The 48,898-nt window shown below is 68.6% G+C and carries 51 protein-coding genes, 3 tRNA genes and 1 pseudogene; 28 read left to right on the top strand and 27 right to left on the bottom strand.

From position 1 onward, the window contains the following. Positions 1 to 42 precede the first annotated feature (42 nt). Entirely contained in the window at positions 43 to 957 is a 915-nt protein-coding gene (locus AEQ27_RS05145) for a cation diffusion facilitator family transporter (RefSeq protein WP_054145693.1), read from the top strand. A gap of 27 nt (positions 958 to 984) precedes the next feature. On the opposite strand, the gene crcB is transcribed toward AEQ27_RS05145, so the two are convergent. From crcB to AEQ27_RS05160, 3 genes are read right to left on the bottom strand one after another with little or no spacing between them, the layout of a single operon-like run. Next, the gene (gene crcB / locus AEQ27_RS05150; protein ID WP_054145694.1) at positions 985 to 1,362 is read right to left on the bottom strand and encodes a fluoride efflux transporter CrcB; all 378 of its coding nucleotides are present in this window, start codon (positions 1,360 to 1,362) and stop codon (positions 985 to 987) included. Continuing rightward, on the bottom strand, positions 1,359 to 1,796 hold the full coding sequence (locus AEQ27_RS05155) for a CrcB family protein (protein WP_235450986.1): 438 nt from the start codon (positions 1,794 to 1,796) through the stop codon (positions 1,359 to 1,361). Before AEQ27_RS05155 ends, crcB begins: the two co-directional genes overlap by 4 nt. Positions 1,797 to 1,809: 13 nt before the next feature. After that, positions 1,810 to 2,328, bottom strand: a complete 519-nt coding sequence (locus tag AEQ27_RS05160; protein ID WP_054145732.1) for a universal stress protein — start codon at positions 2,326 to 2,328, stop codon at positions 1,810 to 1,812. A gap of 94 nt (positions 2,329 to 2,422) precedes the next feature. Between AEQ27_RS05160 and AEQ27_RS05165 the strand changes: the two genes are divergently transcribed. Continuing rightward, on the top strand, positions 2,423 to 3,106 hold the full coding sequence (locus AEQ27_RS05165; protein ID WP_054145695.1) for an SOS response-associated peptidase: 684 nt from the start codon (positions 2,423 to 2,425) through the stop codon (positions 3,104 to 3,106). 82 nt (positions 3,107 to 3,188) lie between these two features. Here AEQ27_RS05165 and AEQ27_RS05170 read toward each other — a convergent pair whose 3' ends face one another. Then, a complete protein-coding gene (locus tag AEQ27_RS05170) occupies positions 3,189 to 3,428 on the bottom strand; it encodes a hypothetical protein (protein ID WP_054145696.1) in 240 nt (79 codons plus the stop codon). Positions 3,429 to 3,642: 214 nt separating this feature from the next. On the opposite strand from AEQ27_RS05170, the gene AEQ27_RS05175 reads away from it, so the two are divergent. Genes AEQ27_RS05175 through AEQ27_RS05185 form a run of 3 tightly spaced genes read left to right on the top strand, consistent with a single transcriptional unit; the run spans position 3,643 to position 4,933 of the window. Continuing rightward, on the top strand, positions 3,643 to 4,026 hold the full coding sequence (locus AEQ27_RS05175; RefSeq protein WP_054145697.1) for a T6SS immunity protein Tdi1 domain-containing protein: 384 nt from the start codon (positions 3,643 to 3,645) through the stop codon (positions 4,024 to 4,026). Continuing rightward, on the top strand, positions 4,023 to 4,478 hold the full coding sequence (locus AEQ27_RS05180) for a hypothetical protein (RefSeq protein ID WP_152970179.1): 456 nt from the start codon (positions 4,023 to 4,025) through the stop codon (positions 4,476 to 4,478). The genes AEQ27_RS05175 and AEQ27_RS05180 overlap by 4 nt, the downstream gene beginning before the upstream one ends. Further along, entirely contained in the window at positions 4,475 to 4,933 is a 459-nt protein-coding gene (locus AEQ27_RS05185; RefSeq protein ID WP_054145699.1) for a hypothetical protein, read from the top strand. Before AEQ27_RS05180 ends, AEQ27_RS05185 begins: the two co-directional genes overlap by 4 nt. A gap of 32 nt (positions 4,934 to 4,965) precedes the next feature. Here AEQ27_RS05185 and AEQ27_RS05190 read toward each other — a convergent pair whose 3' ends face one another. Both AEQ27_RS05190 and AEQ27_RS05195 read right to left on the bottom strand, forming a co-directional pair. Beyond that, a complete protein-coding gene (locus tag AEQ27_RS05190) occupies positions 4,966 to 5,544 on the bottom strand; it encodes a hypothetical protein (RefSeq protein WP_054145700.1) in 579 nt (192 codons plus the stop codon). A 114-nt stretch (positions 5,545 to 5,658) separates the two neighbouring features. After that, positions 5,659 to 5,742: transfer RNA gene (locus tag AEQ27_RS05195), tRNA-Leu, on the bottom strand. Positions 5,743 to 5,850: 108 nt separating this feature from the next. Between AEQ27_RS05195 and AEQ27_RS05200 the strand changes: the two genes are divergently transcribed. The 8 genes from AEQ27_RS05200 to pknB all read left to right on the top strand — a co-directional run bounded on the left by AEQ27_RS05200 (position 5,851) and on the right by pknB (position 14,888). Then, positions 5,851 to 6,564, top strand: a complete 714-nt coding sequence (locus tag AEQ27_RS05200; RefSeq protein WP_054145701.1) for a DUF3662 and FHA domain-containing protein — start codon at positions 5,851 to 5,853, stop codon at positions 6,562 to 6,564. Continuing rightward, a complete protein-coding gene (locus tag AEQ27_RS05205; RefSeq protein WP_054145702.1) occupies positions 6,561 to 7,082 on the top strand; it encodes an FHA domain-containing protein in 522 nt (173 codons plus the stop codon). The genes AEQ27_RS05200 and AEQ27_RS05205 overlap by 4 nt, the downstream gene beginning before the upstream one ends. Positions 7,083 to 7,088: 6 nt before the next feature. Beyond that, the gene (locus AEQ27_RS05210) at positions 7,089 to 8,336 is read left to right on the top strand and encodes a PP2C family serine/threonine-protein phosphatase (protein WP_054145703.1); all 1,248 of its coding nucleotides are present in this window, start codon (positions 7,089 to 7,091) and stop codon (positions 8,334 to 8,336) included. A gap of 85 nt (positions 8,337 to 8,421) precedes the next feature. Continuing rightward, positions 8,422 to 9,777: an FtsW/RodA/SpoVE family cell cycle protein gene (locus AEQ27_RS05215; protein WP_054145704.1), complete on the top strand. Its 1,356-nt coding sequence runs from the start codon at positions 8,422 to 8,424 to the stop codon at positions 9,775 to 9,777. After that, positions 9,777 to 11,252 carry a penicillin-binding protein 2 gene (locus AEQ27_RS05220; protein ID WP_054145705.1) on the top strand — a complete coding sequence of 492 codons (1,476 nt, stop codon included), beginning with the start codon at positions 9,777 to 9,779 and terminating at the stop codon, positions 11,250 to 11,252. Before AEQ27_RS05215 ends, AEQ27_RS05220 begins: the two co-directional genes overlap by 1 nt. After that, on the top strand, positions 11,249 to 12,478 hold the full coding sequence (locus AEQ27_RS16450) for a serine/threonine-protein kinase (protein ID WP_200908323.1): 1,230 nt from the start codon (positions 11,249 to 11,251) through the stop codon (positions 12,476 to 12,478). Before AEQ27_RS05220 ends, AEQ27_RS16450 begins: the two co-directional genes overlap by 4 nt. Beyond that, complete coding sequence (locus AEQ27_RS18705; RefSeq protein ID WP_054145707.1) at positions 12,475 to 13,026, top strand: PASTA domain-containing protein; 552 nt, start codon at positions 12,475 to 12,477, stop codon at positions 13,024 to 13,026. The genes AEQ27_RS16450 and AEQ27_RS18705 overlap by 4 nt, the downstream gene beginning before the upstream one ends. Before the next feature lie 155 nt (positions 13,027 to 13,181). Then, on the top strand, positions 13,182 to 14,888 hold the full coding sequence (gene pknB / locus AEQ27_RS05235) for a Stk1 family PASTA domain-containing Ser/Thr kinase (protein ID WP_152970180.1): 1,707 nt from the start codon (positions 13,182 to 13,184) through the stop codon (positions 14,886 to 14,888). Between the two features lie 134 nt (positions 14,889 to 15,022). Here the strand turns inward: pknB and AEQ27_RS05240 are convergent, their stop codons facing one another. Genes AEQ27_RS05240 through AEQ27_RS05245 form a run of 3 tightly spaced genes read right to left on the bottom strand, consistent with a single transcriptional unit; the run spans position 15,023 to position 16,598 of the window. After that, entirely contained in the window at positions 15,023 to 15,661 is a 639-nt protein-coding gene (locus AEQ27_RS05240) for an aminodeoxychorismate/anthranilate synthase component II (protein WP_054145708.1), read from the bottom strand. Beyond that, positions 15,658 to 15,819: a hypothetical protein gene (locus AEQ27_RS18025; RefSeq protein ID WP_200908324.1), complete on the bottom strand. Its 162-nt coding sequence runs from the start codon at positions 15,817 to 15,819 to the stop codon at positions 15,658 to 15,660. The genes AEQ27_RS05240 and AEQ27_RS18025 overlap by 4 nt, the downstream gene beginning before the upstream one ends. A 2-nt stretch (positions 15,820 to 15,821) precedes the next feature. After that, positions 15,822 to 16,598 (bottom strand): class E sortase, encoded by a 777-nt coding sequence (locus tag AEQ27_RS05245; protein WP_054145709.1) that lies wholly within the window; start codon positions 16,596 to 16,598, stop codon positions 15,822 to 15,824. 152 nt (positions 16,599 to 16,750) lie between these two features. Here AEQ27_RS05245 and AEQ27_RS05250 point away from each other — a divergent pair, with 152 nt between their 5' ends. Next, positions 16,751 to 16,984, top strand: a complete 234-nt coding sequence (locus tag AEQ27_RS05250) for a cell division protein CrgA (RefSeq protein WP_054145710.1) — start codon at positions 16,751 to 16,753, stop codon at positions 16,982 to 16,984. A gap of 161 nt (positions 16,985 to 17,145) precedes the next feature. Here AEQ27_RS05250 and AEQ27_RS05255 read toward each other — a convergent pair whose 3' ends face one another. Then, on the bottom strand, positions 17,146 to 17,994 hold the full coding sequence (locus AEQ27_RS05255; protein ID WP_054145711.1) for a rhomboid family intramembrane serine protease: 849 nt from the start codon (positions 17,992 to 17,994) through the stop codon (positions 17,146 to 17,148). Beyond that, positions 17,995 to 18,534: a peptidylprolyl isomerase gene (locus AEQ27_RS05260; RefSeq protein WP_054145712.1), complete on the bottom strand. Its 540-nt coding sequence runs from the start codon at positions 18,532 to 18,534 to the stop codon at positions 17,995 to 17,997. It lies immediately after the preceding gene. Between the two features lie 137 nt (positions 18,535 to 18,671). On the opposite strand from AEQ27_RS05260, the gene AEQ27_RS05265 reads away from it, so the two are divergent. Continuing rightward, on the top strand, positions 18,672 to 19,208 hold the full coding sequence (locus AEQ27_RS05265) for a hypothetical protein (protein WP_054145713.1): 537 nt from the start codon (positions 18,672 to 18,674) through the stop codon (positions 19,206 to 19,208). 334 nt (positions 19,209 to 19,542) lie between these two features. Here AEQ27_RS05265 and AEQ27_RS05270 read toward each other — a convergent pair. The 10 genes and pseudogenes from AEQ27_RS05270 to dnaA all read right to left on the bottom strand — a co-directional run bounded on the left by AEQ27_RS05270 (position 19,543) and on the right by dnaA (position 31,002). Continuing rightward, positions 19,543 to 19,615, bottom strand: a tRNA-Ala gene (locus tag AEQ27_RS05270). Between the two features lie 83 nt (positions 19,616 to 19,698). Further along, a tRNA-Ile gene (locus AEQ27_RS05275) sits at positions 19,699 to 19,772 on the bottom strand. 73 nt (positions 19,773 to 19,845) lie between these two features. Further along, entirely contained in the window at positions 19,846 to 20,253 is a 408-nt protein-coding gene (locus tag AEQ27_RS05280; RefSeq protein ID WP_043595295.1) for a DUF3566 domain-containing protein, read from the bottom strand. After that, on the bottom strand, positions 20,246 to 22,933 hold the full coding sequence (gene gyrA / locus AEQ27_RS05285) for a DNA gyrase subunit A (protein WP_082383271.1): 2,688 nt from the start codon (positions 22,931 to 22,933) through the stop codon (positions 20,246 to 20,248). The genes AEQ27_RS05280 and gyrA overlap by 8 nt, the downstream gene beginning before the upstream one ends. Positions 22,934 to 23,010: 77 nt before the next feature. After that, positions 23,011 to 24,984 carry a DNA topoisomerase (ATP-hydrolyzing) subunit B gene (gene gyrB / locus AEQ27_RS05290; protein ID WP_054145714.1) on the bottom strand — a complete coding sequence of 658 codons (1,974 nt, stop codon included), beginning with the start codon at positions 24,982 to 24,984 and terminating at the stop codon, positions 23,011 to 23,013. Between the two features lie 166 nt (positions 24,985 to 25,150). Continuing rightward, positions 25,151 to 25,705, bottom strand: a complete 555-nt coding sequence (locus AEQ27_RS05295) for a DUF721 domain-containing protein (RefSeq protein ID WP_054145715.1) — start codon at positions 25,703 to 25,705, stop codon at positions 25,151 to 25,153. After that, positions 25,702 to 26,975, bottom strand: a pseudogene (gene recF, locus AEQ27_RS05300) (DNA replication/repair protein RecF). Before recF ends, AEQ27_RS05295 begins: the two are co-directional and overlap by 4 nt. Positions 26,976 to 26,992: 17 nt before the next feature. Next, positions 26,993 to 27,880, bottom strand: coding sequence for a phosphogluconate dehydrogenase (NAD(+)-dependent, decarboxylating) (gnd, locus tag AEQ27_RS05305; RefSeq protein WP_054145716.1), 888 nt, complete (start codon positions 27,878 to 27,880; stop codon positions 26,993 to 26,995). A gap of 60 nt (positions 27,881 to 27,940) precedes the next feature. After that, the gene (gene dnaN / locus AEQ27_RS05310) at positions 27,941 to 29,089 is read right to left on the bottom strand and encodes a DNA polymerase III subunit beta (RefSeq protein ID WP_043595299.1); all 1,149 of its coding nucleotides are present in this window, start codon (positions 29,087 to 29,089) and stop codon (positions 27,941 to 27,943) included. A 497-nt stretch (positions 29,090 to 29,586) separates the two neighbouring features. Further along, entirely contained in the window at positions 29,587 to 31,002 is a 1,416-nt protein-coding gene (gene dnaA / locus AEQ27_RS05315) for a chromosomal replication initiator protein DnaA (RefSeq protein ID WP_043595301.1), read from the bottom strand. A gap of 389 nt (positions 31,003 to 31,391) precedes the next feature. Here dnaA and rpmH point away from each other — a divergent pair, with 389 nt between their 5' ends. The 8 genes from rpmH (at position 31,392) to AEQ27_RS05355 (ending at position 36,500) form a co-directional block, all read left to right on the top strand. Beyond that, a complete protein-coding gene (rpmH, locus tag AEQ27_RS05320; protein WP_043595303.1) occupies positions 31,392 to 31,529 on the top strand; it encodes a 50S ribosomal protein L34 in 138 nt (45 codons plus the stop codon). An 8-nt stretch (positions 31,530 to 31,537) separates the two neighbouring features. After that, positions 31,538 to 31,873 (top strand): ribonuclease P protein component, encoded by a 336-nt coding sequence (rnpA, locus tag AEQ27_RS05325; protein ID WP_054145717.1) that lies wholly within the window; start codon positions 31,538 to 31,540, stop codon positions 31,871 to 31,873. Next, positions 31,870 to 32,232: a membrane protein insertion efficiency factor YidD gene (gene yidD, locus AEQ27_RS05330; protein ID WP_054145718.1), complete on the top strand. Its 363-nt coding sequence runs from the start codon at positions 31,870 to 31,872 to the stop codon at positions 32,230 to 32,232. Before rnpA ends, yidD begins: the two co-directional genes overlap by 4 nt. A 10-nt stretch (positions 32,233 to 32,242) precedes the next feature. After that, positions 32,243 to 33,199, top strand: a complete 957-nt coding sequence (yidC, locus tag AEQ27_RS05335) for a membrane protein insertase YidC (RefSeq protein WP_054145719.1) — start codon at positions 32,243 to 32,245, stop codon at positions 33,197 to 33,199. Next, positions 33,196 to 33,759, top strand: coding sequence for a R3H domain-containing nucleic acid-binding protein (locus AEQ27_RS05340; RefSeq protein ID WP_054145720.1), 564 nt, complete (start codon positions 33,196 to 33,198; stop codon positions 33,757 to 33,759). Before yidC ends, AEQ27_RS05340 begins: the two co-directional genes overlap by 4 nt. A gap of 10 nt (positions 33,760 to 33,769) precedes the next feature. Beyond that, complete coding sequence (gene rsmG, locus AEQ27_RS05345; protein WP_054145721.1) at positions 33,770 to 34,405, top strand: 16S rRNA (guanine(527)-N(7))-methyltransferase RsmG; 636 nt, start codon at positions 33,770 to 33,772, stop codon at positions 34,403 to 34,405. Positions 34,406 to 34,620: 215 nt separating this feature from the next. Continuing rightward, entirely contained in the window at positions 34,621 to 35,553 is a 933-nt protein-coding gene (locus AEQ27_RS05350) for a ParA family protein (RefSeq protein WP_054145722.1), read from the top strand. Next, positions 35,553 to 36,500, top strand: coding sequence for a ParB/RepB/Spo0J family partition protein (locus AEQ27_RS05355; RefSeq protein ID WP_054145723.1), 948 nt, complete (start codon positions 35,553 to 35,555; stop codon positions 36,498 to 36,500). The genes AEQ27_RS05350 and AEQ27_RS05355 overlap by 1 nt, the downstream gene beginning before the upstream one ends. Positions 36,501 to 37,232: 732 nt before the next feature. Here the strand turns inward: AEQ27_RS05355 and AEQ27_RS05360 are convergent. The 6 genes from AEQ27_RS05360 to AEQ27_RS05385 all read right to left on the bottom strand — a co-directional run bounded on the left by AEQ27_RS05360 (position 37,233) and on the right by AEQ27_RS05385 (position 45,185). Then, positions 37,233 to 38,195, bottom strand: coding sequence for a D-alanine--D-alanine ligase (locus tag AEQ27_RS05360; protein WP_054145724.1), 963 nt, complete (start codon positions 38,193 to 38,195; stop codon positions 37,233 to 37,235). A gap of 74 nt (positions 38,196 to 38,269) precedes the next feature. Next, positions 38,270 to 39,574: a PLP-dependent aminotransferase family protein gene (locus AEQ27_RS05365; protein WP_054145725.1), complete on the bottom strand. Its 1,305-nt coding sequence runs from the start codon at positions 39,572 to 39,574 to the stop codon at positions 38,270 to 38,272. A gap of 117 nt (positions 39,575 to 39,691) precedes the next feature. Next, entirely contained in the window at positions 39,692 to 40,018 is a 327-nt protein-coding gene (gene trxA, locus AEQ27_RS05370) for a thioredoxin (RefSeq protein WP_043595317.1), read from the bottom strand. A 48-nt stretch (positions 40,019 to 40,066) separates the two neighbouring features. Continuing rightward, entirely contained in the window at positions 40,067 to 41,059 is a 993-nt protein-coding gene (trxB, locus tag AEQ27_RS05375) for a thioredoxin-disulfide reductase (RefSeq protein ID WP_054145726.1), read from the bottom strand. Between the two features lie 206 nt (positions 41,060 to 41,265). Further along, positions 41,266 to 42,930: a murein biosynthesis integral membrane protein MurJ gene (gene murJ, locus AEQ27_RS05380; protein WP_152970182.1), complete on the bottom strand. Its 1,665-nt coding sequence runs from the start codon at positions 42,928 to 42,930 to the stop codon at positions 41,266 to 41,268. Next, positions 42,927 to 45,185: a DUF6049 family protein gene (locus tag AEQ27_RS05385; RefSeq protein WP_054145727.1), complete on the bottom strand. Its 2,259-nt coding sequence runs from the start codon at positions 45,183 to 45,185 to the stop codon at positions 42,927 to 42,929. The genes murJ and AEQ27_RS05385 overlap by 4 nt, the downstream gene beginning before the upstream one ends. Positions 45,186 to 45,349: 164 nt before the next feature. Between AEQ27_RS05385 and AEQ27_RS05390 the strand changes: the two genes are divergently transcribed. The 5 genes from AEQ27_RS05390 (at position 45,350) to rplI (ending at position 48,739) form a co-directional block, all read left to right on the top strand. Continuing rightward, positions 45,350 to 46,789: a CCA tRNA nucleotidyltransferase gene (locus AEQ27_RS05390; RefSeq protein WP_054145728.1), complete on the top strand. Its 1,440-nt coding sequence runs from the start codon at positions 45,350 to 45,352 to the stop codon at positions 46,787 to 46,789. Between the two features lie 192 nt (positions 46,790 to 46,981). After that, positions 46,982 to 47,380 (top strand): 30S ribosomal protein S6, encoded by a 399-nt coding sequence (gene rpsF, locus AEQ27_RS05395; protein WP_054145729.1) that lies wholly within the window; start codon positions 46,982 to 46,984, stop codon positions 47,378 to 47,380. 4 nt (positions 47,381 to 47,384) lie between these two features. Next, entirely contained in the window at positions 47,385 to 47,960 is a 576-nt protein-coding gene (locus tag AEQ27_RS05400) for a single-stranded DNA-binding protein (protein ID WP_043595325.1), read from the top strand. A 51-nt stretch (positions 47,961 to 48,011) separates the two neighbouring features. Continuing rightward, positions 48,012 to 48,272 (top strand): 30S ribosomal protein S18, encoded by a 261-nt coding sequence (rpsR, locus tag AEQ27_RS05405; RefSeq protein WP_043595327.1) that lies wholly within the window; start codon positions 48,012 to 48,014, stop codon positions 48,270 to 48,272. Positions 48,273 to 48,286: 14 nt separating this feature from the next. Next, the gene (rplI, locus tag AEQ27_RS05410; protein WP_054145730.1) at positions 48,287 to 48,739 is read left to right on the top strand and encodes a 50S ribosomal protein L9; all 453 of its coding nucleotides are present in this window, start codon (positions 48,287 to 48,289) and stop codon (positions 48,737 to 48,739) included. Positions 48,740 to 48,898: the final 159 nt, after the last annotated feature.

Genomic DNA, 48,898 nt, shown 5'->3' on the forward strand with positions numbered 1-48,898 from the left:
CCGCTCCGCCACCCCCGACCTCCACCCCGACGAGAGGCGCCCATGGGCCACGACCACGGACACGGACACGTCGCCGCCGACGGACGACGGCTGCGCCTCGCGATCGCGATCGTCGCCCTGGGCCTCGTCGCCCAGCTGGTCGGCGCCTGGCTCTCGGGCTCGCTCGCGCTGCTCGCCGACTCGGGGCACATGCTCTCCGACCTGGCCGGGCTGGTCGTCGCGCTCGTGGCCACGATCGTCGCCGCCCGCCCCGCGAGCGGCCGGCAGACCTACGGCTACCGGCGGGCCGAGGTGTTCGCGGCGTTCGTCAACGGCCTCGTGCTGCTCGCCGTGTCGCTCTCGGTCGCCGTCGCCGCCGTGTCCCGCCTCGTGGCGGTCGGCGAGCACGAGGTGCTCGGTCTGCCCATGCTGGTCGTCGGCCTGGTCGGCGGGGCCACGAACGTCGCAGCACTGCTCGTGCTGCGCGGCGGGGCGACGCACTCCATCAACATGCGCGGGGCCTACCTCGAGGTGCTCGGCGACCTGCTCGGCTCGGCGGCCGTCGTCGTGGCCGCCGTCGTCGTGCTGACCACGGGCTTCACGCAGGCCGACTCGGTCGGGTCGCTGATCATCGCGGCGATGATCGTGCCGAGGGCCTGGTCGCTGCTGCGCGAGGCGATCCGGGTGCTGTTCGGGTCGGCACCGGGCGACATCGACCTCGAATCGGTCCGCGCGCACATCGGCGACACCCCGGGCGTCGTCTCGGCGCACGACGTGCACGCCTGGCAGATCACCAGCGGCGCAACCGTCTTCTCGGCGCACGTCGTCGTCGAACGCGAGGTGTTCTGCGACATGAAGGTCGACGAGACCCTGGACGCCCTCGACCGGTGCCTCGCCGCCCACTTCTCGGTCGAGCACGCGACGTTCCAGCTCGAGCCGGCCGACCACGCGGGGCACGAGCGCGAGACGCACGCCTGACCGGGCGCTGGATGTGCGCCGATCCAGTCAGGCCAGCGAGCCGAGCCACAGGCCGAGGGACGCGACGCCGACGCACGCGACGAGCATGCCGAGGCCGTTCGCGACCGCGGCCCCGCGTCGCCCCGACGCCAGCAGTCGCACCGTCTCGACGCTCGCGGTGCTGAACGTCGTGTACCCGCCGAGCAGACCGGTGCCGAGCACGGCCTTCCACTCGGGCGCGACGACCGCCTGCAGGGCGAGGCCGGTCAGCAGTCCCAGAGCGAACGAGCCCGACACGTTGATGACGGTCGTGCCCCACGGGTAGGCCGCGCCGAGACGCTCTTTGACGAGCCCGTCGACGACGAAGCGCACGGCGGCACCGATCCCGCCGGCCGCCGCGACGGCGACGACGAGCAGCGGACTCACGAGGCGCGCCCGGCGAGACGTGCGCCGACCCGGATGCCGGCCGCCGCGGCCAGCACCCCGAGCACCAGGCTGAGCAGCCCGTAGAGCCCGGCGACGGCGAGGTCGCCGCCGCCCGCGCCGGCGAGCTGCGCGGTCTCGGTCGCCAGCGAGCTGTAGGTCGTGAACCCGCCGAGGACACCCGTCCCCACGAAGAGCCGGGCCCGGCGGCGCCCGCCCTCGTCGGGCCCGGAGCGCAGCAGCCGCTCGAGCAGGACGCCGAGCACGAACGCCCCGACCACGTTGATCGCGAAGATCGCCGTGTCGAACGCACCCCACGACGGCACCACGAGCGTGACCCCGACCCGCACGGCGGTCCCGAGGGCGCCGCCCAGCGCGACGAGCGCGATCAGGGACGGACGGAGGTGCAGGGCACGAGGGCGCGCAGCCCCCGTCACCGGCGGTCTCGCGTCACAGCTCGTCCTCCCACGGCAGCGTCTGGCTGCGGGGGACGGGGGCCAGCGGAACGACGACGACCGGGCGGTGCTGACGGTGGCTGAGGTGCAGGGCGACCGAACCGGCGAAGAACTCGCGGACGCTGCCCCGCAGGCCGGCCTCGCGACTGCCGACGACGATCAGGGGGGCGTCGAGCTGTTCGGCCAGGTGCGACAGGCACTGGGCGGGGTCGCCGGCGACGACCGAGGTGCGCAGCTCGACGCCGCGAGCCGAGGCGATCGGCCGCAGCCGCGCCTCCAGGTCGGCGTCGAAGGAGAGCGTCTCGGTGTAGTCGTCGGGGTCGAGGGGGTACGACAGGACGGTGCCGTCGATGCCCTCGGCGAAGGCGGGCCGGTCGGGCTCGACCGAGACGCACAGCAGGCCGGTGCCGAAGCGTGCCGCCAGGTCGGCCGCGGTCGCCACCACGGACTCGCCCGAGTTCGGCACGACGCCCACGACGACGAAGCCGCGGACGGGGTTCTGCTCGTCGGACATGGTCACCACCCTCTCACCGCGTCGCCGACCCGTGCGGCGCCACGGCCACAGTGAACCACCGTCACGCCCCTCCGCGGAAGAGCAGACTGTCGGCATGTGCGGTCGCTACGTCGTTGCCCGGGCCACGTCCGATCTGTTGCCGAGCCTGCTCGACGGCCTGGGGCCCCTGCCCGACGACTTCAACGTCGCACCGACGACGGTCGTGCCGGTCGTCCGCGAGCGACACGGCGAGCGACAGCTGCCCGGTGCCCGCTGGGGCTTCGTGCCGTCGTGGTACCCCGACCTGAAGAAGCGGCCGCAGCCGATCAACGCGCGCATCGAGACCGTGGCGACGAGCGGCATGTTCCGTAGGGCGTTCGCCACCAGCCGGTGCATCGTCCCCGCGCAGGGGTACTACGAGTGGGTCGTGGCCGAGACCGGCAAGCAGCCGCACTACGTGCACCAGCCGGACGCCGGCCTCGCCATGGCCGGCCTCGTCACCGCGTGGCCCGACCCCGCCAGGGCCGAGGACGATCCCGACCGCTGGGTGCTCTCGACGACGATCATCACGCGGGACGCCCACGTGGCGCCGGGCGAGGTGCACGACCGGATGCCGGCCTGCCTGACGCCCGACTCGTACGACGACTGGCTGGGCGACGGCCTCGACGCCGACGAGCTGCTGACGCTGCTCGACCGGGACTCGTTCGAGGTCGCCCACGACCTCGTGCAGCACGAGGTGAGCCGCGACGCGAACAACGTCCGCAACAACGGCCCGCACCTCATCGAGCCCCTGCGCTGACGCTCGTCCGACGAGGAGGCGCGGCTCGCGCCCCCGCCGGAGGCGCGGCCCCACGTCCCTGCCGCAGGCGCGGCCCGCCGCCTCAGCGCGCGTCGCGGTGACTCGCCAGGCGTTCGCGCAGGTAGGACACCAGCTCGCCCTGGGCCCGTCGGGACTCCCGGGTCAATCGGTTGAGCGGCACGCGACCGCCCGCCGCCAGGGCGGGGTCGCGGGGGACGACGACGACCCCGAACACGCTCGCGTCGTCGAGTAGGTCGAGGAGGGCGCCGTCGGCGAATACCTCGACGACCGAACTGCCTACGAGTCGACGTCTCGCCCGCATTCGCCTGCGCGACAGGCGGCGCGTGAGGACGCAGCGTCAGATCGTCTGACCGAGCTGATCTTGGACGGGGTCGACCCGGAACAGGCTCGTCTCGATGTCGGCACGTGGCTCAAGGGCCAGAACGCGCTGCACTCCCCCGTATGATCTCCGGCGGACGGCCTGACGACGTGACAGGACTCGGGCACGCAGGCGTGAACAAGTCGCTGGGCAGTCAATGGACGTGCTCGCAGAGGTCGCCCCCGGGTTCACCCAAGGCGTTCCGTTGTTCTCTTCGGCGCTCGGTGACCTCTTCGTCTGGCTGGACGGGCGACTGCACCTCCTCGAATTCCGTCAGGGCACGTCCCGCATCCTCACGAAATCGATCGCGACCTTGAAAGTCATCGCCGCGTACGAGTCCTTCTTGAACGACCCCGACTACTTCGACTGGGCTCCGTGGCCGGAGGCGCGAGCTCGTCTGGGCGTTCCCGGTTCGGATGAGTGCTTCGGCTTCACGCCCATCCTCGCCCTGGGGGGACGGCCGACAGCCGATTCTCTCCAGCTCGTGGGCATGCGGGAGCATCTCCTCCTCATATCCTCAGTTGCTGGTCCCCTGTCGTGAGGGACGCACTTCGCATCCTCGGCAAAGCACTACATGCCGTCATCCCGCGCGACCACGATCGAGTGGTCGCCCGGATCAGCGTGGTCGGCGGAGTGACAGCCGGCACGATCGAGTTGCATGCTGCCGACGGCAGCTCGACCTTTCTCTCGTCCGGTCGTGGCGTCTTCCGGGCGGCCCGCGATCTCCGGAGGGTCATGAACGAACCCGAAGCCGGGACCTGGTTCACGGGCGTGTTCACCGTCACCGCCAGGGGGAAGCTCAGTGCGAGGTACGACTACGACCACGAGCCCGAGCTCGGGTCTTTCGCCGCCGAGGCGTACCGCGCCGACTTCGACGAGTTCCCCCGCACGCCGAAGAACACCCCCGACTGGCTGGCCGCCCTCCTCGCCGGTGCCCCGCCCCGCCACGACCTGGCCCGCCGAGCCGACGGTGGCGGCGGGGCCGAGCGATGAGCGAACACGACGACGACGGCGGCCGCGTGCCGACCGAACGTGATGCCCTCCGTCGGGTGGGTATCGCCGTCCACCGCATGATGCCTCGAGGCTCCGTCCGGGCGGAGTTCGACTTCTCCGAGGTCGGAGGCGTCCGGGTGGCATCCGTGGGTTTCTTCGACGAAGCCGGTCACGAGTCGTCCACTCCCGACACGGACGAGGCGGGCGCCGCCGCCTCCGACCTCCGACGGCTCGTGTACCGAGCCGACGTCGGAACGTGGTTCAGCGCCCGCTTCCGGGTGACCGCCGCCGGCAAGCTCGGCACCTCGTTCGACTTCGACCACCGCGCTCCTCACACCTGGATCGACGACCAGGCGTACCTCGACGATCTCGAGTCGTACCCACGGCCCGCCGAGGCGATCCCTGGCTGGCTCGCCGCCGTCGTCGCCTCGCGATCGGCCGGAGGCTCTCCGTGACCGGCCTCACGGGCTGATCGGGCCGAGACGCCTCAGAGCGGCAGCACGGCCTCGAGGGCGAGCGGGTCGCCGTCGATCGCGATGTCGTTGAGCTGCCGGCCGACGAACTCCGCGGCCTCGACCGTGTCCGACTCGATCCGGTGCCCCGTGCCCTCGACGACGAGCGCCCAGGCGACCGGCCCCCCGGAGGCGCGGGCCACCTCGAGACGGCAGCGCGTCAGTTCGCGGTCCTGTCCGAATCGCATGTCCGACAAGTCGGCGATGACCATGCACCCGAGGTCGTCGCGGAACCCGTGGAGGGTGGCGTCCCTCGCGATCACGAGCCGCGCCTCCTCGTCGAGGTCGTCGGCGGACGAGGTGAACCGCGTGCCCTCGACGGTCCGCACGATCCACGAGACGTGGTCGCCGACGGTGACGAAGCTCTGCATGCTGCTGACCCTCGGCCCGATGTCGGCGTGCACGTACACCGGGGGCAGGTCGGTGACGCTGACCACGACGCCGTCGCGGCGACCCACCACGCGGCGGTCGGAGTCGACGACGATGCGCTGGTTGCGGGGCACCCACGGAGCCTTCGGGAACTCGTCGAAGAGCACCTCGTCGAAATCGAACACGACCCCGCTCTGCTGGCTCCTCGCACCAGCCAAGCACCTACGGTCCGGTGAGCAGGCCCGGAAACGGGCCCGAGAAAGTGAAAAGGCCCACCCGGAGGTGAGCCTTCACGTTCGTGCGCGAGGGGGGACTTGAACCCCCACGCCCTTTCGAGCACTGGCACCTGAAGCCAGCGCGTCTGCCAATTCCGCCACTCGCGCGAACTCGTAGACTTTAGCACGCGTCAGAGGCCCGGAAGAGCAGCGGTGAGTACCTTTCACTCGTTCGGGCTAAGATCGGGCGACCAGAGACCCCGAACCTGGAGACCCATGGGACTGCTCGACAATTTCGAACGCGGGTTGGAGCGTGCCGTCAACGGTGCCTTCGCCAAGACGTTCCGTTCGGGCGTGCAACCACTCGAGATCACGAACGCGCTGCGCCGCGAGCTCGACACCAAGGCCGCCGTGGTCTCGCGCGACCGGATCCTCGTGCCCAACGAGTTGCAGGTCCGCCTGGCTCCGATCGACTACGACAAGATGTCGGCCATCGGTCCGGCCCTGATCGACGAGCTCACCCAGCTGACGCAGCGCCACGCCACCGCCCAGGGGTACCAGTTCGCCGGCCCGCTCGGCATCCGCCTGCGTGAGGACGACTCGCTCAGCGTCGGCATCATGACCGTCGACTCGCGCAACCTGCGCGGCGAGGTGCAGTGGAAACCGTTCGTCGAGATCGACGGCAAGCGCCGCGAGCTCAGCGGTGCCCGCACCATCATCGGCCGCGGCAGCGACGCCGACATCACCGTGCAAGACACGGGGACGTCCCGTCAGCACGTCGAGATCCTGTGGGACGGTTCACGTGCCCAGGTCCGCGACCTCGGCTCGACGAACGGCTCGAAGCTCAACGGCAACCCGCTGACGAAGGCCCCGCTGCAGCCCGATTCGGTGATCCAGATCGGTCGTACGCGTATCGTGTTCCGCGTGCTCCCCCAGTCATCGACGCCCGACCCCTTCGACGGGCCCGACTCGACGGGTGGCCGACGATGACCTCAGCCCTCACCCTGCTGGTGCTCCATTTCGGCTTCCTGGCCGTCCTGTGGCTGTTCGTCTTCGTGATCGTGTTCGCGCTGAGAAGCGACCTGTTCGGGCAGCGGGCGCGCAAGATGCCGGCCGACGCCACACCCGGCAAGGCGAGCTCGACCGCCACCGCGCCTCCTGCACCCGCTCCGCGCGCCGCGCCCGCCGCGCCGGCACCGACCCCGCAGGGTGACGGCCGCGCGACGCGCCTCGTCATCACCAAGGGCGCGAAGGCGGGCGTCGAGATGCCCCTGGGCGACGGGCCGCTCACCATCGGCCGATCGCAAGAGAGCAATCTCGTGATCCGCGACGACTACACCTCGACCCACCACGCGCGCCTCATGCTCTGGAACGGCCGCTGGGTCGTCCAAGACCTCGACTCCACCAACGGCACGTTCCTCGCCGGTGATCGCGTGTCGGTCCCCACCCCCGTGCCCACGGGCGCGACCGTGACGATCGGGCAGACGAGCTTCGAGCTCCGGCGGTAGGCCCTCATGACGACGCACGCCAAGAGTGCCGCTCTGTCCAACGTGGGCAAGATCCGGTCCAACAACCAAGACAGCGGCTACGCCGGCACGCAGCTCTTCGTCGTGGCCGACGGCATGGGCGGGCACGCGGGCGGCGACGTGGCCTCGGCCATCGCGATCCGACGGATCCGCGAGACCGACCGCGTCTACACCTCGCCGGGTGACGCCGAGTTCGCGCTGCAGTCGTCGCTGATCGCGGCGAACCAGCTGCTGGCCGAGACGGTCTTCGAGCACCAAGAGCTCACCGGCATGGGCACCACCGTCAGCGCCATGCTGCGCGTCGGTGACAGCATGGCGATCGCCCACATCGGCGACTCGCGCATCTACCTGTTCCGCGAGGGCGAGCTCAGCCAGATCACCGCCGACCACACCTTCGTGCAGCGCCTGGTCGACAGCGGTCGCATCACGCCCGAAGAAGCAGCGGTCCACCCACGACGCAGCGTGCTGATGCGCGTGCTCGGCGACGTCGACGCGGCCCCCGAGATCGACACGGCCACCCTCGGCACGCAGCCCGGCGACCGCTGGCTGATCTGCTCGGACGGCCTCAGCAGCTACCTCGCGGAAGAGCGCATCAAGAAAGCGCTGGCCATGGGCCTCGACGCCGAGCAGACCGCCCGGCGCCTGGTGAAAGAGACGCTCGACCACGGCGCCCCCGACAACGTGACCGTCGTCATCGTCGACGTCGACGAATCGGGCGACTCGTCCCTCGACGAGCCCGTCACGGTCGGGTCGGCCGCCGCGCCCCTCAGCTTCGACAGCGACGCCGGCCGCAAGCAGCTGCGCCTGCCGACGATCCTGCTGCACCCGCTCAAGGTCGCCACGACGCCGGAGGACAGCCACTTCGAGCCCGAGAGCGACGAGTACCTCGCCGAGCTCATCGCCGAAGACAAGCGACGCCGTCGCCGTCGCCGCATCACCTGGCTGACCGCCCTCGTCGTGGCGGTCGCCGCGCTCGTCGCCGGGCTCGTGCTGACCTACCAGTGGACCCAAGACCACTACTACGTGGGAGAAGAGCGGGGCACGGTCGTCATCTACAAGGGCGTCCAGCAGAGCCTCGGGCCGATCGGCCTCTCGAGCGTCTACGAGACCACCGACGTCCAGGTCGACGACCTGCCGAACTACACGCAGACCACCGTGGAAGACACCATCAACGCCGGCTCCCTCGCGGACGCCCGGGCGATCGTCGAGAGGTTGGCCGATGCCAGCAACCCCTGACGCACCCGGCGGTGACGCGACCGAGGTCATCGGTCGCGTAGGAGGCGCGCGCAAGCCGTCCGCGAAGGCGTCCCGTCCCACGAACATGACGCAGGCGATCACGTTGCGCCTGCGTGAACCCGCGCGTCTGCGCAACCTCGAACTGCTCATGCTGCTGATCGCCTGCGGCGTCGCCGCCGGAGCGATGGTGCTGGTCCAGCTCGGCGCGACCGGCGAGGTCGACCCGACGGTGCTGATCGCGGGCTCGATGGTGCTCGGCCTGGCCCTGATCTTCCACGTCGTCCTGCGCGTCGTCGCCCGCGAGGCCGACCCGTTCGTCATGCCGATCGCCGTCACCCTGAACGGCATCGGCATCGCCATGATCTACCGACTCGACCTGGCCGAGGGCCGCGAGGGCTGGGGTGCCCTGGGCATCAAGCAGATGGTCTGGACCGTCCTCGCCATGGTGATCTCCCTCGCCGTGCTGCTCGTGATCCGCAACTACCGGGTTCTCTCCCGCTACCGCTACATCGCGATGTTCGTGTCGATCGTGCTGCTGCTGCTACCCCTGCTGCCGGGCATCGGGCGCGAGGGGCTGAACGCCCGCGTGTGGATCGACATCGGCCCGTTCTCCTTCCAGCCGGGTGAGATCGCCAAGATCACGCTGGCGATCTTCTTCGCCGGCTACCTCGTCACCGCCCGCGACAACCTCTCGCTGATGGGGCCGAAGATCCTCGGCATGCGGTTCCCGCGGCCCCGTGACCTCGGGCCGATCCTCATTGTCTGGCTCGTCGCCATGGGCGTCCTGATCTTCCAGCGCGACCTCGGAACCTCGCTGCTCTACTTCGGCCTCTTCCTGGTGATGATCTACGTCGGCACCGGCCGCGCGAGCTGGATCATCCTCGGGGTCGGGCTGTTCGTCGGCGGCGCCCTGGTCGCGAGCACCTTCCTGGGCTACGTGCAGGGCCGCTTCGCCGCCTGGCTCAACCCGTTCGCCCAGTCCGAGTACGACGCCGTCGGCGGGTCGTTCCAGCTCGTCCAAGGCCTGTTCGGCCTGGCGAACGGCGGGCTGATCGGCACGGGCCTCGGTCAAGGCCGTCCCCAGACGACCCCGCTCGCCGAGAGCGACTACATCTTCGCCTCGCTCGGCGAAGAACTCGGCCTGACCGGTCTCTTCGCCATCCTGGCGCTCTACCTCCTGCTCGTCTCCCGCGGGTTCCGCATCGGCTTCGTGGGTCAGGACGACTTCGGTCGGATGCTCGGGGTCGGCGTCGCCTTCGTCGTGGCCCTACAGGTCTTCGTGGTCATGGGCGGCGTGACGAGGGTGATCCCGCTGACGGGCCTCACCGCTCCGTTCCTCGCCGCAGGCGGCTCGTCGCTCGTGGCCAACTGGATCATCGTGGCCCTGCTGCTGCGACTGTCCGACTCCGTGCGCAACCAACCGAGGCTGGTGATCGGCTGATGAACAAAGAACTCCGACGCGTGAGCTACGTGGTGCTCGCCATGTTCGTCGCGCTCTTCCTCTCGACGACCTACATCACGGCGTTCCAGGCCGACGCGCTCAACGCCGACGCCCGCAACTCGCGGGCGCTGCTCGCCAGCTACTCGGCCCAGCGCGGCCCCATCCTGGTCGGCGGCCAGGCGATCGCGCAGTCGACGCCCGTCGACGACCAGTACGAGTTCCAGCGGACGTACTCGCAGCCCGACCTGTACGCGCCCGTCACCGGCTACTACACCCTGGGCCAGGGCTCCCGGGGCATCGAGGACGCCATGAACCGGTACCTCACGGGCAACGCGAACTCGCAGTTCTTCGACCAGGTCAACTCGCTGCTCACGGGTCAGGACCCCGAGGGCGCCACGGTCAACCTCACCCTCGACCCCACCGTGCAGCAGGCCGCGTACGACGCCCTCGGCTCGAACTCCGGCTCGGTCGTCGCGATGGACCCGAAGACCGGCAAGATCCTCGCCATGGTCTCGAAGCCCAGCTACGACCCCAACCCGCTCGCCAGCCACGACCGCCAGACCGTCACCGACGCCTACGACTCGCTGATCGCCGACCCCTCGGCCCCGCTGCAGAACCGGGCGATCCAGGGCGACCTCTACGCGCCGGGGTCGACCTTCAAGCTGATCACGACGGCGGCGGCGCTCGAGAGCGGCGACTACACGCCCGACAGCGCTTTCCCCAACCCGTCGACGCTGACCCTGCCCGGCACTAGCACCAACATCAACAACGCCGAGGGCGGAAGCTGCGGCGGCGGTGAGACGGCCACGATCGCGACGGCCCTCCGCCTGTCGTGCAACATCCCCATGGCTCAGCTCGGTCAGGCCCTCGGGGCGAAGGCCCTGCAAGAGCAGGCCGAGAAGTTCGGCTTCGGCGACAAGTCGATCGGCGTCCCCCAGGCCGTCACGCCGAGCCAGTTCCCCATCGAGGACTCCAAGGGCCAGGCCATCAACGACGCGACCCTCATGCTCCAGTCGTTCGGGCAGGGGTCCGACCGCGTGACGCCCCTGCAGATGGCCATGGTCTCGGCCGCCATCGCCAACGGCGGCACCGAGATGAATCCGACGTTGATCGAGAGCGTCCTGAACCCCGACCTGAGTCCGGTCGAGGATTTCTCGCCCTCCGAGTACGGCAAGCCCATCAGCTCCCAGACTGCGGCCACGATGACCGACATGATGGTGCAGGACGTCGCGAACGGTGCGGCGAGCAATGCAAGAATTGACGGCGTCGACGTCGCCGGCAAGACAGGAACGGCCGAGAACGGCCCCGGCGAGCCGTACACCCTCTGGTTCACCGGGTTCGCGCCTGCTGCTGACCCCGAGGTCGCGGTCGCCGTCGTCGTCGAGAACGGCGGCGGACAGGGCCAGTCCGCATTCGGCAACAGTGTCGCGTCACCGATCGCGAAGAAAGTACTAGAGGCGGTGCTGAACAAATGAGACCATCCGGCGGAGTCACCTTCGGTGGGCGTTACCAGCTGTCGACCCGAGTCGCCATCGGCGGCATGGGCGAGGTCTGGGAAGCCACCGACCTCGTCATCGGCCGAACGGTCGCCATCAAGATCCTCAAGGACGAGTACCTGGGCGATCCGGGCTTCCTCGAGCGCTTCCGCGCCGAGGCCCGCCACGCGGCCCTCGTCAACCACGAGGGCATCGCGAACGTCTTCGACTACGGCGAGGAAGAGGGCAGCGCCTACCTGGTGATGGAGCTCGTCCCCGGCGAGGCCATGTCGACGGTCCTCGAGCGCGATCGGGTCCTGCCCACCGACAAGGTCCTCGACATCGTCGCGCAGACCGCGGCTGCCCTGCAGGCCGCCCACGCCGCAGGTCTCGTGCACCGCGACATCAAGCCCGGCAACCTGCTCGTCACCCCCGACGGCCGCGTGAAGATCACCGACTTCGGCATCGCACGCATCGCCGACCAGGTGCCGTTGACGGCCACGGGTCAGGTCATGGGCACCGTGCAGTACCTCTCGCCCGAGCAGGCGAGCGGTCACCCGGCCTCCCCGAGCACCGACATCTACTCGTTGGGCATCGTCGCCTACGAAGCCCTGGCCGGTCGTCGTCCGTTCACGGGCGAGTCCCAGGTCGCCATCGCCATGGCCCAGATCAACGAGCAGCCGCCCGACCTCCCGTCGACGGTGTCCGAGCCCGTCCGCCGTCTCGTCCTGTCGTGCATCGCGAAGAAGCCCGGTGAGCGCCCCGCGACGGCCTCGGCCCTCGCCCAGGCGGCTCGTGCCCTCCGCCGAGGCGACGTCGCCGCCGCGACCATCGCCGTGCCGGCGATCGGTGCGGCAGCGGCCACGCCCGCCGACGCCGCGACCCAGGCCTTCAACGCCCAGGACGCGACGACGCAGCTCTTCGATCCGATGGCCACGCGAGCCCAGAGCGCCGCAGGTGGTGCGGCCGCGGGCTACGTGGCCGGCTCGGCCGATCCCGAGGCCCTCCGCGCCGGCGACGACGAGCCCGCCGACGAGAAAAAGCGCAGCCCCTGGTTCTGGCCGTTGATCGTCCTCGCCGTCCTGGCCGTCGCCGCCCTCGTCGTCGGCATCGTCTTCGCGGTGGGCACCACCGGCGCCCCGGCGCCCCCGCCGCCGACGCCGGCTCCACGCCGCCCGACCCGCACGCCCCGACCCCGACGCCGACCCCGACGTCGGTCACCGTGACCTCGGGCGACTACGTGGGGCTGACCGAGGCGGCGGCACGCGCAGCCCTCGAAGAGCTCGGCCTGCAGGTCGACTCGGCGGATGCCGGATCGAGTGCGCCGAGCCCCGACCAGGTCGGCACCGTCGCGAGCATCGACCCCACGGGTGCGCTCGAGAAGGGCTCCTCGGTGACGATCTACATCTACCGCGCGGCCCCGACCCCTGCCCAGCCGTCGACGCCCACGGCGACGCCGGGTCAGATCGCCGCCGGCGAGACCGCCACCATCAACTGGCCCGCCTACACCGGGTGCCCGACCGGCTACTCGCTCACCGGCTACTCGTACACGATCACCGGCGGGACCGACACCTCGGGTCAGTCGGCCGGGGGCCTCGGTGCCAATGCGACGTCCCTCACGGTGACGGCCTCGGCCGCCGGCAACCTGACGGTCAGCTACGTGGCCAACTGCGGTCAGATCGCGTCCGAGCCGTCGCCGGGTGTCACCATCACGGTGACGGCACCGCCTACGACGCCCGCTCCGAGCCCCTCGGACGGCTCCGACCCCCAGTAGGTTCCTCGTGACCCCGGCGGACGAGTCGACCGGGGTCACGAAGCCCTGACAATCATCCCTGCGGCCTAGGTCCGTACCCAGTCCGGGGGCAACCGCCCCGGTACACTGGCTCCGACCGTGTCGCCAGACAGGGGTGGGTCGTTGGGAGAACAGGCGTGGCTGAAGGTGTGAGAGAGAGCATCCATCTCCTCGCCAACCGGTACCAGATCGGTGACCTGATCGGCCGCGGTGGCATGGCCGACGTCCACGTCGGCACCGACGCCCGGCTCGGTCGCAAGATCGCCGTCAAGCTGATGAAGCCCAGCCTCGCCACCGATCCGGCCTTCCGCTCGAGGTTCCGACAAGAGGCCCAGGCCGCCGCCCGCATGGCCCATCCGACCATCGTCCGGGTCTTCGACGCCGGCGAAGAGGTCGTCCGCGACAGCCGTGGGCTCGCCGTGGTCGTCCCGTTCATCGTCATGGAGTACGTCGAGGGGCGCCTGCTCAAGGACATCGTCGCCGAGGGCCCGCTCGACCCCGACGAGGCAGTCCGGGTCACGGCGGGCGTGCTGACGGCCCTCGAGTACTCGCCCCGGGCGGGCGGGGTCCACCGTGACATCAAGCCCGGCAACGTCATGCTGACCAACTCCGGTCAGGTCAAGGTGATGGACTTCGGCATCGCCCGGGCCATCAGCGACTCCGCGGCCACCGTCGCGCAGACCACGGCCATCCTCGGCACCGCCCAGTACTTCAGCCCCGAGCAGGCGCGCGGTGAGACCGTCGACGCCCGCACCGACCTCTACTCGACCGGCGTCATGCTCTTCGAGTTGCTCACGGGCAAGCCGCCCTTCACCGGCGACAGCGCCGTGGCGGTCGCCTACCGTCACGTCAGCGAGCCTCCCGTCCCGCCGAGCACCGTCGAGCGCGGCGTCAGTCCGGCGCTCGACGCCGTCGTCCTGCACGCCCTCACGAAAGACCGCTTCGACCGCTTCCAGAGCGCCGCCGAGTTCCGTGACGACCTCGAGGCCGCCGGTGCCGGTCGCGCGCCGGCCCGCCGACCGCATGCCGTCGACGCCGGCTCCACGCTCTTCGGCGTGAACCCGCACTCGAGCGCCGGCAGCGAGGCCGCGTTGAAAGAGCTGCAGTCCGACGACACGGGACGACCCCAACGAACGCAGACCCGCCCACCCGTGGCCTGGATCTGGGCGGGCATCGTGCTCGTGGCCGTCGTCATCGTGGCCGTCGTCTTCTGGGTGGTCAACCTCACCCCTCCCACGGTCGACAACGCCCAGTCGTCCCGCATTCCCGACCTCGTCGGGGTCAGCTTCGAGACCGGGTCCGCCCGCCTCGACGACCTGGGGCTGACGGTCGTCCGCGCCGACGCGAGCAGCCCGACGATCGAGGCCGGCGACATCGTTTCGACCGATCCCCTGCCCGGCACGTCCGTCCCGAAAGAGTTCGCGGTCACGGTGACCGTCTCGTCCGGGCCACAACTCGTCGCGATGCCCGCCGTCACCGGGCAGACCGTCGACGCCGCGTGGCAGGCCGTCACCGATGCCGGTCTCGAACGGGGTCAGCAGAGCACCGATTACTCGCCCACGGTGCCCGCAGGGTCCGTCCTCTCGTCCGATCCGGCAGCGGCCGCGCAGATCGCCCTCGGCTCGGATGTCGACCTCGTGGTGTCCAACGGCCTCGTGCAGCTTCCCGACGTCACCCGGCAACCCTCCGAAGAGGCCATCACGACCCTCCGTGACCAGCTGGGTCTGACGGTCACCCCGCAGTCCGACCCCGGTTGCACCGGTGAGACCGTGTCGGGCATGAGCGTTCCACCCGGCGACGTGGCTCAGGGCTCGGCCGTCACCCTGCGCATCTGCACCGGCTGATCCCACCGGAGGTCAGAACTCGTCTCTGAGGGTTCGACGCCGGGTTCGACGCCGTGTCCGACGCCGCGAGGTCGACGCCGCGAGTCCGGTGCCCAGGGTTCGACTCCGCGAGGTCGACGCCGAGTGAGCGGTATTCAGCCGAGGTCGACGAGCGGGTCGAGCCCTCTGGCCGTCACGGACGCTTCCGGCAGGCCGGCGACCGACAGCCAGTTCCCGATCATCTGGTATCCGCCCTGCGTCAGCACCGACTCGGGGTGGAACTGCACGCCGTACACCGGTGAGGAACGGTGGCGCAGGCCCATGATGACGCCACCCGTGGTGCGTGAGGTCACCTCGAGCGTCTCGGGCACCGTCTCGTCCACGACGGCGAGCGAGTGGTACCGTGTCGCGGTGAACGGCTGCGGAACACCCTCGTAGAAGGCACTGTCGTCGTGTTCGACCTTCGACGTCTTGCCGTGCATCAGCTCGTCGGCGTGGGTGACCGTGGCCCCCAGGGCCTCGGCGATGGCCTGGTGCCCGAGGCAGACGCCCAGCAACGGCTTGTCGGCGGCCAGGGCGGCGTGCACGACGTCGATCGAGACACCGGCAGCCGCGGGCGTCCCCGGGCCGGGCGACAGCAGCACGGCGTCGTACTCGGCGATGCGGTCGGCGGTGTCGGCCGCCTCGAAGGCGTCGTTGCGTACGACGTCCGTCTCGGCCCCCAACTGCTGGAGGTAACCGTTCAGCGTGTAGACGAAGCTGTCGTAGTTGTCGAGGACCAGGATGCGCGTCATGGTTGCTCCACGGTGACGTCGGGGGTGGGCAGGAGTTCGTTGACGTAGGGGAAGACCCACTCGACGAGGGTGAACAGCACGGCGGCGATCAGGATGAGCACGAGCACGAGCCTCACCCACCAGGGGCCGGGCAGGATGCGCCAGAGGGCGGAGTACACGGTCAGCCTCCGATTCCGGCAGCGGCGAGCTCGGCGGGTGCACCGGCCGACAACGGCTGCCACGAGTCGAACACACCGTAGGCGACAATGCGTTCTTGAGCGGTGAACATCGGGTTGCAGCTCGTCAGGGTGATCAGGCGGTCACCCGAGGTCGCCGACACGTCGGGGGCGTCGGGCACCTGCTGCAGCACGGAGACCTGCGTGGCCTGGACGTACTGCAGGTTGCGGAACGAGTAGGTGAACCAGCCGTCCTGCGTCTGGACGTACATCTTGTCGCCTTCTTGCAGGTCGGCGATCTTGTTGAAGGGCGCCCCGTAGGTGGTCCGGTGGGCGGCGATGCCGAAGTTGCCGACCTGGCCGGGCATCTGGGTCTCGTCGTAGTGACCGATGCCGATCTTGTTGAGGGTGCGCACGGTGCTCGTGCCCCCGGCGATCGGGACGGCGTAGTCGGCGCCGAACCGTGGGACGTAGAAGTTGGCGAACGTCTCGGCCTCACCGGGCGCCGCCCCCACGGGCGGTTCGCCGTACGAGCCGTCGGTCGACGGCTGGGGAGCCGGCGTCGCCGCCTGGTCGAACTGTTCGCTCAGTCGTGCTGCGTCGCCCTTGTAGGCGTCGGCGACGACGAGGTCGTTGAACCACTGCTGCCACCCGATGAAGAGCAGCACCAGCACACCGGCGGTGATGAGCAGTTCTCCGAGGACACTGACGAAGGAGGCGCGTGATCGTGGCCGACGCGTCGTGCGTCTCGAGATCAGGGCCTCGCCCCCGTGGTCCGTCATGACTCAATTCTAGGCGGGCTTCCGTTCCCCTGAGACGGTGGGGACCAGCGGTGGACAACGTGTGGAGAGCATGTGGAGAACGCGGTCGTTCCCGTGGACGGCCGGGACGGCCCTCCCAGGACCGAAAAGTGCCTCACGGTACACTGTGCGCCATGGCCAAAGACACGAACCGCAGCACGAAGCCCGCCCGTACCGCAGAGGACGCACCGAACCCCGTCTGGTTCAAGCCGGTCATGTTCGGCTTCATGCTCGTCGGTCTCGTCTGGATCGTGGTCTTCTACGTCAGCCAGAGCACCCTGCCGGTGGCATCGCTCGGCTCGTGGAACATCTTGGTCGGCTTCGGCATCATGTTCATCGGCTTCCTGATGACCACCCGGTGGCGCTAGAACGCACCTTCGAACTTACACGCCTGTAACTATCCCCATTGTGGGAAACCCTGTGGATAACTTTTCTGTGGATAACTCGGGCAGGTGAGATCGCGTCGGCCGACGAGAAGAGGCGGCTCCCCGATGGGGAGCCGCCTCTCGTCGTTCGTGGGCCGATCGCCTCAGAACAAGCCGACGAGTTGAGCAGATCTGGCCAGGAGCACCGCGACCACGATCACGCCGATCACCACGAGCCCGACGGTCTGCAGTGCGTGCTTCGAGCGGTGACGGGTCTTCGAGAACAGGAACGCGACGGCCCCGCCCACGACGATGCCCCCGAGGTGAGCCTGCCAGGCGATGCCGGGCACGATGAAACCGATCGCGAGGTTGATGCCCACGAGCACCAGGAGCTGGATGCTGCGGCCGCCGAGGCTGCGGGCGATGACGAAGAACGCCGCCATCAGACCGAAGATCGCCCCGGAGGCGCCGACCACGAAACTACCCGGTGCCAGCAGGGCGACCGCAGCCGATCCGCCGATGCCCGAGAGGAAGTAGAGGGCGGCGAACCGACCTCGCCCCAGCTGACGTTCGAGCTCTGCCCCGAAGATGTACAGCGAGTACATGTTGAAGAGGATGTGCAGGATGCTGCCGTGGACGAACATCGTCGTCACGGCACGCCAGGGCTGCACGAGTTCGAGCGGTGGGTAGAAGGCCAGGGCTCGCGTGACCACGCCGTTGCCCGTCCCGGTCACGAGCTGCAACAAGAACACCGCGACGGTGACGGCGATGATGCCGTAGGTCACGACGGGGGCTCCACGCCGGGAGGCGCTCCGGACGCGGCCGACCACCTGCGGTTGGAGGCGCGGTGCGTTGCCCCGCGCCTCCTTCACGCACTCCGGGCAGTGCACGCCCACCGCGGCGGGCGTCTGACACTCGCCGCAGATGGTGCGACCGCACCGCTGGCAGAGCACGAAGCTCTGCCGATCGGGGTGCCGGTAGCAGTAGTTCGACCGATCGTGCGGATCGGTCACCTAGACCTCGTCGATGGTGACGCTCTCGAGCACCACGTCCTCGAGCGGCTTGTCGCGCGCGTCGGTCTTGACGGCCTCGATCGCGTCGACGACCTTCTTGGACTCGTCGTCGGCGACCTCGCCGAAGATGGTGTGCTTGCCCTGCAGCCACGGGGTCGGGACCGTCGTGATGAAGAACTGCGAACCGTTCGTTCCCTTGCCGCCACGCGTGCCGGCGTTGGCCATCGCGAAGATGTAGGGGGCGTTGAAGTTCAGCTCGGGGTGGATCTCGTCGTCGAACTGGTAGCCGGGACCGCCGACGCCCTGGCCGAGGGGGTCGCCGCCCTGGAGCATGAAGTCCTTGATGATGCGGTGGAAGACGACGCCGTCGTAGAGCTTGTCGGTGCTGACCTTGCCGGTGGCCGGGTGGGTCCACTCTTTGGTGCCGGTGGCTAGGCCGACGAAGTTGGCGACGGTCTTCGGGGCGTGGTCGCCGAAGAGGTTCACCTTGATGGTGCCGAGGTTGGTGGTGAGGGTGGCGACAGCGGTGTGCGTTGACATGTCGTCATTCTTCCACAGCCACCTCGGCGCACCAGCGACTCCCCAGGCACCGTTCCGTGACCTGTCAGGAACCTCCGTGCCACACTGGGAGGGGCCAGCAACTCTGGCTCCACTGCCTACTCGTTGGAGGAACGTTCATGGCCCTGTCACGCAAGCAGAAGAAAGAACTCAAGAAGTTCAAGAAGCACGCTGCGGCGGTGTGGGGTGAGCAGCGCGGCGTGATCGACCACGCCGGCAAGGTCATCGGCGGCTACCGCGACGACGCCGTCAAGATCGCGAACAAGAAGGTCGTCCCCCAGATCAAGCACGCGGTGGACTCCAACGTCCGTCCCGTGGTCTCGCAGGGCCTTTCGACCGGGTCGCACTACGCGTCCGTCGCCCAAGACCGTCTGAAGCACGACGTGTACCCGGCGTTCTCGTCGGCCCTCGGCAACCTCGACCTCGCCAACGACCCCAAGGTCCAGAAGGCCGTCAAGAACGCCAAGAAGCAGGGCAAGAAGGCAGCGGCCAAGTACGTGCCGCGCCAGCAGAAGTCGGGCCCCGGCGTCGGCGGCGTCCTGCTGATCGGCGTGGGCGTCGTCGCTCTCGGTGCCCTGGTGTTCGCGGCCGTGCAGACGTTGCGTGCCGACGACGAACTCTGGGTCGCCGACGACGACGCCGACACCAAGGCCTAGTCCCCCGCACCCCCACGAAGGGCCCGCCTCCCCCGGAGGCGGGCCCTTCGTCGTCCACCGGCCTCGCGACTGCAACGACCGACGGCGGCCCCGGCTGCACGCCGCACGCCGCACGCCGCACGCCACATCGGCGCAGCCGACACGGGGCCCGGAGCGCACCGGCCTCACCCCCGCCGTACATTGCACGCCACGTCGGCGAAGCCGACACGGGCCCGGAGGGCCCCGAACCAGCACGCCGCCCCTGCGCCGCAGGGGCGGCGGCGCAGCAAAGAGAACAGAACGAGAATTGCCCCTGTCGCTGACGAAGTCAGCGGACAGGGGCAAGGCAATCGAGTGGAGCCTGGGAGAATCGAACTCCCGACATCCTGCTTGCAAAGCAGGCGCTCTACCAACTGAGCTAAGGCCCCGACCCCCCGGTCACCGGGGGAACGAGCACGATCTCACCTGTCTGCACGTCGTCAGACGAACTCGAGATGAGACCGGTACTGCGTGGGGCTAATAGGACTTGAACCTATGACCTCTTCGTTATCAGCGAAGCGCTCTAACCGCCTGAGCTATAGCCCCCGGGCCGTCGTAAAGCCTACAGCACCACGACGGCGAACTCGAATCGGCGGATTCCGCCGACGCGAGTGATGGATCAGTTGTTGGTGAAACCGACGAGCAGGCCGCCGGTGATGCGCACGCTCAGGTTGTAGAGGACAGCGACGATGGCGCCGAGAACCGTGCCGACGACCACGTTGAGGATGGCGACGACGATCGAGAAGAGCATGATCTGACCGACGTTGAAGGTGTCCTGGATCGAGAAGCTCGAGTCACCGAGGATGTCTCGCAGCAAGGCGTCGAGGTCGTCGAAGATGCCGGTCTGGTTGAGGATGGCCCAGATCAGGAAGGTGGCGACGACCGTGATGATGCCGATCGCGACGGAGATCAGGAAGGCCAGCTTCACGACCGACCAGAAGTCGATGTAGACGAGCTTGAGGCGGACCTGCTTGGTGCCGGACGGTCGTTTCGCCTTCTTCTGCAGTCTCTCGGCGACACTACTCATTGTTCGTTTCCTCTCCGGCGGTTCCGGTGGCCTCGTCGTCGGTCGACTCGGCGTCGACCGACGTGGCGTCGGTCGTGGGGATCTCGGTGTCGGCGTCGACGGACTCGACGGACTCGACAGACACTACGGCCTCGGCCACGGCGTCCGCACTCTCGTCGACCTCGGCCGCGAGATTGCGCTCACTGTTGCGGGCCACCGCGATGATGCGATCGTCGCTCGCGAAGCGGGCGAAGACGACGCCCATCGTGTCGCGCCCCTTCGCCGGCACCTCGGAGACGGCCGATCGGACCACCTTGCCCCCGGACAGGACCACGAGCACCTCGTCGTCCTCGCCGACGATCAGGGCGCCGGCGAGGTCACCCCGCGCCTCCGCGAGCTTGGCGACCTTGATGCCGAGGCCGCCACGGTTCTGGACGCGGTACTGGTCGGCGGCCGTGCGCTTGGCGTAGCCACCCTCGGTGACGACGAAGACGTATCCTTCTTCACCGACGACGGAGGCGCTGAGCAGCGTGTCGTCGTCGCGGAAGGTCATGCCCTTCACGCCCGAGGTCGACCTGCCCATGGGGCGCAGCGACTCGTTGGTCGCCGTGAAGCGCAGCGACATGCCGTGGCGAGAGACGAGCAGGAGGTCGTCGTGCTCGTCGACCAGCAGGGCCGAGACGAGCTCGTCGTCGTCACGCAGGTTGATCGCGATGATGCCGCCGGTGCGGTTCGTGTCGTACTCGGTGAGGGCCGTCTTCTTGATCAGGCCGTCGCGGGTGGCGAGCACGAGGTAGTCGGCGACCTCGTAGTCGCGGATGTCGAGCACCTGCGAGATCTGTTCGTCGGGCTGCATGGCGAGCAGGTTGGCCACGTGCTGGCCCTTGGCGTCGCGTCCGGCCTCTTGCAGCTCGTAGGTCTTGGCGCGGTAGACCCGGCCCTTGTTCGTGAGGAAGAGCAACCAGTGGTGGGTGGTCGTGACGAAGAAGTGGTCCACGACGTCGTCCGCGCGCAGCTGTGCTCCGCGGACGCCCTTGCCGCCACGGTGCTGGCTGCGGTAGTTGTCGCTGCGGGTGCGCTTGACGTAGCCGCCGCGCGTGATGGTGACGACCATCTCTTCTTCGGGGATGAGGTCTTCGACGCTCATGTCGCCGTCGAAGCCGAACATGATCTCGGTGCGGCGGTCGTCGCCGTACTTGTCGGTGATCTCGGCGAGCTCGTCGCTGACGATCGTGCGCTGACGCTCGGGCTTGGCCAGGATGTCCTGGTAGTCGGCGATCTCACGCTCGAGCTTGTCGGCGTCGTCCTGGATCTTCTGACGCTCGAGGGCGGCCAGGCGACGCAGCTGCAGGTTGAGGATGGCCGAGGCCTGGATCTCGTCGACGTCGAGGAGGTCCATGAGACCCGCGCGCGCCTCCTCGACGGTCGGCGACCGCCGGATGAGCGCGATGACCTCGTCCAGGGCGTCGAGGGCCTTCAGGTAGCCGCGCAGGATGTGCGCGTCGGCTTCGGCCTTCTTCAGGCGGAACATCGTCCGGCGGACGATGACTTCGATCTGGTGGTCGACCCATGCCGAGATGAAGCCGTCGAGCGCGAGGGTGCGCGGCACGCCGTCGACGATCGCGAGCATGTTCGCGCCGAAGTTCTCCTGCAGGCTGGTGTGCTTGTAGAGGTTGTTCAGCACGACCTTGGCGACGGCGTCGCGCTTGAGCACGATGACGAGTCGCTGGCCGGTACGACCCGAGGTCTCGTCGCGGATGTCCGCGATGCCTCCGATGCGCCCGTCCTTGACGAGCTCAGCGATCTTGATCGCGAGGTTGTCGGGGTTGACCTGGTACGGCAACTCGGTGACGACGAGGCAGGTGCGCCCCTGGAGCTCTTCGACGTTCACGACCGCGCGCATCGTGATCGAGCCGCGGCCCGTGCGGTAGGCGTCCTGGATGCCGCGGACGCCGAGGATCTGCGCACCCGTCGGGAAGTCGGGGCCCTTGACGCGCTGCATGAGCGCCTCGAGCAGCTCTTCGCGCGACGCGGTGGGGTTCTCCAGGTACCACTGGGCGCCCGACGCGACCTCGCGCAGGTTGTGCGGCGGGATGTTCGTCGCCATGCCGACGGCGATGCCGACCGAGCCGTTGACCAGCAGGTTGGGGAACCGGCTGGGCAGGATGGCGGGCTCGCGGGTGCGACCGTCGTAGTTGTCCTGGAAGTCGACGGTGTCCTCGTCGATGTCGCGGACCATCTCGAGCGCGAGCGGAGCCATCTTCGTCTCGGTGTACCGCGGGGCGGCGGCGCCGTCGTTGCCGGGCGAACCGAAGTTGCCCTGACCGAGCGCGAGCGGGTAGCGCAGGCTCCACGGCTGGACGAGGCGGACCAGCGCGTCGTAGATCGCCGTGTCGCCGTGCGGGTGGAACTGCCCCATGACGTCACCGACGACGCGCGAGCACTTCGAGAACGCGCGGTCGGGGCGGTAGCCGCCGTCGTACATCGCGTAGATGACGCGACGGTGCACGGGCTTGAGGCCGTCACGCACCTCGGGCAGGGCCCGGCCGACGATGACGCTCATCGCGTAGTCGAGGTACGAGCGCTGCATCTCGAGCTGCAGGTCGACCTGCTCGATGCTGTCGCGCTTCGGTGCCTCGGCGAAGGTCTGGGTTCCCTCGGCGTCGATGCCCTCGGGGGTGTCTGTCGGCTCGTCGGCCATGATTCTCCGTTTGTCGTGGTCTGCCCCGTTGTGCTCGTCGGGGCGCGGGCGTGCTCCGGATCAGCCGGAGGCGCGCATCAGATGTCGAGGAAGCGGACGTCTTTCGCGTTCTGCTGGATGAAGTTGCGTCGTGACTCGACGTTCTCGCCCATCAGGGTGTCGAAGATGGTGTCGGCGGCCACGGCGTCCTCGAGGGTGACCTGCAGCAGCGTGCGCGTGTCGGGGTCCATCGTGGTCTCCCACAGCTCTTTGTAATCCATCTCGCCGAGGCCCTTGTAGCGCTGGATCGCGTTCTCCTTCGGGATGCGCTTGCCGGCCGCGCGACCCGAGACGAGCACCGCATCGCGCTCGGCGTCGCTGTACACGTACTCGTGGGCGGCGTTGCTCCACTTGAGCTTGTAGAGCGGGGGCTGCGCCAGGTAGACGTAGCCGAGGTCGATCAGCGGGCGCATGTAGCGGAAGAGCAAGGTGAGCAGCAGCGTCGTGATGTGCTGGCCGTCGACGTCGGCGTCGGCCATCAGGACGATCTTGTGGTACCTCGCCTTGTCGGGGTCGAAGTCTTCTCCGATGTCGGCGCCGAAGGCCTTGATCATGGCCTGGACCTCGTTGTTGCCGAGGGCACGGTCGAGACGGGCCTTCTCGACGTTGAGGATCTTGCCCCGCAGCGGCAGGATCGCCTGGGTCTCGGGGTTGCGCCCCTGCACCGCCGAACCGCCGGCCGAGTCGCCCTCGACGATGAAGATCTCGCTTCGCGAGGGGTCTTTGCTCTGGCAGTCCTTGAGCTTGCCGGGCATGCCGTTCGACTCGAGCACGCCCTTGCGGCGGGTCTGCTCACGCGCCTTGCGCGCGGCGAGACGGGCCTGCGACGCGAGGATGCCCTTGCGGACGATCTCGGCGGCCTGCTTGGGGTTGCGGTCGAACCAGTCGTTCAGCTGCGAGCCGGCGACCTTCTGCACGAACGACTTGGCCTCGGTGTTGCCGAGCTTGGTCTTCGTCTGGCCCTCGAACTGCGGCTCGCCGAGCTTGATCGAGATGACGGCGGTCAGGCCTTCACGGACGTCGTCGCCCGAGAGATTGTCGTCCTTCTCCTTGAGGAAGTTCTTCTCGCGCGCGTAGCGGTTGATCAACGTGGTCAGCGCCGCGCGGAAGCCCTCTTCGTGCGTGCCGCCCTCGTGCGTGTTGATCGTGTTCGCGTAGGTGTGGACGCTCTCTTGGTACGAGGTGTTCCACTGCATCGCGACCTCGAGCGAGATCTTCTTCTCGGTGTCTTCTTGCTCGAAGGCGATGATGTCGTCGTGGACGGTCTCGACCTTCTTGGTCGTGTTGAGGTACTCGACGTAGTCGACGAGGCCCTTCTCGTAGTGGAAGACGTCGTGGCGGGGCTCGGCGTCGTCTTCTTGCACGCGCTCGTCGCTGAGCTCGATGCGCAGGCCCTTGTTCAGGAAGGCCATCTGCTGGAACCGCGTGCGCAGCGTCTCGTAGTCGAATTCGACGGTCTCGAAGATCTCGGCGTTGGGCCAGAACGTGATCGTCGTGCCCGTGGTGTCGTCTTCTTCGCCCTTGGCCAGCGGCGCGACGGGGACGCCGTCGGTGAAGCTCTGACGGTAGACGTTGCCCTGTCGGCGCACCTCGACGTCGAGCTCGCTCGACAGGGCGTTGACGACCGAGCTGCCGACGCCGTGCAGACCACCCGACACCGCGTAACCGCCGCCGCCGAACTTGCCGCCGGCGTGCAGCACGGTCAGGACGACCTCGACGGTCGACCGACCCTCGACGGGGTGCACGTCGACCGGGATGCCGCGGCCGTTGTCGACGCCGCGCACGCCGCCGTCCTCGCGCATGGTGATCTCGATGTGGTCGCAGTGGCCGGCCAGGGCCTCGTCGACCGAGTTGTCGACGATCTCGTAGACCAGGTGGTGCAGACCACGGGGGCCCGTCGAGCCGATGTACATGCCGGGGCGCTTGCGGACGGCCTCGAGACCCTCAAGGACCTGGATCGCACTGGCGCCGTAGGTGTCGTCGGGCTGGGCGTCGGTGGGATCAGCTGACATGTGCGTAGGGGCTCCTGCCGGACGAGACGAAGGTGTGCCGACCGGTCGCGACCGCTGTCTGGGCGGCCCTCGGACGACCTTCCGAGTCTACCGCAGGCCCGTCCACCGCGGGGCGAAATCCGCCCTCAGACGGATTTTCCCACCGCACTTGGACGATTCACCCTCGTCAACCGTAAGTATCGCGAGGGCCCCGCCCTGGAACCGATCTGGGGCCGCGTTTCCAGGTCGGGGCGTTGGGTGCCAAGAAACGCACCGACTGGATGCCCGCGTCCGGGTACCTCTGCACGATGGTCGTCGTGACCTGCGTGCGCATCAACCGGAGCTGCGTCGCCCAGGCCGTCGAATCGCATTGAACGGTCAGGGTGCCGTCGTCGATCGACACCGGATCCGAGTGCGCGGCCAGCTCGGCGCCCACCATGTCGGGCCAGGCGGTCATCAGCTCGGACTGCGCCAACGGACTGTTCCAGCCGAGTTCGTTGGTGACGGCCGACAGCACGTCGGCGATCCCCCGGGGCTCGCGTCCGGTGCCGAACGGCTGGCTCGGGGACCCCAGCTTGATCGACTTGCGCTTCCGAGCGTCGCGCGACCGCGAGTTGGGGTCGCCGAACACCCGGCGGAACCGTAGGTAGACCCGTTGGGCCTCGCTGTCGGGCTGCGGCTCGGGTTCAGGAGGCGCGGGTGGCGTGGACGCCGGAGGCTGCGGTGCGTCGTCGACGCTCACCGCGCCTCCTCGGTGTCGGCCTCACGGGGTCGCTCGTCGCCACTCGCCTCGGGGACGACCGCGTCGTCCCCGGGACCGTCGGCGTCGGGGGCGTGGGGGGCGTCGGCCACGGGGGCGTCGTCGACGATCGTCCCCTTGGCGATGCGGACCGTGTGGGCCTTGAGCCGTGAGGGGACGTCGCCCTCGACCGCCGCCGTGATGAGCACCTGCTCGTAGCCGGCGACCGCGTCGGCCAGGCGTTCACGACGGGATCCGTCGAGCTCGGCGAAGACGTCGTCGCGCACGTCACCGGGTCGCCCGTCGGCGAGTCGACCCGCACCACCGCGGCCGAGGCCAGTTTGAGCGCCAAGGCGAACGACCAGGACTCGCCGTGGCTCGCGTATCCGCGCGCGGGCAGCCCGTTGAGCGAGAGGAAGAGGGCGTCTCGGTGCGGGCCCACGAGCGTCAGGCCCCGTTCGAGCTCGGTCGGTCGGACGCGGGCCAGCGCCTGGCGGAAGACCTCGGGCACCTCGTCGGCGGGGATCGACTCGGTCGGCCCCTCGGCCGCGGTCGTCTCGTCGTCGGGTGTCGCTCCCCGGATGCTCAACACCGTCGACAACCGCGCGGCGGGGTCGGCCCCGGCCCCCGCCGCGTAGGCACGAGCCACCTCGGGGGCCAGGTCGGCGGCGAGCCGGTCGCGCGCGACGACGAGTTCGCTGCCGAGGGACACGAGACGTTCGTCCCAGATGTCGAGCGTGCTGAGCTGACCGGCCTTCACCCCGGAGGCGCGGGCCGACTTCAGAAGCGTGTTGCGTTGCTTGAGCACCCGGTCGTAGTCGGTCTGCACGCCGGCGAACCGGGGCGACCGGGCTACCAGCAGCTCGTCGAGGAAGCGTCGACGACCGGAGGGCTCGCCCCGGACGAGCGCCAGGTCTTCCGGGGCGAAGAGGACGCTGGTGAAGTAGCGCGGCAACTCGCGGGGCTTGATGGCCCCACGGTTGACCTGCGCCCGGTTCGGCGACGACCGGTTGATCTGCACCTCGGCCAGGAGTTCGCGGTCGTCGGCGAGCAACCGGGCCCGGACGACGGCCGAGTCTCGTCCTTGGCGGATGAGCGCGGCATCGGACGACACCCGGTGGGATCCGAGACTCGAGAGGTAGCCGAGGGATTCGACCAGGTTCGTCTTCCCCTGGCCGTTGCTGCCGACGAAGAGGTTCGGCCCGCGCACGAGGCTGACTTCGGCAGACGTGTAGTTGCGGAAGTCCGTCAGGCTGAGATGCAGTACTCGCACGCGGGCCGGTGGAGGCGCTAGGCCTTCTTGACGGCGTGGCCGCCGAACTGGTTGCGCAGTGCGGCGACGGCCTTCATGGTCGGCGAACCCTCGCCCTGACGCGAGACGAAGCGCGCGAAGATCGAGGCGCTGATCGTCGGCATCGGGACGGCGTGGTTGATCGCCTCTTCGAGGGTCCAGCGGCCCTCGCCGCTGTCTTCGACGTAGCCCGAGATCTCGGCGAGCTTGGGGTCGGCCTCGAGGGCGAGCACCATGAGCTCGAGCAGCCAGGAGCGCACGACGGTGCCGCGCTGCCAGGCCTTGAAGGTGCCGGTGACGTCCTTGATCAGGTCGCTACGGGCCTCGAGCAGTTCGTAGCCCTCGCCGTAGGCCTGCATGATCGCGTACTCGATGCCGTTGTGGACCATCTTGGCGTAGTGACCCGCACCGGTGTCGCCGGCGTGGACGAAGCCCTCTTCGCGGGGACCTTCGGGACGCAGGGCGTCGAAGATCGGCTGCGCCAGGGCGACGTTCTCGGCGGAACCGCCGACCATGAGACCGTAGCCGTTGTCCTTGCCCCAGACACCGCCCGAGACGCCGGCGTCGACGTACTTGATGCCCTTGCCGCCGAGGAGCTTCTCGTTGGCGAAGTCGCTGGTGAACTTCGAGTTGCCACCGTCGATGACCAGGTCGCCCTCGGAGAGCTCTTTCGAGAGCTCTTCGATGACGCCGGCGGTGATTTCGCCCGCGGGCACCATGACCCAGACGATGCGGGGGGCGGGGAGGGTGGTGGCGAGCTCGGCGAGGCTGGCGACGTCGGAGACGGCGGGGTTCGCGTCGTAACCGGTCACCTCGATGCCGTTGTCGCGCAGGCGGGCGCGCATGTTGTTGCCCATTTTGCCGAGACCGACGAGGCCGATGTGCATGAGGATCCTTTGTTCGTGGCGGTGGGGCCCGGAGGCGGCACCGTTGCGTGCAGAGCGCTCTTAGCGCAGGAGGAGGTTGGGCTGCAGCAGGTACTTGTAGCTGTCAGCACCGGCCTGGTCCCTCGAGGACTGACTGGTGATCAGTACGGGACCGGGCTTGTTCGGGTTCTCCGTCTTGGTGAAGGAGATGCGGACGAACTCGGAATGAACCGCTCCGAGACCGTCGAGGAGGAACTGCGGTTTCAACGAGACCACCGTGTCCTCTCCCGTCAACAACGCATCGATCGACTCTGACGCCTGCGCTTGTTCGCTTCCGATGGCCTCGAGGGTGAGGCCGTCGATCGTGAACGTGAACCTGAGTGCCGCCTCGCGCTCGAGCACGAGCGAGACGCGGCGGACCGACTCGACGAGCTCGGCCGTGTTGATCACGGCGTAGTTCTCGACGGTGTCGGGGAAGAGACGCTTCACCGGGGGGAAGTTCCCCTTGATGAGCAACGAGGTGACGGTCTTGTTGTCCGCCTGGAACGCGATGAGCTCGCGCTCGTCGGATCCGGTGATCGAGACCGAGACGGTGCCGGCGTTGCCGAAGGTCTTGCCGACCTCTTGCAGGGTGCGTGCCGGGACGAGAGCGGTCGTCGTGGTCGTGCTGGCCACGGTGCCGGGGTCGAACTCGATGCCACGGACGGCGACTCGGTAGCGATCCGTGGCGACCAGCGACAAGGCGTTCTCGCTGACCTCGAGCTGGACGCCGGTGATGACCGGGGTGACGTCGTCGCGGGACGCGGCGACCGCGACCTGGGAGACCGCGAGGGCGAAGGAGTCGCCGGGGACGACACCCGAGCGGTCACCGACGGTCGGCAGGGTCGGGTACTCCTCGACCGGCATGCTCAGCAGGGAGAAGTTCGCGGATCCGCAGCTGACGGCGATGCGGTTCTCTTCTGTGGAGAAGGTGACCGGTGCGTTCGGCAGACGGCTGGCGATGTCGGCGAGGAGTCGGCCCGAGACCAGGATCGTCCCCGGTTCGTCGATCTCGGCGGGGATGCTCGTCTGGGCCGAGACCTCGTAGTCGAAGGAGGACAGGGTCAGTCCGTCGGCGTCGGCCTCGATCAGCACACCGCTGAGGATCGGCAAGGTGGTGCGCTGGGGCAGCAGCTTGACGGCGAAGGAGACCGCATCGCTGAAGACGTCACGGTTGACCTGGAACTTCACGCGGGGACCCCTATCGACTTCGCTCTCGTGGATGGCCGGTTAATAGTGGCACAGCATCGGGGTCCGCCCTTCCGGTGGGTGAAAGCCGAGGGCCCGGGGCCCGATCGATCCACAAGGTTGTCTCTCCATCAATTTCTTGTAACCAGGATTAACAGTCTTAACCGTTGTGCACAGTGTGGATAACCTGTTTAAAACCCCGTGGCTCAACGGAACTACACGCGTGTGACTTGTGGACGGGATGTGGAACGGAATGACAAGAATCCTGGTGGTCGGTCGTCGGCCCCGAGCGGGATCCCACAGGTCCCCCGGATCCGTGAACAACGTCGCCGAGGTTATCCACGAGTTTCCACAAGTTATCCACACTGTGTGGAACGTGCCTCCTCAGGGCCCGTCGAGACGCGTCCGGTGCCCCCTGGAACGACGAACGGGCGCCGACACGTGGTCGACGCCCGGACGGGACGGTCGTGGCGGACGAGCCGGCCTGGCCCGTCGACCCGTCACTTGTAGCGGGTGTCCTGCTTGATGCGGCTGGTCAGCTCGGTCACCTGGTTGTAGATCGACCGGCGCTCCTTCATCAGCTCGCTGATCTTCTTGTTGGCGTACATGACCGTCGTGTGGTCGCGGTTGCCGAACAGCTGACCGATCTTGGGCAGCGACAGGCTCGTGAGTTCGCGGCACAGGTACATGGCGATCTGTCGGGCGGTGGCGATCGCCTGCGAGCGGGACGACCCGTACAGGTCGTCGACCGTGAGCTTGAAGTAGTCCGCCGTGTGGTTGATGATGTCGACCGGCGCGATGATGTTGTCCTCGTCGAGCGTGATGAGGTCCTTCAGGACGGTCTGCACGAGGGCCAGGTCGACGGCGGTCCGGTTGAGGCTGGCGAAGGCCGTGACCCTGATGAGGGTGCCCTCGAGTTCGCGGATGTTGCTCGACACCTTGGTCGCGATGAACTCGAGGACCTCGTCGCGGATCTGCAGCTTCTCGCTCTGGGCCTTCTTGCGCAGGATGGCGATGCGGGTCTCGAGGTCGGGAGCCTGCACGTCGGTGATCAGGCCCCACTCGAAGCGCGACCGCATGCGGTCCTCGAAGCCGGTGAGGTGCTTGGGCGGCAGGTCGCTGGTGATCACCAGCTGCTTGTCGTGGTCGTGCAGGGTGTTGAAGGTGTGGAAGAACGCCTCCTGGGTGCTGTCCTTGCCCTGGAGGAACTGGATGTCGTCGATCAGCAGGATGTCGATCTCTCGGTACCTCTGCTGGAAGAGGCTCGACCGGTTGTTGGCGATCGAGTTGATGAAGTCGTTCGTGAACTCTTCGCTGCTGACGTACCGGACTCGGATCCCCGGGTACATCGTCTCGGCGTAGTGCCCGATGGCGTGCAGCAGGTGGGTCTTGCCCAGCCCCGACTCGCCGTAGACGAAGAGCGGGTTGTAGGCCTTGGCCGGAGCCTCGGCGACGGCGACGGCCGCGGCGTGGGCGAACCGGTTCGACGCGCCGATGACGAAGTTGTCGAAGCTGTACTTCGGGTTGAGACGGGAGTCGTTGCGCTTGCCGCTCGCGCTCGTCTCGACCGGCGCCGGCACGAAGGGCGCCTCGATGTAGTGGACCGGCTCCGACTGCTCGACCTGCTGGGTGAGCGTGTCGGGGGTGATGTCGGGGTTGACGGTGATGGCGAAGCTCGAGACCGTGGTGTCGCCCAGCCCCGCGATGGACTCGAGCAGCGGCTCACGGATCCGTTGTTCGAGCATGCCCCGGGTCAGGTCGTTGGGCACCTCGAGGTAGAGGGTGCCGCCCAGCACGCCCTTCGGCTCGACGAGGCTGATGAAGCCGTGCAGCTGCGGCGTGATGCGGTCGTCGGTCGTCAGCGTCGCGAGGACGGAACGCCACAGGTCCTGGACCGGGTCGACGGTGTGCGCCACTGGGAGTCTCTTTCTCGCGGTTCGGCAGCGGACGGATCCGGCCGCCTCCGCGTGCGGGTCGCCTTCACCCGCCGGTGTTCGAAGGGTACGAGTGCGGGACGAGTTATGCACAGCTTTCTCCACCGATCGGTTGGCGCCGTTCGGGCCGGGATCGCTGCGTGTTCCCCGTCGTCACGCGGAAGTACCGCGAGAAGTACCCACCTTAGTTCGACCGGGTGTGGAGTCCGCAACCGGAGTTTTCAACACTGTGGACAAGCGCCTCCGGAAGACGCCGTTTGACCACGGCTCCGATCACGCGTACTTTTAATCAGTTGATTTCAGCCGCGTTGGCTGTACAAGACTTCTCGGATCGTGGCAACAGGCCTGGTCCGCTTTCCTGGAGGACCACCATGAGCAAGAGAACGTTCCAGCCGAACAACCGTCGTCGCGCCAAGAAGCACGGTTTCCGTGCCCGCATGCGCACCCGCGCCGGTCGCGCCATCCTCGCCGCCCGTCGTGGCAAGGGCCGCACCGAGCTCTCGGCGTAGCCACCCCCGTGTTGGCCCGGGCCAACCGGATCGTCCGCGCAGACGACTACCGAACCACCGTGCGCCGTGGCCGCAAGTCGGGCACGGCGCATTCGGTCGTCTACGTCCGTCGTCGTGACGACGACCTGGTCCGGTTCGGCTTCATCGTGGCCAAGACCGTGGGCAACGCGGTCGTCCGCAACACGGTCCGTCGCCGGCTCAAGGGTGTCTGTCACGAGATGTTGCCGACACTCCCCCGGGGGCTCGACATCGTGATCAGAGCCTTGCCAGGCAGCCCCGACGTTGCGTGGTCTACCCTGCTGTCGGACATCTCCGAGGTCGTCGACAGGGGCGTGAAAGCGTGACAAGAGCCGTGCAGTTCGTCGCGTTGCTTCCCCGCAACGCGTGCGTCCTCGTGCTCCGCGTCTACCGTGCCGTCGTCTCCCCGCTCTACGGCGACGTCTGCCGCTACTACCCGTCGTGTTCCCGCTACGCCCTCGAGGCCATCCAGCTGCACGGCGTGGTGCGGGGCGTGGCCATGGGCAGCTGGCGCATCGCCCGGTGTCACCCCTGGGCAGCAGGAGGCGTCGACGACGTCCCCGAGCCCCGCACACAGAAGTACCGCGTCACGAAGTCCGGCTTCGTGACACCGCGATCCGGCACCACGACCCCCGACCTCGTCGGGGCGGGCCGCATCGCCGCACAGAGCCACGGAAAGGGCTGACCCGAACACCATGGACTTCATCGGCACCATCCTCTGGCCCCTGAGATGGGTCGTCGAGGCGATCCTCGTCGGCTTCCACAACGTCCTCACGGCGTTCGGCATGGACACCGCGGCCGGCAGCACGTGGGTGCTCTCGATCGTCGGCCTGGTCCTCGTGGTGCGGGCCTGCCTCATCCCGATCTTCGTCCGGCAGATCAAGAGCCAGCGACGCATGATGGAGATCGCGCCTCGCCTCAAGAAGATCCAGGACAAGTACAAGGGCAAGCGCGACCAGTTCAGCCGCGAGGCGATGTCCCGCGAGACCATGGCGCTCTACAAGGACACCGGTACCAACCCGCTCAGCTCGTGCCTGCCGCTGCTGATCCAGATGCCGATCTTCTTCAGCCTCTACACCGTGCTGCACAACGCCCAGCAAGAGAAGGTGGGCATCGGCCTGCTGAACTCGGCCCTGTCGAACTCGTTCGGTGAGTCGGCACTCTTCGGCGCTCCCCTGAAAGAGACCTTCCTCGGGGCCACCACCTGGGAGGTCCGCCTGATGGCCGGCGCCATGGTGGTCATCATGACGGCGTCGCAGTTCATCACCCAGCTGCAGATCGTCTCGAAGAACATGTCGCCCGAGACCAAGGCGAGCCCCATGTTCAAGCAGCAGCGCATGCTCCTGTACTTCCTCCCCCTCGTGTTCGTCTTCTCGGGTCTGTCCTTCCCCTTGGGCGTCATGTTCTACTGGCTCACCTCCAACGTCTGGACCATGGCCCAGCAGTTCCTCGTCATCCGCAACATGCCCACCCCCGGCAGCGAGGCGGCACTGGCGCGTGAAGAGCGCCTCGCGCGCAAGCAGCAGCGCAAGGGCCTGCCCAGCATCACCGTGACCGAGATCGAGTCGGCGCCCGCCCTGCCTAAGACGACCCAGCGCACCCAGCCCGTCGGCAAGAACCGCTCCAAGAAGCAGAACGGCCCCAAGAAATGACCTCTGACGACTCCACGACCGACATCGTCGAGCCCGCCGCCGAGACCGACGGTGCCGTCGCCTCGAGCGACGACCAGGAGGCGCGGGTCGCCTCGGACGACACGGCCGACGTCCTCGACGAGGGCGACATCGCAGCCGACTACATCGAAGAACTGCTCGACATCTGCGACTTCGACGGCGACATCGACATCGAGGTCCGCGGCGGTCGCTCGTACATCTCGGTCGATTCGAGCGGCGAGCAGAAACTGCGCGTCCTGTCGAAGCCCGACACGGTCAACGCCCTGCAAGAGCTGACGCGCATCGCGGTGCAGACCAAGACCGGCGAGTTCTCGCGTCTCATCCTCGACATCGGAGGCTCGCGCGCCACGCGTGAGACCGAGCTCGGCCGTCTGGTGGACGTCGCCGTCGCGAAGCTCGAGGACGGCGCCACCTCGGCCGCCCTGCCGCCCATGTCGTCCTACGAGCGCAAACTCGTCCACGACATCGTGGCCGCGCGGGGCTTCACCTCGGAGTCCGAGGGCGAAGGCCGCGACCGTCACACCGTCATCACTCGTCCCTGAGCCCACGGACATGACCGACACGTCGACCCTCGAGGTCGAGCCCGCCGTGACGGCGACGATCTTCGGCGACCGGCTCGACGTCGTGCGCCGCTACGTCGCCGACCTAGCGCAGCACGGCGAAGAACTGGGTCTGATCGGACCGCTCGAGCTGCCGCGCCTCTGGACCCGCCACGTCATCAACTGTGGGCTGCTGGCGCCCCTGCTGGTCTCCGGTCGAGTCGGTGACATCGGGTCGGGTGCCGGCCTGCCGGGACTCGTGCTCGCGGCTGCTCGTCCGGACGCCACGCTCGTGCTGATCGAACCGATGGAGCGACGCGTCGACTGGCTGACGGCCGAAGCCGAGCGCATGGGTCTCGACAACGTCGAGGTCGTGCGTGCCCGCGCGGAAGACGTACAACTGGATGGCTGGCTCGACCAGGCGACCGCCCGTGCCGTGTCGGCACTGTCCAAGTTGATCCCGCTGACCGCTCCGCTGGTGAAGACCGGCGGGCAACTCCTCTTGATGAAGGGTGCGCGGGTCGACGACGAGATCGCCGCTGCACGCAAGGTCATCGCCCGCCACCACCTGATCGACGTCGAGGCTCGGGAGCTGGGCGTCGGACTTGTCGACGAGACGACCCGGGTCTTCGTCGCCACACTGGACTGACCATCTAGCCAATCCGGCTCATAGGACCGTCTGATCGGGCATTATTGTCTCCCCGTTCAACCGGAACGACGGTCTGGTGCAGGGTCGCATCAGGGCACACGGACGCCGGGTCCCTGTCTTTGTCGGGGCCTGACGATAGACTCGGCCTTCGATCCCCGACGATCACCGAGCCGTTTTCGAGCGGTGTGGTCACACCTCCGGGCAGGTCGTTTCACGTGAAACATGGCGATACGGAGACCCCTTCAGTGAGTTCCTCGGCTGACGACGACAGAAGCACTCCCCTGGCACGGGAGCTCGCCGACCTGAATCGACGCAAGCAGGCCCTGTCGCGCGAGCCCCTCCCGTCCCCCGCCGCGACACGGGTGATCACCGTCTCCAACCAAAAGGGTGGCGTCGGCAAGACCACGACCACCGTCAACCTCTCGGCCGCTCTGGCTCGCAGTGGAGCGAAGGTGTTGGTCATCGATCTCGATCCCCAGGGCAACGCCTCGACGGCCCTCGGCGTGGAACACCGGGCCGAGACGCCGAGCGTCTACGACGTCGTGGTGAACGACGGCGAGGTCGCGGACGTCGTCCAGAAGAGCCCGGAGTTCGACACGCTCTTCTGCATCCCGGCCACGATCCACCTCGCCGGAGCCGAGATCGAACTCGTCTCGCTCGTCGCTCGCGAGCAGCGACTGAGCAGAGCGCTGTCCGAGTACCTCAGCGCCACCGAGAAGGCCGGTGAACGATACGACTACGTCTTCATCGACTGCCCGCCGTCTCTCGGATTGCTCACGATCAACGCCTTCGTCGCCGCCAGTGAGGTGCTCATCCCCATCCAGTGCGAGTACTACGCGCTCGAAGGATTGAGCCAGCTGCTTCGCAACATCCAGCTCATCGAGAAGCACCTGAATCCCAAGCTCAAGGTGTCGAGCATCCTGCTCACGATGTACGACGGACGGACGAACCTGGCTCAGCAGGTCGTCGCCGACGTTCGCGAGCATTTCCCTGATGAGGCCCTGAACACGCTGATTCCCCGGTCGGTCAGGATCAGCGAGGCCCCCGGTTACGGGCAGACGGTCATCAGCTACGACACCAACTCCCCCGGGTCGATCTCGTACCTCGAGGCGGCCGCCGAACTAGCACGTCGAGGAGCACCCCAGTAATGGCAACCAAGCGAACCGGACTCGGGCGCGGCATCGGCGCCCTCATCCCCGTCTCCGACGAGAGCCAGGACCGCCCGGTCGACGTCTTCTTCCCGACGGCACAGCAGACAGCCGACGAGCTCATCGCCGTGCCGGGTGCGCGCCTGGCGAACCTCAATCCGTTGGACATCACCCCGAACGCTCAGCAGCCGCGGGCCGAATTCCGCGCCGAGGAGCTCGCCGAGCTGGTGACCTCCATCCGTGAAGTCGGTGTGCTGCAGCCCATCGTCGTCCGTCCGATCAAGAAGAGCGGCAAGGGGGCAGCACAGTACGAGCTCGTCATGGGCGAGCGACGCCTCCGGGCGACCAAAGAGCTGGGTCTCGCGACGATCCCTGCCATCGTCAAGGACACCGCGGACGACGCGATGTTGCGCGACGCGCTGCTCGAGAACCTCCACCGCGCCGAGCTCAACCCGCTCGAAGAAGCGTCCGCCTATCAGCAACTTCTCGCCGATTTCGGCATCACCCAGGACGAGTTGGCCACCCGCATCGGCCGCAGTCGTCCGCAGATCACCAACACCTTGAGGCTGCTGAGGCTGCCTGCGGCCGTCCAGCGACGGGTCGCCTCGGGCGTCCTGACGGCCGGCCACGCCCGAGCGATCTTGAGCACGGGTGACCCGGTCCTCATGGCTCGACTGGCGGATCGCATCGTCAACGAAGACCTCAGCGTCCGTGCCGCCGAGGCCATCGCCGCGGGTGGAAGCGCCAAGCCGAAGTCGACGCGCACGGCGACCCCGGGTAAGCACCAGGCGCACCTGGACGAGGTGGCCGAGAGTCTCGGTGACCGGTTCGAGACCCGGGTGAAGGTGTCGTTGGGTGCTCGCAAGGGGTCGATCACGATCGACTTCGCCTCGATGCAGGATCTCAACCGTATCCTCGGACAGTTGGGGCACGAACAGGAAGGCTGACTCCCCGATCGTTCGACCCGCGTCATACGGTTTCACGTGAAACATCGGCTGCCCTTGCTCGTCTGAGTGGGGGCAGTTGTTGTTGGGGTGACCTGCGGGCAGCCGAACCGGCGCGCCCGCAGGGTTTCACGTGAAACTTCCCGCATCCCGGACGGTCGCTCCCGTGCGCGAGTCGATCATCGGAGTGATCCACTCGCGGGTGCGGTGAGCCTTTGGTGCTCACGGCGACGCTCACGGCATGACAGAGAGCTGGCGGGCGGTGCCCCGTCAGCTGCATCCATCGTGCGGGAAAGTCCAGTCCCCTGCTTCTTACGCGGATGGACACCGGGTCACGGGCGGAGACGGCGTCGGCTCGACTCGTCTAGCTCTGACGCGGCCCGACCCCAATACGTGGTGGGCTCGAGCCCGGACGGTCGTCGTCGACTGGTAGAAATGAAGCGGTCATGGGGTTTGTCGCGTCGCGAGGACCGTTCGCACAGGTTCACGATCCCCGAGACCATCAGCTGTTCGAGCCCGAGCGTCTCGTCGCTAGCACGACACGCTCGAAGAGGATGTCGCGCCCTTCGGTCACGCGCAGTCATCACCTCGCACGCTGAGACGGATCGACCTCACACTGCTTCGATGGACGCACTGGGCAACCACGGGCGCAGCACTGGACGCGCGGTCTGGTCGTGGTCCCTACTCCCGGAGGGCCCACGTTTCACGTGAAACGTCGACAAGCGCGGACGTCTGTCAGCGACGGTGGTCAGCGACGGCCTTCTCGGCGAGGGCGGCGTAGAACATGCCCAGTTCGTAACCGGCCGACTCCAGAGCCATCGGGACGAGTGACGTCTCGGTCAGCCCGGGCAGTACGTTCACTTCGAGGAACCACGGCGTCCCGGCAGCATCGACGATGAGGTCGACCCGCGAGAGGTGACGAAGCCCGAGGGCTTCGTGCACGGCCACGGCGGCCCGGGCAGCAGCGTCGGAGGCCGAGGAGTCGAGTCGTGCTGGCGTGAAGAAGGTCGTCTCCCCCGCGTTGTAGCGAGCCTCGAACCCGTAGAAACCCTGGCGAGGAAGGATCTCGACCGCGGGGAGGGCGAGGGGGCCGTCACCGGTGTCGATGACCCCGATCGCGATCTCGGTGCCCGTGATTTTCTGCTCGACGATGACGTTGTCGCAGTACGTGTACGCGTCGACCATGGCCCGCGGTAGTGCACCGATGTCGTCGACGACCGTGACCCCCTGGGCGGAGCCTCCCCGCGCCGGCTTCACGACGACGGGCACCGGGTGCTCTTCGGCGATGGCCGCCAGCACACCGACGGCGCCGAGCTCACGGAAGGCGTCGTGGGACAGGGTGATGCCCCGCGGGGTGGAGACCCCGGCGCGTCGGGCGAGCTCTTTCGCGGTCGGTTTGTCCCACGCCAGCCGGGCCGCTGCCGCCGTGCTGCCGACGAAGGGGACGTCGAGTGCTTCGAGCAGACCGCGCAGCGCGCCGTCCTCGCCACTGGCCCCGTGCAGGGCCGGCCACACGACGTCGGGACGCGACTCGGTCAGATGTCCGAGCAACGAGGCATCGGGATCGCGGAGCTCGACCTGGATGCCGTGGGTGACGAGGCTGTCGACCACGCGCCTCCCCGATCGAAGGGAGACGTCGCGTTCGTGCGAGATGCCTCCGGCGAGGACGGTGACGGTGCGCAGCTCACTCGATGCCATGGGGGTCTCTTCCTTGTGTCACGACGGAGGCCGGTCTCGGGGGCGGAAGACTCACGAGACGCGGAAAGTGCTGGTCAGTTGGTATTTGGCGGCGGGACGACGACGCTCTGCGGGCGAGCGGCCGGGTTCGACAGGCTCGCGGGCGAGAACGTGCGCAGCAGGTCGAGTTCGCCGTTGACGACGTTCGCCAGACGGGCCACGCCGGTGCGGATCGACTCGGGCGTCGGGTAGCAGAACGACAGGCGGATGTTCTGCCGACCGTCGCCGTCGGCGAAGAACGCCGTGCCGGGCGTGTAGGCCACGAGCTCTTTCACGGCTCGGGGCAGCATGGCTTTCGAATCGAGCTCTGCAGGCAGCCCGACCCAGACGAAGAAGCCCCCGTCGGGGACGTTCCACGTGAGCGATGGCAGGTACTCCCCCAGCGCCGAGATCATGGCGTCGCGCCGCTCGCGGTACAGGTCACGGAAGGTCTCGATCTGCCCCCGCCAGTCGGCCTGGTCGAGGTACTCCGTGATGACGAACTGCCCGAACGAGTTCGGAGAGAGCGTGGCCGACTCGTTGGCGAGGATGAGCTTCTCGCGGATGGCGTGCGGGGCGAGTGCCCAGCCGACCCGGAAGCCGGGCGCGAGCGTCTTCGAGAACGACCCGAGGTAGATCACGCCTTCGTCGTCGATGGAGCGCATCGCCTGGGGGGCCGGCTGGTCGAAGTAGAGCAACCCGTAGGGGTTGTCCTCGAGGACGAGGATGCCGGCCGAGCGGCAGATCTCGAGGATCTCGACGCGGCGGGCCCAGGTGAGCGTGACACCGGCCGGGTTGTGGAAGTTCGGGATCGTGTACAGGAACTTGATCCGCCCCCCACGGGCCGTGACCATCGCGATGGCCTCGCGCAGCGCCTCGGGCACGAGTCCGTGCTCGTCCATCGGGACGTGCACGACGTCGGCCTGGTACGCCTTGAAGACACCCAGGGCGCCCACGTAGCTCGGCGACTCGGCGAGCACGACGTCGCCCGGGTTCACGAACAGGCGGGTGACCAGGTCGAGGGCTTGCTGCGAGCCCGTGGTGACGACCACGTCGTCGGCGCTGCCGCGGATGCCCTCCATCGCCATGATCTGCATGATGTGCTCGCGGATCGCCGGGGTGCCCTGGCCGCTGCCGTACTGCATCGCCATCGCTCCCCCGTCGGCCATGACGCGGTCGATGGCGCCGGTGACGAGCTCGCGGGGCAGGGCGGAGACGTAAGGCATGCCGCCGGCCAGCGAGACGACCTCAGGGCGAGAGGCGACGGCGAACAGGGCTCGGACCTCGGAGGCGCTGAGGCCGGCCGTACGGTCGGCGTACGAGTCGTACCACGGGTCGAGGTTGGTGCCCTTGTCGCTCATCGATGTCCCTGTTCTGTCAGAGGGTGATTCGGTCAAGACTATGCCCGTGCGGGCGGGGGACGACGAGAGCCCGCCCAGCGTGTGCTGGGCGGGCTCTCGTCGTGGTGTCGGCGTCGACTACGCGATGAACTCCGCCAGGTCGGCCTCGAGGGCCGGCTTGGGCTTGGCGCCGATGACGGTCTTGACGACCTCGCCGCCGCGGTAGACCTTCATGGCCGGGATCGAGGTGATCTGGTACTTCATGGCGGTCTGCGGGTTGTCGTCGACGTTGAGCTTGACGATCTCGATCTTGTCGCCGTGCTCGGCGGCGATCTGGTCGAGGATCGGCGAGACGGCGCGGCACGGGCCGCACCACTCGGCCCAGAAGTCGACGAGGATCGTCTTGTCGGAGTTGAGGACGTCGGCCTCGAAGGACGCGTCGGTCACTGCTTTGGCGCTGCTCATGGTGTTCCTTTCGTCAGGGTGATCTGGGTTTGCTTCAGGAGGCGCGGGTCAGGCGACCACGGACTCGGACGTCTCGATGCCCTCGGCCGATCCCACGGTCTGCTCGGCCAGGAAGGTCTGGTCGAGCGAGGCCAGGTAGTGCTCGACGTCGAGCGCCGCGACGGTGCCCGAGGCCGCGGCGGTGGCCGCCTGCCGGTAGGTCGCGTCGATGACGTCGCCCGCGGCGAAGACGCCGGTCAGGTTGGTCTTCGAGCTGCGCCCCTGGACGGCGATGGTGCCGTCCGAGGTCAGGTCGACCTGACCGTGCACGAGGTGCACGCGGGGGTCGTTGCCGATGGCGATGAAGAGGCCGTTGAGGTCGAGGTCGGTCGTGCTGCCGTCGACCGTGTCGGTCAGGGTGACGCCGGTGGCCTTCTCGCCGCCGAGGATCGCCGTGACCTGCTTGTCGAACAGGAACTCGATCTTCTCGTTGGCGTGCGCCCGGTCTTGCATGATCTTCGACGCGCGCAGGCTGCTCGAGCGGTGGATCACGTAGACCTTCGAGGCGAAGCGGGTCAGGAACGTCGCTTCTTCCATGGCCGAGTCGCCACCGCCGACGACGGCGATCGCCTTCTCCTTGAAGAAGAAGCCGTCGCAGGTGGCGCACCAGCTGACGCCGCGGCCGCTCAGGCGCTCTTCGTCGGCGAGGCCGAGCTTGCGGTACGCGCTGCCCGTCGCGAAGATCACCGTGAGGCTCTCCTCGACGGTCCCGTTGCCCAGGGTGACCTTCTTGACGTCGCCGGTCAGGTCGACGGCGGTGACGTCGTCGAGCAGCACCTCGGCGCCGAACTTCTCCGCCTGCTCTTGCATCTTGAACATGAGCTCGGGGCCCTGGATGCCGTCGGGGAAGCCGGGGAAGTTCTCGACCTCGGTGGTCTTCATGAGCTCGCCGCCGGCCTCGACCGAGCTCGCGACGATGAGGGGGCGCAGACCGGCCCGGGCGGCGTAGATGCCGGCCGTGTAGCCGGCGGGGCCGGAACCGATGATGATGACCTGGCGCATGGGCACCTTCCTGGGGGAGAACTTCACGAGCGGGAAGACGACTGCGAGCGGTGGCTCGGCGGTCGGATCCCTCGATCGTCTGGTGGAACGCATCCTACCGACGGGGCATTCCCGCGGGCCTGGCAGTGCGGCGCCCGGCCGTGCCCTGCGGCGCCCGGCATCGCTCCGTAGTGCCCGGTAGCCCCCGCAGTGTCCGCCAGCGGCAGTCAGCGACGCAGGAGGCGCGAGACGGTCGGTGCGAGACGTGCGGTCACCGGCGTGGTCAGCACCCGCAGCTCGGGGATCCGCGCGAACCAGAGCAGTGCGCCGTAGACCAGGCCCATGACGGCCCCGGCCACGACGACCGTCAGGACGCCCGGCACACGCCCGGATTGCGCGAAGCCGTCGGCGGAGAAACCACCCAGGACGGTCACGACGACGACGCCCACCGCCCCGGCGACGAGCGAGAAGACGAAGAACTGGACGTAGCGGCGCAGCACCCAGCGGCCGTCGATGCCGCCCAGCCGCCTCTTGACGACGACGAGCGCGACCACGGCCTGGCTGGAGCCCGCGATCGAGGTCGTGATGGCGATGGCCATCGCGATGTGCTCGGGCGACACGACGGCGGCCGAGATCGCCACCCCCGCGACGAAGATGCCCGACTGGACGAGCTGCAGGAAGAACGGCGTGCGCTGGTCGTGCATCGAGTAGAACACCCGCTGCACGATGAACAGCACGCTGAACAGGACGAGTCCGGGCATGTAGCCGAGGATCACCTCGGCCGTGCGGGTCGACCCGGCGAAGTCGACCTCGAAGAACCGGGCGAACGGGTAGGCCACGACGCACATGGCGACGGCGGCGAACACCATGAACATGCCGATGGCCCGGAGGGACTGCGACATGTCGGTGCGGACGGCCCTCAGGTCGCCGCGCGAGGCGTGGCCGCTCATGCGCGTGAAATAGGCGGTGCCGATCGACACGGCGATGATGCCGTGCGGCAGCATGAAGAGCAGCCAGGCGTTGGCGAGCACCGCGTTGGAGGCACCCACCTCGCTGCCCAGGGTGGCGACGCGGCTCTGCACCAGCCCGGCCAGCTGGGTGACGAGCACCATGCCGAACAGCCAGCCGGCGGCCTTGCCCGTGGCGCCGAGGCCGACGCCGCGCCAGCGGAAGTCGGGGCGGAAGGTCAGACCCGCGCGGCGCCAGAACAGCAACAGGAACGCCGCTTGCGCCAGGACGCCCAGGGTGGCCGTGGCCGCGATGACGAAGATGCGGTCGCCGGTCCAGACGTCGACCGCCGAGTTCTCGACGGCGCCGCCGAACATCACCATGAAGACCACGAGACCGGCGATGGACACGACGTTGTTGAGCACCGGCGCCCAGGTGAAGGGCCCGAACACCTGTCGGGCGTTGAGCACCTCGCTCAGCAGCGAGTACATGGCGTAGAAGAAGATCTGCGGCAGACACCAGTAGGCGAAGGCGGTCGCGAGGGCGAGTTGGTCCGAGGTGAATCCCGCCCCGCCGTCCGAGCTCTGCTGCGCGTAGAGCCGCACGAGCACGGGGGCGAGCAACGTGCCGGCCAGGCCCACGGCCGCGAAGACGATGGTGCCGAGGGTCACGATCTTGTTGATGAACCGTTGCCCCCCGTCGTCGGAGGTCGCCGCCCGCACTATCTGGGGCACGAGCACGGCGCTGAGCAGGCCACCCGCGATCAGCGCGTAGATGTTGTTCGGCAGCTGGTTGGCGAGGGCGAACGAGTCGGCCGCCCGGCTGGCCGACTGCCCGATCGCGGCGGCCAGGACGGCCGCCTTCACGAAGCCGAGGACGCGCGAGACCATCGTCCCGGACGCGAGGAGGATGCTGGCGCGACCGAGACCGCCCTGGTTGCTCACATGGACTCCTGGACGGGCGGCGAGGCGGCCGCATCGGGTGACGGGGCCGCACCGGCCGACGGGCCGTCGCCGGACGACCGGGCCTCGTCGCGCGCCCTGCGGCGCTTGCGGAAGGTGCGGTAGAGGCCGCCGACGAACAGCGCGGCGAAGGCGACGCCGAAGATCCAGGTGATGGCGGTCTCCCACCCGGCCTGCACCGAGAGCGGGACGTCGACCGGGGTGGCGATCGCCACGCCCGAGAGGCTGACCAGCTGGAGCTGCACCGAGACCGTCCCGTTGGCGACGGACTGCACGGGCACGCTGACCCGGGTCTGGGACTGCGGCTGGATCGTCACCTCGATGGGGCTGCGCTCGATCGAGAGGATGGAGTTCGACGGCGTCAGGTTCAGCATCACCGTCGCGACCGAGTCGGTCTTGTTCTCGAGGTAGAGAGGGAGGGCCGAGCGGTCGCCGAGGATGGAGATCGGTGAGCCCTGGACGACGGCCACGAGACCCGACGTCGCGGTCGCGTCGGCCACGGCCGAGGCCACCTCGGCGGGGAAGCCGTCGACGTTGTCGCGCCAGGCGTGCGAGGCCAGGGCCATCGTGCGCAGTCGGGCCGACTCGGTGACGAGCTGCGGTTCGGCGAGGGCGGTCGAGAAGTCGACGACCCTCTCGTCGGCGGACACCAGGTCGCGCAGCTGGTCGAGGCGGGCGTCGCTCTCGGGGCTGTCGACGACGGTCGCCGTCGACGGGGTGCTCGCCAGGGCGTCGGTCAGGGTGGCGCCGCTGACCCAGGGCAGGCCGTCGACGGCCTGCAGCGTGCGGGTGAGGAACTGCCCGGTCGACGGCCACTCGCGCTCGAGCGTGGTCAGCAAGGTGCGGGCGTCGCTGGGCCGCTCGTAGGCGATGGTCGCGACGGTGGCGGAGAGCCGGGCCATCGTGGCCTGCCACTCGGCCAGGCTCGTCGCCTCGGCCGCCTGGGTGACCAGGTCGGACAACGGGTCGTCCGAGACGACGGCCGGGACGTCACCGATCGTGACCGCGGCGTTCTCGGTCGAGTCGCCGTCGACGTCGACGTTGCTGCTCGAGACGATGGTGGACGTGTACGAGCCGCCCGCGAACGCGGTCAGGTCGGCGGACACGACGGACGACTCGCGCGGCCAGACGACGTCGCGCTGCGTCCACGGGAAGTCGAGCAGTTGGGCGGTGGTGGGCAGGACCACGCTGTCGCCGGGCGTCTCGTCGGGCGACGGCTCGCCGGTCGGCTGGTCGGTGGCCCCGTCGCTCGGCAGGGCGGAGGGGTCGGATCCGGCGACGCCGGTGCCCGAGCCGTCGTCCGTGCCCTGACCCGGCGCACCGGTGGGTGTGTCGGTCGGCGCGGGCATGTCCTCGAAGCGGTCGGGGTCGACCAGGGTGTCGAGCGAGGTCACGGTCGGGACGGTCGTCGCGCCGGCCTGTCGTAGCCCGGCGACGTCGGCGTCGGCGTACGCCAACGGGAACATGTCGTTGGGCAGGGCCTGCAGCTCGGTGAGCCAGTCGACGGCCGATTGCGGGGCCTCGCTGCCGAGCAGGCGGATCGACGCGACGATCATCGGGTCGACGCCCAGGGTCGCGCCCGTGCCGGCCACGGCGTCGAGCTCGCGTCGCAGCACCCCGCCGTCCGAGGTGTAGGCGGCGAGGGCCGAGGCGTCGAGGACGCCCGTCTCGCTCTCGGGCGTCGTGATCGGCACGGCGACCGCGACGCGGGTCGGCTGGAAGCTGTCGGCGGGGTACCAGACCACGCTGCTGCGGGTCTGCGCCACCTGGCTGCCCGACGCGTCGAGCACGCGGGCCCCGAGCGCGCGCGCCCCGAAGGCGCGGCCGGTCAGGCCGAGGCGGTCGGCCGGCACCACGACGGTGTCGAGGGCGACGGACGACCCGGCGGAGACCGCGGGCACGTCGACCTCGACGAGCTGTCGTCCGAGGTAGTCGTCGCCCGAGACGTCGTCGGGATCGAGCCACGAGGCGAGCTTGGACCGCGTGGTGAACGGTTCGCGGTCGAGGTAGACCCGGGCCGTGGTCGCCGCGAGGTCGGCGTCGCCGTCGTTCGTCACGGTGACCCCGAGGGTGAGGTCGTCGTCGGGTCGCAGCACGCCGTCGGAGGCCGGCTCGACGGTCATCGTGACGCCGTCGCCGGTGGGGGCGGAGGCCGCCCGGGCCGCGGTCGCCGGCAGCCCCGCCGACACGACGAACACCGCCAACAGGGCGGCGATCACGGCGAAGAAGAGTCTCATAGGCGTCAGGTGTCGACGGCGACAGGGGCCGTTCGAGCATGCCGAGTCTAGGCAACGCCGACCCAGAAGGAGCGGCGAAGCGCCTGCGAGGTGGGACGACGGGGTCGTGAGGCGCCGTCGGGGACTCAGCCCGCGCCTCCTCGGCTGTGGCAAGCTGTTCCGTCATGGACAGCGTCGCACGGGCCCTGCAGCGGCTGGACGATCTGGCCGCCACCCCCCGCATCGAGAAGCTCGCCGCCGCGTTCGCCGCGGCCGGTCACGAGCTCGCCCTCGTCGGCGGTCCGGTGCGTGACGCCTTCATCGGCCGCCCGGTCAACGACCTCGACTTCACGACCGACGCCGACCCCGACCAGATCCTGGCGATCGTCGTCCCCCTGGCCGAGGCGCACTGGGACGTCGGCCGCGCGTTCGGCACGATCGCCGCCCGCGTCGACGGCGAGACCGTCGAGATCACCACGTACCGCAGCGACGTCTACGACGGCGAGACCCGCAAGCCCGTCGTCGAGTTCGGCGACACCCTCGAGGGCGACCTGGTCCGTCGCGACTTCACGGTCAACTCGATGGCGCTGCGTCTGCCCCAACGCGTGCTCGTCGACCCGTCCGGTGGCGTCGACGACCTGCTGCAGGAGCGGCTCGCCACCCCGGGCACCGCGGTCGACTCGTTCCGTGACGACCCCCTGCGCATGATGCGGGCCGCCCGGTTCACCGCCCAGCTCGGCTTCACGGTGTCCGACGAGGTGCGCGAGGCGATGACCGCCCGGGCCGAGACCCTGTCGATCGTCTCGGTCGAGCGGGTCGCCGACGAGCTGTCGAAGCTCCTGAAGACCGAAACCCCCCGAGACGGTGTCCGGCTGCTGGTCGACACCGGGCTGGCCGACCACGTGATGCCCGAACTCGCCGCCATGCGCCTCGAGATCGACGAGCACCACCACCACAAGGACGTGTACGAGCACAGCCTCACCGTGCTCGACCAGGCCATCGGCTACGAGCGCGAGCGGCACCCGGGCGAGGCACCCGACCTCACCCTGCGCCTCGCGGCCCTGCTGCACGACTGCGGCAAGCCCGCCACGCGCCGCCTCGAGCCGGGCGGGGTCGTCACCTTCCACCACCACGACGTCGTCGGCGCCAAGCTCGCCAAGAAGCGGTTGAAGGCGCTGCGCTTCGACAACGACACGATCGCCGCCGTCTCGCGCCTGATCGAGCTGCACCTCCGCTTCTTCGGCTACACCGAGGGCGGCTGGACCGACTCGGCCGTGCGCCGGTACGTCCGCGACGCCGGTGACCAGCTCGAGCGGTTGCACATGCTGACCCGGGCCGACGTGACCACGCGCAACCGGCGCAAGGCCGACCGGCTCGGCTTCGCCTACGACGACCTCGAGGCGCGGATCGCCGAGCTGCGCGAACGCGAAGAGATCGACTCGCTGCGGCCCGATCTCGACGGCGACGAGATCCAACGCGTCCTCGGCATCGGCCCGAGCCGCGAGGTCGGCGAGGCCTATCGCTTCCTCCTCGAGCTGCGCACCGAAGAAGGGCCGCTGGGGGCCGAAGTCGCCACCGAGCGCCTGCTCGCCTGGTGGAACGCACGCGAGGGTGCTGGGGCGTAACCCGTCCTGCGGGTGTCGACCCGCGCCTCCTCGGCTCTACGAGGCCAGCGGCCGCTGCGGCGGCATTGATTCAGGAGGCGCGCTCGGCTAGGCTGGGAAGGTTGCGTCTGCCTCACGGCCGACGCCGCGACATGAATACCCTCCTGTCACAGACCGTCTGTGGCCGTCAAGTCCGAAGGAGGTGGGTTAGTCATGCACCAGTACGAACTGATGGTCATCCTGGACCCCGAGATCGATGAGCGCACCGTCGCCCCGAGCTTGGACAAGTTCCTCAACGTCATCCGCAACGATGGCGGAACGATCGACAACGTGGACATCTGGGGACGTCGTCGCCTGGCCTACGAGATCAACAAGAAGACCGAGGGCATCTACGCCGTCGTCAACCTGACCTCGAACTCGGCCGCCACGGTCGAGCTCGACCGCCAGCTGGGTCTCTCCGAGGCCGTGCTGCGCACCAAGGTCCTGCGTGCCGAAGAGGCGATCGCCATGGTCGCCGCCGCCAAGAAGGTCAGCGACGAGAAGGCCGCCCGCAAGGCTGCCAACGCCGCTGCCGCTCCGGCTGCTCCCGCCGCCGAGAAGGCTGCCGAGTAGTCCGATGGCTGGCGAGACCGTCATCACAGTGGTGGGAAACCTCACCAGTGACCCCGAGCTGCGCTACACGCAGAACGGGCTCGCGGTCGCGAACTTCACCATCGCGTCGACCCCCCGCACGTTCGACCGCGCGTCGAACGAGTGGAAGGACGGCGAGGCGCTCTTCCTCCGTGCCAGCGTGTGGCGCGAGTTCGGCGAGCACGTGGCCAGCAGCCTCACCAAGGGCAGCCGGGTCATCGCTCAGGGCCGACTCAAGCAGCGCTCGTACGAGACCAAAGAGGGCGAGAAGCGCACCAGCATGGAGCTCGAGATCGACGAGATCGGCCCCTCGCTGCGTTACGCGACCGCTCAGGTGACGCGCGCCGCGTCGTCCCGCGACGGTGCTGCCGGTGGCGGCTCCTTCGGGGGCGGCAACGGCGGTGGCAACCGTGGTGGCCAGCCGGCTCAGGTCGGCGGCGGTCAGGCGCAAGAGCCGTGGGGTCAGCCCGCCGGCGGCCAGCAGGGTGGCAACACCTCTGGCGGCGACGTGTGGAACACCCCCGGTGGCAACGGCACCTACAACGACGAGACGCCCTTCTAAGCGTCGCCGTTCCCCTTCAAGTACTTCTTCATTCATCGAAAGTAGAAACCAATGGCTGGAAAGAGCAGCGGCGACCGCCGCAAGCCCCTCCGCGGCAAGGGCGGCAAGAACGCCGCTCCCGCGAAGTCGATCCGCGTCGGTGTCATCGACTACAAAGACGTCGCGACCCTGCGCAAGTTCATCTCGGAGCGTGGAAAGATCCGCGCCCGTCGCATCACCGGCGTCTCCGTCCAGGAGCAGCGCCTCATCGCCCGTGCCGTGAAGAACGCCCGTGAGATGGCGCTCCTCCCCTACGCCGGCTCCGGCCGCTGATCGGAAGGACCACCATGTCGAAGGTAATCCTGACCCACGAGGTCTCCGGCCTCGGTTCCGCCGGTGACGTCGTCGACGTCAAGAACGGCTACGCCCGCAACTACCTGGTGCCCCAGGGCTTCGCCGTGGCGTGGAGCCGCGGTGGCGAGAAGCAGGTCGCTCAGATCCGTACGGCCCGCGAGACCCGCGAGCTCAAGACGATCGAAGAGGCCCACGACCTCAAGCAGCGCCTCGAGGCCCAGAAGATCCGTCTCACGGTGAAGACCGGTGCCGACGGCCGTCTGTTCGGCTCGGTCCGTCCGGGCGACGTCGCCGACGCGGTCAACGCCCAGGGCGTCGCGACGATCGACAAGCGCAAGGTCGAGATCCCCTCGGCCATCAAGGTGACGGGTGAGCACGAAGCCACCCTCCGCCTGCGCGAGGACGTCATCGCGACGATCACGCTGACGGTCGTCTCGGCCAAGTAGCACCCCGGGTGCTCCGGCACCCCGGCGCCTGCTGTACGCGAGAGCGGCGGTCCCCTTCGGGGGGCCGCCGCTCTTCTGCGTGCCGGGTCGGGGACGTTCGCGAACCCCGTTCCGTGTGATGAACCACGAAGCGTCGTGGTTCATCGCACGGAACGGGGT

Origin of the sequence: Frigoribacterium sp. RIT-PI-h, from assembly GCF_001297205.1 — a bacterium.
GTDB lineage: Bacteria > Actinomycetota > Actinomycetes > Actinomycetales > Microbacteriaceae > Frigoribacterium.

Coding starts and splice junctions, on each gene's coding strand:
- AEQ27_RS05340 (WP_054145720.1), top strand. CDS start 33,196: ATGACCTCTGACGACTCCACGACCGACATCGTCGAGCCCGCCGCCGAG.
- rpsR (WP_043595327.1), top strand. CDS start 48,012: ATGGCTGGAAAGAGCAGCGGCGACCGCCGCAAGCCCCTCCGCGGCAAG.
- AEQ27_RS05250 (WP_054145710.1), top strand. CDS start 16,751: ATGGCCAAAGACACGAACCGCAGCACGAAGCCCGCCCGTACCGCAGAG.
- rsmG (WP_054145721.1), top strand. CDS start 33,770: ATGACCGACACGTCGACCCTCGAGGTCGAGCCCGCCGTGACGGCGACG.
- AEQ27_RS05200 (WP_054145701.1), top strand. CDS start 5,851: ATGGGACTGCTCGACAATTTCGAACGCGGGTTGGAGCGTGCCGTCAAC.
- AEQ27_RS05220 (WP_054145705.1), top strand. CDS start 9,777: ATGAACAAAGAACTCCGACGCGTGAGCTACGTGGTGCTCGCCATGTTC.
- gyrB (WP_054145714.1), bottom strand. CDS start 24,984: ATGTCAGCTGATCCCACCGACGCCCAGCCCGACGACACCTACGGCGCC.
- AEQ27_RS05265 (WP_054145713.1), top strand. CDS start 18,672: ATGGCCCTGTCACGCAAGCAGAAGAAAGAACTCAAGAAGTTCAAGAAG.
- trxB (WP_054145726.1), bottom strand. CDS start 41,059: ATGCGCCAGGTCATCATCATCGGTTCCGGCCCCGCCGGCTACACGGCC.
- AEQ27_RS05260 (WP_054145712.1), bottom strand. CDS start 18,534: ATGTCAACGCACACCGCTGTCGCCACCCTCACCACCAACCTCGGCACC.
- trxA (WP_043595317.1), bottom strand. CDS start 40,018: ATGAGCAGCGCCAAAGCAGTGACCGACGCGTCCTTCGAGGCCGACGTC.
- gnd (WP_054145716.1), bottom strand. CDS start 27,880: ATGCACATCGGCCTCGTCGGTCTCGGCAAAATGGGCAACAACATGCGC.
- AEQ27_RS05365 (WP_054145725.1), bottom strand. CDS start 39,574: ATGAGCGACAAGGGCACCAACCTCGACCCGTGGTACGACTCGTACGCC.
- rpsF (WP_054145729.1), top strand. CDS start 46,982: ATGCACCAGTACGAACTGATGGTCATCCTGGACCCCGAGATCGATGAG.
- AEQ27_RS05390 (WP_054145728.1), top strand. CDS start 45,350: ATGGACAGCGTCGCACGGGCCCTGCAGCGGCTGGACGATCTGGCCGCC.
- AEQ27_RS05210 (WP_054145703.1), top strand. CDS start 7,089: ATGACGACGCACGCCAAGAGTGCCGCTCTGTCCAACGTGGGCAAGATC.
- AEQ27_RS05165 (WP_054145695.1), top strand. CDS start 2,423: ATGTGCGGTCGCTACGTCGTTGCCCGGGCCACGTCCGATCTGTTGCCG.
- AEQ27_RS05215 (WP_054145704.1), top strand. CDS start 8,422: ATGACGCAGGCGATCACGTTGCGCCTGCGTGAACCCGCGCGTCTGCGC.
- AEQ27_RS05245 (WP_054145709.1), bottom strand. CDS start 16,598: ATGACGGACCACGGGGGCGAGGCCCTGATCTCGAGACGCACGACGCGT.
- gyrA (WP_082383271.1), bottom strand. CDS start 22,933: ATGGCCGACGAGCCGACAGACACCCCCGAGGGCATCGACGCCGAGGGA.
- AEQ27_RS05400 (WP_043595325.1), top strand. CDS start 47,385: ATGGCTGGCGAGACCGTCATCACAGTGGTGGGAAACCTCACCAGTGAC.
- AEQ27_RS05385 (WP_054145727.1), bottom strand. CDS start 45,185: ATGAGACTCTTCTTCGCCGTGATCGCCGCCCTGTTGGCGGTGTTCGTC.
- AEQ27_RS05160 (WP_054145732.1), bottom strand. CDS start 2,328: ATGTCCGACGAGCAGAACCCCGTCCGCGGCTTCGTCGTCGTGGGCGTC.
- AEQ27_RS16450 (WP_200908323.1), top strand. CDS start 11,249: ATGAGACCATCCGGCGGAGTCACCTTCGGTGGGCGTTACCAGCTGTCG.
- AEQ27_RS05185 (WP_054145699.1), top strand. CDS start 4,475: ATGAGCGAACACGACGACGACGGCGGCCGCGTGCCGACCGAACGTGAT.
- AEQ27_RS05355 (WP_054145723.1), top strand. CDS start 35,553: ATGGCAACCAAGCGAACCGGACTCGGGCGCGGCATCGGCGCCCTCATC.
- AEQ27_RS05175 (WP_054145697.1), top strand. CDS start 3,643: ATGGACGTGCTCGCAGAGGTCGCCCCCGGGTTCACCCAAGGCGTTCCG.
- AEQ27_RS05360 (WP_054145724.1), bottom strand. CDS start 38,195: ATGGCATCGAGTGAGCTGCGCACCGTCACCGTCCTCGCCGGAGGCATC.
- rpmH (WP_043595303.1), top strand. CDS start 31,392: ATGAGCAAGAGAACGTTCCAGCCGAACAACCGTCGTCGCGCCAAGAAG.
- AEQ27_RS05280 (WP_043595295.1), bottom strand. CDS start 20,253: ATGAGTAGTGTCGCCGAGAGACTGCAGAAGAAGGCGAAACGACCGTCC.
- rplI (WP_054145730.1), top strand. CDS start 48,287: ATGTCGAAGGTAATCCTGACCCACGAGGTCTCCGGCCTCGGTTCCGCC.
- AEQ27_RS05170 (WP_054145696.1), bottom strand. CDS start 3,428: ATGCGGGCGAGACGTCGACTCGTAGGCAGTTCGGTCGTCGAGGTATTC.
- AEQ27_RS05205 (WP_054145702.1), top strand. CDS start 6,561: ATGACCTCAGCCCTCACCCTGCTGGTGCTCCATTTCGGCTTCCTGGCC.
- AEQ27_RS05145 (WP_054145693.1), top strand. CDS start 43: ATGGGCCACGACCACGGACACGGACACGTCGCCGCCGACGGACGACGG.
- yidC (WP_054145719.1), top strand. CDS start 32,243: ATGGACTTCATCGGCACCATCCTCTGGCCCCTGAGATGGGTCGTCGAG.
- AEQ27_RS05240 (WP_054145708.1), bottom strand. CDS start 15,661: ATGACGCGCATCCTGGTCCTCGACAACTACGACAGCTTCGTCTACACG.